Annotated in this window: 49 protein-coding genes, 1 tRNA gene and 2 pseudogenes (1 of these 52 running past the window's edge); 25 read left to right on the forward strand and 27 right to left on the reverse strand. The window is 39.9% G+C overall.

What is annotated here, in order from left to right; translation table 11 throughout:
• The 3 genes and pseudogenes from QZ488_RS03025 to QZ488_RS03035 form a co-directional block, all read left to right on the forward strand.
• Positions 1-203: pseudogene (locus tag QZ488_RS03025) on the forward strand (exopolysaccharide biosynthesis protein); the annotation flags it as partial.
• Complete coding sequence (locus tag QZ488_RS03030) at positions 203-1,858, forward strand: TIGR03016 family PEP-CTERM system-associated outer membrane protein (RefSeq protein ID WP_293746162.1); 1,656 nt, start codon at positions 203-205, stop codon at positions 1,856-1,858. The pseudogene QZ488_RS03025 and the gene QZ488_RS03030, both read left to right, overlap by 1 nt.
• A 186-nt stretch (positions 1,859-2,044) precedes the next feature.
• On the forward strand, positions 2,045-2,602 hold the full coding sequence (locus tag QZ488_RS03035; RefSeq protein ID WP_293746163.1) for an NAD/FAD-utilizing enzyme: 558 nt from the start codon (positions 2,045-2,047) through the stop codon (positions 2,600-2,602).
• Positions 2,603-2,707: 105 nt separating this feature from the next.
• Here the strand turns inward: QZ488_RS03035 and QZ488_RS03040 are convergent, their stop codons facing one another.
• From QZ488_RS03040 to QZ488_RS03050, 3 genes are read right to left on the reverse strand one after another with little or no spacing between them, the layout of a single operon-like run.
• A complete protein-coding gene (locus QZ488_RS03040; protein WP_293746164.1) occupies positions 2,708-3,979 on the reverse strand; it encodes a hypothetical protein in 1,272 nt (423 codons plus the stop codon).
• A complete protein-coding gene (locus tag QZ488_RS03045) occupies positions 3,976-4,599 on the reverse strand; it encodes a hypothetical protein (RefSeq protein WP_293746165.1) in 624 nt (207 codons plus the stop codon). Before QZ488_RS03045 ends, QZ488_RS03040 begins: the two co-directional genes overlap by 4 nt.
• Entirely contained in the window at positions 4,596-8,285 is a 3,690-nt protein-coding gene (locus QZ488_RS03050; RefSeq protein WP_293746166.1) for an ATP-binding protein, read from the reverse strand. The genes QZ488_RS03045 and QZ488_RS03050 overlap by 4 nt, the downstream gene beginning before the upstream one ends.
• A gap of 318 nt (positions 8,286-8,603) precedes the next feature.
• Between QZ488_RS03050 and QZ488_RS03055 the strand changes: the two genes are divergently transcribed.
• Together QZ488_RS03055 and QZ488_RS03060 are read left to right on the forward strand one after the other, a co-directional pair.
• Positions 8,604-9,131 carry a hypothetical protein gene (locus QZ488_RS03055; RefSeq protein WP_293746167.1) on the forward strand — a complete coding sequence of 176 codons (528 nt, stop codon included), beginning with the start codon at positions 8,604-8,606 and terminating at the stop codon, positions 9,129-9,131.
• A 195-nt stretch (positions 9,132-9,326) separates the two neighbouring features.
• Entirely contained in the window at positions 9,327-9,503 is a 177-nt protein-coding gene (locus QZ488_RS03060) for a DUF6435 family protein (RefSeq protein ID WP_293746168.1), read from the forward strand.
• Positions 9,504-9,525: 22 nt separating this feature from the next.
• On the opposite strand, the gene ruvX is transcribed toward QZ488_RS03060, so the two are convergent.
• The 12 genes from ruvX to QZ488_RS03120 form a co-directional block, all read right to left on the reverse strand.
• Positions 9,526-9,954, reverse strand: coding sequence for a Holliday junction resolvase RuvX (ruvX, locus tag QZ488_RS03065; protein ID WP_293746169.1), 429 nt, complete (start codon positions 9,952-9,954; stop codon positions 9,526-9,528).
• A 13-nt stretch (positions 9,955-9,967) separates the two neighbouring features.
• Positions 9,968-10,525 (reverse strand): YqgE/AlgH family protein, encoded by a 558-nt coding sequence (locus QZ488_RS03070; protein WP_293746170.1) that lies wholly within the window; start codon positions 10,523-10,525, stop codon positions 9,968-9,970.
• A gap of 7 nt (positions 10,526-10,532) precedes the next feature.
• Positions 10,533-11,510 carry a glutathione synthase gene (gshB, locus tag QZ488_RS03075; protein WP_293746171.1) on the reverse strand — a complete coding sequence of 326 codons (978 nt, stop codon included), beginning with the start codon at positions 11,508-11,510 and terminating at the stop codon, positions 10,533-10,535.
• Positions 11,511-11,686: 176 nt separating this feature from the next.
• Positions 11,687-12,667, reverse strand: coding sequence for a tetratricopeptide repeat protein (locus QZ488_RS03080; protein ID WP_293746172.1), 981 nt, complete (start codon positions 12,665-12,667; stop codon positions 11,687-11,689).
• A gap of 155 nt (positions 12,668-12,822) precedes the next feature.
• Entirely contained in the window at positions 12,823-13,662 is an 840-nt protein-coding gene (locus tag QZ488_RS03085; protein ID WP_293746173.1) for a response regulator transcription factor, read from the reverse strand.
• Positions 13,659-14,804 carry a histidine kinase gene (locus tag QZ488_RS03090; protein WP_293746174.1) on the reverse strand — a complete coding sequence of 382 codons (1,146 nt, stop codon included), beginning with the start codon at positions 14,802-14,804 and terminating at the stop codon, positions 13,659-13,661. Before QZ488_RS03090 ends, QZ488_RS03085 begins: the two co-directional genes overlap by 4 nt.
• A gap of 27 nt (positions 14,805-14,831) precedes the next feature.
• Positions 14,832-15,542: a LytTR family DNA-binding domain-containing protein gene (locus QZ488_RS03095; RefSeq protein WP_293746175.1), complete on the reverse strand. Its 711-nt coding sequence runs from the start codon at positions 15,540-15,542 to the stop codon at positions 14,832-14,834.
• A gap of 503 nt (positions 15,543-16,045) precedes the next feature.
• A complete protein-coding gene (locus QZ488_RS03100) occupies positions 16,046-19,006 on the reverse strand; it encodes a TonB-dependent receptor (RefSeq protein WP_293746176.1) in 2,961 nt (986 codons plus the stop codon).
• A 295-nt stretch (positions 19,007-19,301) separates the two neighbouring features.
• Positions 19,302-19,616 (reverse strand): DUF3718 domain-containing protein, encoded by a 315-nt coding sequence (locus QZ488_RS03105; RefSeq protein WP_293746177.1) that lies wholly within the window; start codon positions 19,614-19,616, stop codon positions 19,302-19,304.
• A gap of 303 nt (positions 19,617-19,919) precedes the next feature.
• Positions 19,920-20,249, reverse strand: coding sequence for a hypothetical protein (locus QZ488_RS03110; protein ID WP_293746178.1), 330 nt, complete (start codon positions 20,247-20,249; stop codon positions 19,920-19,922).
• A gap of 96 nt (positions 20,250-20,345) precedes the next feature.
• Positions 20,346-21,461: a methanobactin export MATE transporter MbnM gene (locus tag QZ488_RS03115; RefSeq protein ID WP_293746232.1), complete on the reverse strand. Its 1,116-nt coding sequence runs from the start codon at positions 21,459-21,461 to the stop codon at positions 20,346-20,348.
• 2 nt (positions 21,462-21,463) lie between these two features.
• The gene (locus QZ488_RS03120; protein WP_293746179.1) at positions 21,464-22,387 is read right to left on the reverse strand and encodes an MbnP family copper-binding protein; all 924 of its coding nucleotides are present in this window, start codon (positions 22,385-22,387) and stop codon (positions 21,464-21,466) included.
• Between QZ488_RS03120 and QZ488_RS03125 the strand changes: the two genes are divergently transcribed.
• The 3 genes from QZ488_RS03125 to QZ488_RS03135 all read left to right on the forward strand — a co-directional run bounded on the left by QZ488_RS03125 (position 22,365) and on the right by QZ488_RS03135 (position 26,955).
• The gene (locus QZ488_RS03125) at positions 22,365-25,100 is read left to right on the forward strand and encodes a choice-of-anchor B family protein (RefSeq protein ID WP_293746180.1); all 2,736 of its coding nucleotides are present in this window, start codon (positions 22,365-22,367) and stop codon (positions 25,098-25,100) included. The genes QZ488_RS03120 and QZ488_RS03125 overlap by 23 nt on opposite strands.
• A gap of 146 nt (positions 25,101-25,246) precedes the next feature.
• The gene (locus tag QZ488_RS03130; RefSeq protein ID WP_293746181.1) at positions 25,247-26,668 is read left to right on the forward strand and encodes a YdgA family protein; all 1,422 of its coding nucleotides are present in this window, start codon (positions 25,247-25,249) and stop codon (positions 26,666-26,668) included.
• Positions 26,669-26,878: 210 nt separating this feature from the next.
• Positions 26,879-26,955, forward strand: a tRNA-Ile gene (locus QZ488_RS03135).
• Positions 26,956-27,383: 428 nt separating this feature from the next.
• Here the strand turns inward: QZ488_RS03135 and QZ488_RS03140 are convergent.
• Positions 27,384-27,821 (reverse strand): hypothetical protein, encoded by a 438-nt coding sequence (locus QZ488_RS03140; RefSeq protein ID WP_293746182.1) that lies wholly within the window; start codon positions 27,819-27,821, stop codon positions 27,384-27,386.
• A 385-nt stretch (positions 27,822-28,206) separates the two neighbouring features.
• On the opposite strand from QZ488_RS03140, the gene QZ488_RS03145 reads away from it, so the two are divergent.
• On the forward strand, positions 28,207-28,428 hold the full coding sequence (locus tag QZ488_RS03145) for a transposase (RefSeq protein ID WP_293746183.1): 222 nt from the start codon (positions 28,207-28,209) through the stop codon (positions 28,426-28,428).
• Positions 28,429-28,543: 115 nt separating this feature from the next.
• Here QZ488_RS03145 and QZ488_RS03150 read toward each other — a convergent pair whose 3' ends face one another.
• Entirely contained in the window at positions 28,544-30,241 is a 1,698-nt protein-coding gene (locus QZ488_RS03150; protein ID WP_293746184.1) for a S8 family serine peptidase, read from the reverse strand.
• Positions 30,242-30,557: 316 nt separating this feature from the next.
• Here QZ488_RS03150 and QZ488_RS03155 point away from each other — a divergent pair.
• A pseudogene (locus QZ488_RS03155) lies at positions 30,558-30,812 on the forward strand (DUF885 family protein); the annotation flags it as partial.
• 88 nt (positions 30,813-30,900) lie between these two features.
• Here QZ488_RS03155 and QZ488_RS03160 read toward each other — a convergent pair.
• Positions 30,901-32,046, reverse strand: a complete 1,146-nt coding sequence (locus QZ488_RS03160; protein WP_293746185.1) for a DUF819 family protein — start codon at positions 32,044-32,046, stop codon at positions 30,901-30,903.
• Positions 32,047-32,290: 244 nt separating this feature from the next.
• Here QZ488_RS03160 and QZ488_RS21465 point away from each other — a divergent pair, with 244 nt between their 5' ends.
• The 13 genes from QZ488_RS21465 (at position 32,291) to srmB (ending at position 46,684) form a co-directional block, all read left to right on the forward strand.
• Entirely contained in the window at positions 32,291-32,932 is a 642-nt protein-coding gene (locus QZ488_RS21465; protein WP_366508970.1) for a DUF885 family protein, read from the forward strand.
• Positions 32,933-32,990: 58 nt separating this feature from the next.
• Positions 32,991-34,094, forward strand: coding sequence for a DUF885 domain-containing protein (locus QZ488_RS21470; protein WP_366508971.1), 1,104 nt, complete (start codon positions 32,991-32,993; stop codon positions 34,092-34,094).
• A gap of 374 nt (positions 34,095-34,468) precedes the next feature.
• Complete coding sequence (locus QZ488_RS03170; RefSeq protein WP_293746186.1) at positions 34,469-35,371, forward strand: hypothetical protein; 903 nt, start codon at positions 34,469-34,471, stop codon at positions 35,369-35,371.
• A 39-nt stretch (positions 35,372-35,410) separates the two neighbouring features.
• Positions 35,411-37,339 (forward strand): tetratricopeptide repeat protein, encoded by a 1,929-nt coding sequence (locus tag QZ488_RS03175; RefSeq protein ID WP_293746187.1) that lies wholly within the window; start codon positions 35,411-35,413, stop codon positions 37,337-37,339.
• Positions 37,340-37,406: 67 nt separating this feature from the next.
• Positions 37,407-37,856, forward strand: coding sequence for a hypothetical protein (locus tag QZ488_RS03180; protein WP_293746188.1), 450 nt, complete (start codon positions 37,407-37,409; stop codon positions 37,854-37,856).
• A complete protein-coding gene (locus tag QZ488_RS03185) occupies positions 37,853-38,650 on the forward strand; it encodes a lytic transglycosylase domain-containing protein (protein ID WP_293746189.1) in 798 nt (265 codons plus the stop codon). The genes QZ488_RS03180 and QZ488_RS03185 overlap by 4 nt, the downstream gene beginning before the upstream one ends.
• A gap of 58 nt (positions 38,651-38,708) precedes the next feature.
• Positions 38,709-40,271, forward strand: a complete 1,563-nt coding sequence (locus tag QZ488_RS03190) for a hypothetical protein (RefSeq protein ID WP_293746190.1) — start codon at positions 38,709-38,711, stop codon at positions 40,269-40,271.
• Positions 40,264-40,809: a hypothetical protein gene (locus QZ488_RS03195; protein ID WP_293746191.1), complete on the forward strand. Its 546-nt coding sequence runs from the start codon at positions 40,264-40,266 to the stop codon at positions 40,807-40,809. The genes QZ488_RS03190 and QZ488_RS03195 overlap by 8 nt, the downstream gene beginning before the upstream one ends.
• A gap of 66 nt (positions 40,810-40,875) precedes the next feature.
• A complete protein-coding gene (locus QZ488_RS03200; protein ID WP_293746192.1) occupies positions 40,876-42,045 on the forward strand; it encodes a hypothetical protein in 1,170 nt (389 codons plus the stop codon).
• Positions 42,042-44,585 (forward strand): YdbH domain-containing protein, encoded by a 2,544-nt coding sequence (locus tag QZ488_RS03205; RefSeq protein ID WP_293746193.1) that lies wholly within the window; start codon positions 42,042-42,044, stop codon positions 44,583-44,585. The genes QZ488_RS03200 and QZ488_RS03205 overlap by 4 nt, the downstream gene beginning before the upstream one ends.
• Positions 44,582-44,764, forward strand: a complete 183-nt coding sequence (locus QZ488_RS03210) for a YnbE family lipoprotein (protein WP_293746194.1) — start codon at positions 44,582-44,584, stop codon at positions 44,762-44,764. The genes QZ488_RS03205 and QZ488_RS03210 overlap by 4 nt, the downstream gene beginning before the upstream one ends.
• A 20-nt stretch (positions 44,765-44,784) precedes the next feature.
• Positions 44,785-45,111, forward strand: coding sequence for a YdbL family protein (locus QZ488_RS03215; RefSeq protein WP_293746195.1), 327 nt, complete (start codon positions 44,785-44,787; stop codon positions 45,109-45,111).
• Positions 45,112-45,418: 307 nt separating this feature from the next.
• Positions 45,419-46,684, forward strand: coding sequence for an ATP-dependent RNA helicase SrmB (gene srmB, locus QZ488_RS03220; protein ID WP_293746196.1), 1,266 nt, complete (start codon positions 45,419-45,421; stop codon positions 46,682-46,684).
• A 17-nt stretch (positions 46,685-46,701) separates the two neighbouring features.
• Here srmB and QZ488_RS03225 read toward each other — a convergent pair whose 3' ends face one another.
• Positions 46,702-47,748 carry an energy transducer TonB gene (locus tag QZ488_RS03225; protein WP_293746197.1) on the reverse strand — a complete coding sequence of 349 codons (1,047 nt, stop codon included), beginning with the start codon at positions 47,746-47,748 and terminating at the stop codon, positions 46,702-46,704.
• A gap of 126 nt (positions 47,749-47,874) precedes the next feature.
• Here QZ488_RS03225 and QZ488_RS03230 point away from each other — a divergent pair, with 126 nt between their 5' ends.
• Positions 47,875-48,477, forward strand: a complete 603-nt coding sequence (locus QZ488_RS03230; protein WP_293746198.1) for an XTP/dITP diphosphatase — start codon at positions 47,875-47,877, stop codon at positions 48,475-48,477.
• Positions 48,478-48,481: 4 nt separating this feature from the next.
• On the forward strand, positions 48,482-49,642 hold the full coding sequence (gene hemW, locus QZ488_RS03235) for a radical SAM family heme chaperone HemW (RefSeq protein ID WP_293746199.1): 1,161 nt from the start codon (positions 48,482-48,484) through the stop codon (positions 49,640-49,642).
• 32 nt (positions 49,643-49,674) lie between these two features.
• Here hemW and QZ488_RS03240 read toward each other — a convergent pair whose 3' ends face one another.
• The 8 genes from QZ488_RS03240 to QZ488_RS03275 form a co-directional block, all read right to left on the reverse strand.
• On the reverse strand, positions 49,675-50,469 hold the full coding sequence (locus QZ488_RS03240) for a YggN family protein (RefSeq protein WP_293746200.1): 795 nt from the start codon (positions 50,467-50,469) through the stop codon (positions 49,675-49,677).
• A gap of 89 nt (positions 50,470-50,558) precedes the next feature.
• Positions 50,559-51,059 (reverse strand): DUF1566 domain-containing protein, encoded by a 501-nt coding sequence (locus tag QZ488_RS03245; protein ID WP_293746201.1) that lies wholly within the window; start codon positions 51,057-51,059, stop codon positions 50,559-50,561.
• Between the two features lies 1 nt (position 51,060).
• Entirely contained in the window at positions 51,061-52,776 is a 1,716-nt protein-coding gene (locus tag QZ488_RS03250) for a DUF1566 domain-containing protein (RefSeq protein ID WP_293746202.1), read from the reverse strand.
• Between the two features lie 87 nt (positions 52,777-52,863).
• On the reverse strand, positions 52,864-53,577 hold the full coding sequence (locus QZ488_RS03255; RefSeq protein WP_293746204.1) for an LrgB family protein: 714 nt from the start codon (positions 53,575-53,577) through the stop codon (positions 52,864-52,866).
• Positions 53,578-53,581: 4 nt separating this feature from the next.
• The gene (locus QZ488_RS03260; RefSeq protein ID WP_293746206.1) at positions 53,582-53,968 is read right to left on the reverse strand and encodes a CidA/LrgA family protein; all 387 of its coding nucleotides are present in this window, start codon (positions 53,966-53,968) and stop codon (positions 53,582-53,584) included.
• A 30-nt stretch (positions 53,969-53,998) separates the two neighbouring features.
• Positions 53,999-55,357, reverse strand: coding sequence for a PEP-CTERM-box response regulator transcription factor (gene prsR / locus QZ488_RS03265; RefSeq protein WP_293746208.1), 1,359 nt, complete (start codon positions 55,355-55,357; stop codon positions 53,999-54,001).
• A 12-nt stretch (positions 55,358-55,369) separates the two neighbouring features.
• On the reverse strand, positions 55,370-57,388 hold the full coding sequence (gene prsK, locus QZ488_RS03270; RefSeq protein WP_293746209.1) for an XrtA/PEP-CTERM system histidine kinase PrsK: 2,019 nt from the start codon (positions 57,386-57,388) through the stop codon (positions 55,370-55,372).
• Between the two features lie 10 nt (positions 57,389-57,398).
• Positions 57,399-57,671, reverse strand: the 3' portion of a protein-coding gene (locus QZ488_RS03275; RefSeq protein ID WP_293746210.1) for a beta-ketoacyl-ACP synthase III. 852 nt of this gene lie beyond the right edge of the window; 273 of the gene's 1,125 nt are visible here — the last part of the coding sequence; the start codon falls outside the window, past its right edge; it ends in the stop codon at positions 57,399-57,401.

Consider the following 57,671-nt stretch of genomic DNA (forward strand, 5'->3'; position numbering starts at 1 on the left):
GTATTAACGAGACGGCCATTTTAGCCAATTTGGCCGGCCAGGCATTAGTTGTTACCGAAGAATTTAAAACCAAGTTGATTGACGTTGAGAAAGCTGTAAAACATTTAAACCCAGAGATGGCCATAGGTTTTGTTGTTAATAAAACTGAACAGGTTAGTTTAGAAGGTGGTGGTTATGGTTACTATTATGGAGCAAAAAATTAGTGTTGTTGCGGCCATTACTTAATCCAAATCAATCGGCCTCAAAAAAACAACTCGCTAAGTATGTCGCTGTTTTATTAGTGATGCTGCCATTCAGTGTTTTTTGCCAAGAGCTTGATATTAAAGCAACAGTAAATACATCAGGCTATATATACGAAACTCAAATTGGGGATGAGGAGGCAACACAAGGTGAATCAATCCTTGTAAAGCCATCTATTGTTGGCAGTTATTCTAGTCGACGCTTGTCCGCATCTTTAAGCGCCAATCATTCCATAGTGAAAAAAAATAGTGACAGTAGCATTGATACTGTCAACGGCACTACCACTGACAGTCAAAGTCAAAATTACACTGATTTCAAATATACCAGTACTTTAACACTAATTGAAAACGCAATGACGCTGTCTTTAAATGGTACCCAAGGTTATCGAAATATCAGTCAGCAACAAAATTATTTTAGCGATAAAATTTTAGATTCAAAGGATTTAACTAAAACCACTAGAAATAGTGCACAGCTGAGTTTTTCAATTCCAAACCCACTATATTTAGGGTTCAACTTGCAAGGAACCTATTCACAAACAAAATCTGACCGTTCTCAGGAAAGTACATTAGGTTTAGACAACGATAATTTAGGTGTTGTCGCCAAACTCTACCAAGGTAAAAATGTACGAGGTGTGAATTTTGATGTTTCCGCACAGTATAACGATACTAGCCGCTCTAATTTGCAAAATTTTAAGTCAACTAGAGTGCAAGCTAATTTTGGTTTTCCTATTGTTAATAAAATTGAATTTTTCGTCACTGGAGGCTTAGAAGAATACGACTCTGGTAATATAGAGTTCTCATCTCGCTCTAATATTGACACCAGCAGCTACGGTGCAGGTTTAAAGTGGAATCCGAGCAATGAACGTACTATATCTTTAACCTATAATCAGCTTGACGAAGGCGATAAACAAACCAACTATGTAGGCTTAGATCTAGCTTGGGCATTTACCTCCAGAACTGCACTCAATTTTGATTATAGTAAGCGTTTTTTTGGCGATTCATACCGTTTGGGATTTAAGCACTCACTTAAATCACTAAGAACATCTGTTACATATTCAGAGGATGTCACCTCGTTTTCTCGTCTTGGTGCTTCAACCACTACTATAACTGGCATTTTTGTATGTGAATTTGGATCGACAGATCTAGCCGATTGTTTTCAACCAGACAGCCTAGATTATCAGTTGCAGGCAGGTGAAGAGTTTAGAGCGACCACCGAAATAGATACGGACATCACTGAAGAGGTTTTGTTTCGAAAGACAGGCACCGCCAGTATTGGTTATGACAAACGCAAGATCAAAGTATCTATCAATGCCAATTACAGCCAAACCGAGTACCTGGAGTCTGACCGAATAAACACTAATCGTAGACTTAGCTTTAATTTTAACTACGCCTTAAGCCGCAAAACCAATATTAGCTTTGCATCTACTGTTGCTAAAAATCAACGTAGTGAATTGGAAGACGCAGATACCATAGTCACTAACAGCCTAGACTTCAAAAGAAACCTAACCCGACAGTTAAAGTTGAGTGTAGGCCTTAGATTGTTAGATAGAAAGTCAGATACCCTAGAGCGTGACGGTAGTGATAAACGTTTAACTGTTGGACTCAATTACACCTTTTAAACAGTATTTATATTGATGAACTAGTACAGTTGCTAACCCAATTTCACCCGATCATCAGATATCTATTTATCCCTTTTTTTACCTTCCCCGTATAATAACTAACATTCCTGTAACACTGCTATACTTTCAAAGCTGGTTGATTTTTGATCAGCACTTCATTAGTTAACGCGTCAGGAGAATATACACATGCAACGATATTATTATCTAAGTGATGATCTAAACGACCTCGAAGCTGTTGAACGAGAACTTGAAAAAAGCGGGCTCAGTTCGCCGCAACTCCATGTACTGAGTGAGAATGATGCGGAAGTAGAAAAACATCACCTACACGCCATTGAATCAGTTCTCAAACAAGATGTGGTTCACTCTACCCAACTAGGTGCCGTAGTGGGTATTATTACTGCAGCGCTTATTTTAGGCCTTACTTATGCCATGCAATGGCATACCACAGCAGCGGGTTGGCTTCCTTCAGGTTTTTTGGCGGTGATTGTATTAGGTTTTTGTGCTTGGGAAGGTGGCTTAGTTGGTATTCAAATACCTAATTACCAGTTTAAGCGTTTTCAAGCTTTGTTGAAGCAAGGTAAACACGTATTTTTTGTTGATGTATATGCGAATCAATATGAGGTGTTGTGTGACGTGGTTGAACGTCATTCTTCTTTAACTTTTGCAGGGCAAGGAGATGCGACACCATCATGGGTAGTCAAAGGTCAAGACAAGTTCAAGCATGCAATGAAAGCACTGCCTTAACCTCCTCTGTACCACTAAGTTTGTTTAGAAAGCCAATGTAATCAGCATTGGCTTTTTTGTGCAGATTTTTAGTCTTTTAAATCAAACTACACATCATCACTTAGCCTAACCTGCCGCCTGAAAATCACCAAAAAATCGCATGCCTACAGTCACATCTTGAATAATGTGTAATTGGTTAAAACGACTTTGCTGGGCACTGTCTTTTTCTAGCATAAAGCTTCGTTTGTTTTGTTGAGGCAAGCCTTCGTATTCAGCCACAATTTGGAATAACCACATTTCTGGCTCCCAAAGTAATTCTCGTTCAGCTAAATAATCCACACCACTTAAGGCTTGTGGACTTTCTATTACTTGAATAAAAAAGTCTTCTACGTCTTTTGCTAGTTGCTTTTGCTCGGTGGCGACTAAATTCTGTGCAGCTACAGCAAAACCTTGGGTTTGTTGTTCTGACTGTGAACCTTGCTCTTGCTCTCTGGGCACTGCTCGGGCAAGTTCTGCTAGCGCATAGCTATCTTGTGCCCTGTCTAAAGCGATAAAGGCCTTAGCGTTGATACTATGAGCCTGATTAATCACCGCAGGCACTTGACTACGATTCGGATAATCACCTATTTGAAAATTAGGATGTTGACGTAAAAAGGCACTCATTCTGTTTATTAACAAGGCTCTATCTTGTTGTTGCCTAAAACGGGCCATCAACAAAACCAAACGTTTTTGCACTTGAAACAATGAGCCAGAGTGCTCAGAAATACGGGCCTGCAGTTGACTGACTAATAACTTGCGTAGAGTGCCATCACTGCCTGCTAGTTGAATAAGATCGTCAAAGTTAATAATGCCAAAGCCGTCTAGTATTCGCCTAAGTTGACGCTGGGCCAGTTCAATTTCTAAAATTTTGTCATCTAAACTACTAACAAAACCAAATTCAGTATTCAATCTATGCCACAGGCTTTCAATTGCATCACCAAATTGCCCTGTCATGTCGTTAACACGCTCAGTTAGCAGTTGTATGTGATGTTCACTGGCTGCGTAATCACCTTTTTGCCTAGCTGCTTGTAATGACTGCACCCGGGTCTGAATTTGGTCGAGGTGTTCGCCCACATCAGAGTTAATTTGCCGTTTGCGTTCATCTTGAGTCAAACTTGCAATCAATTCGTTAACGATTGGTCGTAAACTTAACGATTGCTCGTCAGGATAGAACAACACGCGGCTGTCTAGCAGCTTTTGCAGCGCTTGCTGAGAAAAAACCGACTCGCTCACCTGCCCTTCCAAGTACCCCTGCATTAACGCATCAGCATGTTTACCAATAAGTTCTAAGCGTTCTTTACCCAACTCAAATAAAGGGTTGCTTTGGGCAGTGCTTTTTTTCTGCTTTACCTGACTCAAAACATGGACTCTTGTTCAGGCGTTTCGTCATCAATCGGCAGGTTTTCTTCGTCTTTGATAAAACGTACCAACTCAATGAGTTGTTCAACTTTACCTGTGACAATAAAAAACAGTCTATCTTTGTGCGGCTGATGTAAATAACCTAGCTCTTTGATCCTGCGAAAAACCTGCTTAATTTGCATATCAGCTTTATCGCTGGTTGATTTGAATACTTTGTCATTAGCAAGATGCGCCAAACGCTGGATAAGAGACTGGTTATCTACAACCTTAGACTCAAAGTCTTGTAACTTAATAGTGTCACCCGCGCTGAGCGCGCCATCGCGACCTAACGCTTCTTGTACCAACTGCATCCATTCCAGCATAGGCAACAAAGATTGCACTGTGTGGGTAAATTGATGGCTTAAATGCTGACGGGCGTTGGGAGTCAAATCACAATAAGCCAGAAAATACACCGAGCCATCATCGTTCTTCGCCACTCGTCTATTTAGCGGCCTTAAGAAATGATTTAAGTCATCCACCAATTCGTCATTTTGTAGTTTATGAAAACTATGTTCGTCGGTAACCGCACAAATAAACTCACCTTCCAACAAGCGTTCTAATAATGGGCCATGTTCTATCATGCGTTCACCTGCGAAGATTCAGTGGCCGAGGAGTTATTTTGCTGCAAACGTTCGGCAATACGACTGAGTTTAGGTTCGATTTTTTCCAATTGTTGTTTTTGTTTATCAATCAAATATCGATGTTTAAACAACATCAACACATCAGACTCCGGATTCGGAAACGCGCCCAAAATGTGAATGTTATTGGTATCACAAGCCTTAAATAGTTTTTCAACATTGTGATATGCCAAAGTACCAATTTCATCAATAGGCCAGTGAACATGAATGTTGGCTTGATTGCGTAGTAGTCGAGTAAAGGCCAATAGGAATTTACACAAGATCAAATAAGCCATGCCGTGACTAGAAGATTCAAGTAATTGCCTATCATTCTTAATCACCAAATCTGAGCCACCTTCATTCAGATGTAACTCCAAACGTAACAAGGATTCAATGCTGTAATTGGCATCATTCGGCAATACCTCAACCACATCGGCCAAGTTATCTAAATAGGCCTCGCTGGGCAAAAAGTCGTCTGAGGTGTTCCACTTATTATATTGCTGAGCGAAACGTTTCAGTGGCGCCCAAAAGTTAAGCTCATCAACCGTAGATATTATCTTCACTTCAGAACGGGCAATACCGTCCAAGGATAAATCATCAGACACTTCGTCGGTCAGGCGTTTACTTTGCTGGGCAATTTTGCGGTTAATATCACTGAAAACAGTGAAGAACTTATTTAAGTCACCGCCTATGGTTTCCCCTTGCTCAACTATTTGCCGCTGACGAGATTCTAAAATACTCAATAAACGCTGCAAAATCGGTAAACGTTCTCGCACATTGGCATCTTCATCCAACACGGCAAACGCTTGCAACATAGTATCCAGAAAATCTTTACCGGCATCTTTACCTAAATTGGCTTCAAACTCGGATAATGACTCTTTTAATTTTTTCTCACCGCGACTTCTGCTTTCTAGTGCTTCTGTACAACGATTGATTCGTTCTGCCTGATCTCCTAGGTTAATCGTTGACTCTTCTGCAGGTTTAAACGAAAAAATAATATGACCAAGTTGGCGTACCATAGGCTCAATTTCTGTCATCAAAGCAGCAAAACCAGACAAACTTTTCTCTACTGTTGATAAAGTTTGCGATAAATCCACTCGTTTAGTTTGGTATTGACTACCTAAAGTGGCTTGTTGTTGTTCTAGCTGCTGAGTAAGCGCTTTTAATTCAGCTTCTTGTTCTAGTAATTCTGGGCGTTGCTTCAACCAATCAGTCTGAACAAATGTTTTATATTCGTTTAGTTCATCACGTCTAGCGGTAACCGCTTGAAGATGATTTTTTAACACCTCAATTTGCTGCTTAAGTTCGCGCAGAGTGATGGGGTCAATATCCTTGTTAGCCAATTCTTGGTTAAAGGCATCTTCAAGCTGTTTAATTTGATCGCGATTTTGCTGTCTTTTGTTATCAACTTGGCGCTCAAGCTCTTCTATTTGGTCATCTAAAACAGCTAATTCATCTTGCCAGCCAGTCTTAAATTCTAAAAGTTGCTCTTCAAAATCAGATTTTAATACATCGATAGCACTTTGTTTTTGCGATAATACTTGCTGCTTTTCATCTAGATGCTGCTGCAAAGTTTGTTTGGCTTGTTGCTTACGTTTCTCTAGTACAGATTTAAGTTCATCGGCAAAACGTTGTTTAGCACTTCGCGCATAATCTGACTCTTGTTCTGCTTGTTCAAACGCTCGATTTTGTTCGGCTACGGTTTCTCGTTGTAGCTCAGCCTCTCGATGACATTCGTCCAATTCAGACTCAGCTTGTTTTTGTTGTTTTTCGGCGGCCACTAAGTGTTTTTTGGCATGCTCTAACGACATGCTTAAGGTCGTTTCATCTTGAGCATAATCCGGCGCTTCAATGATGGTTATATCTAGCTGTACACCCAATAAATTGTTACTTAGCGCGTTATCATTGTCTGCAAGGAGTTGCGGTGATAAATCTTTACGATCAAGTAAAGGTTCATCAATCAACTTACCGATACTCTGCTCCCAGCCGGGTTTATGGTCCCTGAGGAATTGCCTTAAGCTATCTTGTTCCGGTGAAAGTTGTTTATGTAACTGCTGCAGGCGTTCTTTGGCTTGCCGAGAAGCTTGTCTTGCTTGATCCAATACTTTATCGGCTTCTTCGCGTTTATTTCTCAGCTGTTGATAGGTATTTTCAGCCAGTTTTTTAGCACTTGAACTCTGTTGCCATGCTCGCTGAGCCAGCTCTAAACGTTTGTCAGCTAAGGTTTGATTTTCCAGTTCTTGCTCGGTAGGTGTCGCTTGTTTAGCTTGATGTTCAAAGCGCACTATACTGCGCTCTGCATCTAATAATTGTTGATCAAACTCTTTGGCTTGCGACTCTTTACGTTGTTCAAATTGTCCCCGTAAATCCACTTCTTTTTCATTTTGATTTTTGCGCGCAGTCTCTTTTTGTTGGCTAAAGACTTTTACTTGCGCCTGATTTTTACGGGACAATCGTTCTAAGGATTCAGACAACTTAAACTTTTGCTGATCAAGCTGGCCTTGTAAGTCTTTATGTTGCTCAATCAACAAATTGTATTGTTCTAACTTTTGCTCGTATTCTTCACGTTTGAGGGGCAAGGCATCCATATCTTTCTGTAATTGGTCGAGATCAGAATCTTGATAGTTTTCATACTGTTGTTGAATATGGTCTAACCGTGACGATTTGGCTTTAAGGTTTTCAGCGGTTTCACTGACGCGGCTGTTCAACACCCCTTCAGCTTGTTCAAAAGACTCTTTTTCAGTGTTTTGTTGGTTTTTAATTTTACTACGCTGCTCTTGGGCATCGGCCTTTTGAGTCGCTAAGGTCTGTAAGTCTTTTTCTAATATCGGCTTAAGCTGTAACAGCTGATTTTCAATGGTATTCAGTTTCTCCGACTGCACCTGAATTTTTTGATATTCATTCTGCATTTTTTGCAAACGCATGGTTTGTCGCATCTGCGTGATCCACTCACGAGCCTTGGTATTCTTGACTGTGGTAGTAGGCTGAACTAAACCATCTTCTTCAAAAATGGCAGCCAACATAGTTCGCAAGGTATCCATCTTGCCTTCTTTAGCATGTACCGCACTGACCAACTTCTCTATATGCCTAATACGATGTTGGCTAGACACCAAACTGTAACGACTGGCTAGCTGCCTTAGTTTAGTACTTTCACGCCCTGCCCCTCGGCCTAAACTGACATCATTTTGAATAATATTACGGAATTCACTAGTCGCTTGAATTTTATGAGAAAAATCGATACCAAGCTGGCGCAGTTGTTTTATCCACTGCTCGGGTAACATAGCTTGTACATTACCCTTTTCCACGTCCACTAAAATCTGTTCTTGATGATAAGGCGCTTCAACAAAGCGATACTGTACGCCATCACTGCCTTTACGAGTCAATACAACTTGGCAATTCTGACCGTCTTCCCTTTGGTATTCATAAATCAGATAACTATTGGCGTGGGGCAAATAAAAGTCATCAAACTTCTTACGGGTTTTGGGCACGACTTTACTGGGTAATTCACCATAAAAGACCGGGATCAAACGTTGTAAAGTGGTTTTACCCGACGCATTGGTGCCACAAATATTACTGTGTCCCGATACATCAAGTTCAACAAAACCAGGGAGGTGACAATTAATCAGAATAATACGGTGTAACCCAGGCATAGACTTCCTTTAATCAAGGGTTTAATAACCGTATAATTTTACCAAGAAGTAGCCATGTTTAACACCAGTAACGGTCGTTATAGCCACCTTTTTACCAGAGTAAAAATTGAAAGATTTTAAAAGACAGCTTTCACAATCAAACTTGACTTAAAGTTTAACAATTGCGAGAATTTAACTAGGATTTCGGAGATGCCTGTCCGTAAAAGATGAATTCACTCTGCATATATTGCATGCTTTTTCATGCGACTTATCGCTTTTAAAACAATTTACACCATTAAGTAAACCTAACGGAAGGTAATACTACTTAGGAGTAATATTGTGAATAAAGCCTTAGATGAACTTAAAATCCAAGCAAAAATTTTACTTAAATCAGTAAAAGAAAACCACCCCACTGCAACCCAACGCTTGAAAAGACACTATAAATATTATCAAGAGGGATCTGTATACCAACCAAAACTCAAACATTGCCAACAAGTTGTAGCTTGTGAGTCAGGATTTCTCGACTGGCAACATGCACATCAAATATTAAGTGCCAACGACCTGAATCAGGATAAACAGACCAGCATGGGATCGTTTTGGCATGATCATAGGTGCAACGCTTTACTCAATTATTGGTTTAGTAATTATCCTGAGGCCGCGATTTTTCACCAAGGAAAACCAGAGACTTATCTATTTCCCTATAATCATCAGTTTATTGTGGCCACACAGGAATATGTGCAGGCTATTGGATTACATGAACTAGACCCAACACTTTGGCATATCGTGCAAAATAACTTGGTTGCGAGTTACACCAGTGATGCATGGGATAAAATTGCACTGGCGAGGTTACAAAACCGAATAATCTAATCAATAACATATTACTGATAACAATTGGTCGATAGGCAAAGGATTGCTCCCTATCTATTAATTGTTATCTCATAGTTATGCTGTGATTTAGTCATTTATCTCATACTATATTGAGTAGCAGTTAAGAGAAAACTGATCGACTTAAGCTATATTGCAGTAATAGATTGCAGAAACAAATTACTTATAGAGAATGACATGTTCGGTTTTTTAAAAGCAGACCCAATCAAAAAATTACGTAAAATCTATGACCAAAAATCTACAGATGCCATGTTGGCGCAGCGCAAAGGTGATATAAAAACTTACTCGATGCTTACTGCTGAAGCAGAAAAATTATGGGCAGAAATAGAACAACTAGAAGCTGGAAAAAAATAGAAACCTCACTCGACTCCAATTTTTAATATTGTGTTTCGATCCAACTTTCAAAAATAAGGCAGGCCGAGACACTATCAACTTTTTGTTTATCAAGCTTTTTGAAGCCACCGAGTTCAAACAAACGAGCTTTAGCATCAACTGTGGTTAATCGTTCGTCGCAAGTTTCAACTACGACTTTGTATTTAGCGTTAAGACGGTTAGCGAATTTTTTTGCAGAAAATGTCACTTGTTGACTGGTTCCATCCATATTCAGAGGTAAACCTACCACTGCTAATTGCGGGGACCATTCAGCAAACAACTTTGCCACAACATCCCAATTTGGAATACCATCCACAGCCTTGAGGGCATCAAGTGGAGAAGCAGTGCCGGTTATCTCCTGCCCTACAGCAACACCAATGCTTTTGGTACCGAAATCAAAAGCTAAAATGGTTCGTTCGCCTGGTTTACTCATTTAGTAAACTTCATTAAGCGTGACCTACATCAGGGCCTAATTGCCAAACATCTATGCCTAAGCGCTGTACAGCAGTTTCCCATTTTTTATGGATAGGCGTGTCGAATAAAATTTCAGTATCGGCTTCAACCATTAACCATGAATTGGTTTGAATTTCTTCTTCTAGTTGCCCTGCTGTCCAACCAGCATAACCAAGCATAATCAGTGATTTTTCTGGCGCATCGCTGTTGCCTAAAGACGATATGATGTCTTTAGAAGTAGTTACCATCACTTGTGGAGTCATGTTTAAACTTGAACTCCAACCAGGTTGTGAGGTGTGTAAAATAAAACCACGGTCTTGACTGACCGGGCCACCAGCCAAAATGATATCTTCAGCTTTTTCGTCAATCACCTTCGCCTTATCATCTACCTGCTCAACTAGTTCCTTTAACTTCATGCCTACTGGCTGATTGATTACCAAGCCCATGGCACCGTGTTCGTTGTGCTCACAAATATAGGTAACCGTTCGGGCGAAGTATGGGTCCTCCATACTTGGCGAGGCGATGAGTAAATAATTCTGCAAACTTTGCATTTAGAAATTAAGCTCCTTTGCCAGCAGCAAGACGTTTCTCACCTAAACGCCTCTCAATAGCATCAAATAACATACCGGTAATATTCACATCATATGCAGCTTCAATTTCTCGCACACAAGTTGGGCTGGTGACATTGATTTCGGTAACTCTATCTCCAATTACATCTAATCCCACAAATATCAGTCCTCTTTCAACTAACAGTGGCGCAATAGTTTCGGCAATCCTAAAATCAGACTCAGACAAAGGTTGTGGTCTTCCAGTGCCACCCGCAGCCAAGTTACCACGATTTTCACCTTTGGTAGGTAACCTTGCTAACGCATAAGGCACCACTTGCCCATCAACGATCAGGATACGTTTGTCGCCGTCTTTTATTTCCGGCAAAAACTTCTGGAACATGGCGTAGCGCGTACCTAACTCAGTCAATGTTTCTATCACTACACCTAAGTTATTACCGTCTTCCTTGATCCTAAAAATAGAGGTGCCGCCCATTCCATCTAGGGGTTTACAAATTATATCTTTGTGCTTTTGATGAAATTCTTTAACTAGTTTGCTATCACTTGTAACAAGCGTATCGGCAACTAAATCAGGGAACCACGAGGTAAACAACTTCTCATTAAAGTCCCTTAGGCTTTGTGCCTTATTCACAATCAAGGTGCCTGCTTGTTCAGCTAATTCAAACATATGAGTGGCATAGATAAATTCATTATCCACAGGGGGATCTTTACGCATTAAAATCACATCTAATTCAGCCAAACTTTGATGTAATTCATCACCTAAAGTAAACCATTTGTTTGCATTCGACTCGACAGCCAAACTAGCCATACGCGCCATGGGTTTACCATTTTGCAAATACAAATCGCCCATTTCCATATAGAACAACTCATAACCACGGTTTTGTGCATCGAGCAACATAGCAAAACTGGTATCTTTTTTGATGTTGATGGACTGGATGGGATCCATCACTATGCCAAGTTTAATGGTCAATATTGTTCCTTAGGGAGGGTTAAGCGTACGCAATAAATAGCTAGCTGTTACATATAATATAGATCTTGAGGTAATGACAGCAGAATTCAAGCTTGGATTAAGATCTATGTTTGAATCGTTGGGTAAAACTCGCACAAGGGCTTTGCGCGAGTCAATTTTGCGACTGAAAGCATCGACTAAATTTTCTTTGAGGCTTTTTTAGCTTGTTTAACAAGTTCTTTATCATCATTTTTTGCCAAACGCAGATAGATCGATTTAGCTTCTGGCTGTTGAGAATTGAGCACTAACAGGTTTGCCAAGCGAAACTCTGCCCATGGTCTAGATGGCATACCATCAAAATTGGGTGCCTGAGCAATATATTCGTTCAGAGATTGAATACCACTTTCGATGCTGTTTCCACTGAGTACGGCTGTTTTGCCTAGTTGATATAAAGCATTATATTTAGCTTTAATACTGTCTTCGGTCAAAGCAGTTTTAGTTGCCGCTTGAGCCAGCTCTGCGATAGCTCGCTCATAGTTTTCTTGCCTTTGATAAATCATGCCTGCTTTAAAGAAAAAATCTGGTATGTCCGTGTAAGTCTGTTTTGCCTCAGCCAATAATTGTTCGACACTTTTATTATCATCCTGAGACGAAGCAAAATCGATCTCCGCCTTCAATCCAGCAATTGCATCTAACTGTTGTATCTCTACTACTTGCTGTTTAGCGATTTCAATATCACCACCAGCAATACTAGGTGCCTGAATATGAAATTGCATTAGTGCATTTCTATAGCGCACTGAGTCTGGCATCAACTCTACAGCCCGGGTAAAGGCATCTACCGATTTTCCAGCATAACTCAAAGCTGAAAAAATAGAATTTTGCGCCTGGCCACCCATTATCCTACCAAGAAAATAGTGTGCTTCAGCATTTTCAGGCTGTTTCTTTAGCGTTTTTTCTATCCACTCTTCTGCCTCATCTAAATCGCTCTGCATATAAATTTTAGCTAAATAAAACATCGCTTCTGGGTTACTTTTTTGTTGTTTAAACAAATCGGCGGCTTGTTCTGTTTGACCTGCTTTAAGCGCAGAAACAGCTTGTTCTAACGTGTCTGCGATTGCCAAAGTAGACAAACCTAAACAACTGACAAAAAGAATTTTTGATGCAAAACTAATTGACATTATTTTCCTTAATTTTAAGTGTACTGAGTAGTTATTCAATGTCTCTGACGACAGGTTAGCTGTTCAGTTCAATTATTATCCCTCTCAATCGTCACTGCATTTTTATATTTACAGAAGAAGTAGTAGTAAACACCTCAGGATTTAGAGCATTTAAATTAGACTTGAAAATCGTTATTTTTTCTTAGTTCTTCTAATTTAAATTTATATTTTCGGCTGACTTTAACACTGTCACCCGAAATCAACTGAGCAACATATTCACCGTTAGAATTTGGTGTTAATTTTTTCAATTTACTCATATTGATCATCGCTGAACGATTCACTCTAGGAAAAAGATTAGAGTCTAATTCTTGTTCAAACTGTTTGAGGGTTTTACGTATAATGTGCGTGCCTTCCAATGTATGTACACACATGTAATCCCCGGCAGCCTCAATCCATGAAATATCATCAAGCCTGACCCTAATCCACTCAGAGCCACTTTTGATCGAAACCGAACGCTGCAGTTCGCTCATTGAGCCGCCACTTGAAACCTCCAGATTACGGATAAAACCATCAATTGAGTTACCTGTTTTACGGCTTAGTAACTCGTCCAACTTTAGATGCTGAAGCACTACATCACTATCAAAAAAAGAATCAACGAGTTTACTTAAACAACTGGCTAACCTGTCATCTGAAAACGGTTTAAGTAAATAATCAAAAGCCTGAAACTCAAAGGCATTCAGAGCAAACTCTCTAAAGGCTGTGACGAACACCACTTTAGGCACAGGAGTGCTGTTTTTTGATAGTAGTTCTGCCAATTCAAGCCCGCTTAATCCTGGCATTTCGATATCCACAAAAGCAATATCTGGCTGAAATAGATCAATAGCGTCCAACGCATCATTAGCGGACGGACATTGGGCAACTACATCGAATCTAGGGTCGTCATTCAACCTCAGCATTAACCCCTCTCTGGCCAAACGCTCATCATCAACAATAATGGCAGTCAATTGACGACTCATGAATTCTCCATTGGTATTGAAATTTTCACAAAATACCCTGCGGTTAAACCACGCTTAACCTTAAAGTTATGATTGTCAGGGTACAAAACGTTTAGTCTGTCGACAATATTTTGTACTCCGACTCCGGTATGGCTAGATGCCGTTTGGCCCTTAACATCAGACTTTATATCTAGATATAAGTTATCTTGAACAGGTCCATTGTCAACCACTTCCATATGTAAATAACCATGTTGGCAGTTAGCCGACACTTTGATAATCCCACCTTTAGACATCTGTGCAATAGCATATTTGATCGAATTTTCGACTAAAGGCTGCAACAACAAACTGGGGACAAGCAATGCTTCTGCTTGTGGATCAATTTCAAATTCTACTGTTAGCCTGTCTTCAAAACGTGTTTTTTCAATTTCCAAATATAACATCAGCGCTTTTAGCTCTTCATATAAACGGATCTTTTTTTCAGGATCATTATCTAGTGAGAAACGCAAAAAAGTAGACAACCTAATCAACATACCATTGGCTTTATCTTTACTGCCTCTTAATACCAAGGTTGAGACCGCATTTAGCGTGTTAAATAGAAAGTGAGGATTAATCTGATATCGCAACATCTTAATTTGCGATATATGGGATAGACGAACAGCCTCTAAATGTAACTTCTTCTCATTTATCAAGCGAAAATGATAATTGATCCCAAAGTACAAGGTGCTCCAAACAAAAATCATAAAAAACGCATAACTAACTGACATAAAAAGCATATACCATTTGAAGGGTTGAGATGGGTTACCAGCAATAAGTGAAAAAACATCAAAACCTTCGTAAAAATACCACATGGCGAGATTTTTTGCGGGTGTCCAAATACCTGATACTAAAAGACTACAAAGCATAATTGCTGCAATTAACCAACCAGAAGGTAATCCCCAGCATTGACGATAAATATACCTTAACGGCCAGGTCAGAAGCGCTGCGAAAATTCCAGCTAAAACTAAGGGGAAAAATACCTCAAAGCCTATTTTATTAATGTCGCGATAGAAAAACACATTGTCTATGGTGAAGATAAACACATAGGTCATCCAGCCCAAACTGTGCAAAAGCCAAAACGAAGGTTTGTCTTTGTTGGCTATAAATGTTTCTGCTGTATCTTTCACCTACACAATCAACTCAATATGCATACACTAAGCATCCAATCCTAAAAACTCGAAAAGCGAAGCTTTGTGGCCCTGACCGATTTTAACTTCATCTCCATTGTCTAAATGTAACAACGAAAACCTTCCCAACTCACTGCTCAAAGAATTAATTTTTCCCACATTCACCATCGCAGAACGATGCACACGAATAAACTTCTCTGGATTGAGCTGCATTTCTAATTTAGACAAGGTTTCTCTATGCAATAACATACGGTTCGCACAGTGCAGCTCTACATAATTGGCCGAACCTTTTATCCAGATAATGTCCTCCACGTTCACAAACTCAACGGCCCCTACTGATTTCACCGCTAATACGTTTTTACACGGTTTAATAGTCTGCCGTTTGAGTCTTGCCACTTTTTGTAAAACATTGGCCAGCCACATGTTTTCAAATGGCTTGAGCAAGTAATCCGTAGCAGCGAGATCAAAGGCTTGAAGCGCGTATTCACTAGAGGCGGTGGTAAACACCCAATGACAATCGAGGCTTGTAGCAAGCTTGCTTGCCAATTCAATCCCGCTGCCTCCAATAATGTTGATATCCATGAAACACACATCTGGTCGATGTTTTAGTAGTAAATTTTCTGCTTCTTTATACTCGCCAGATTGCCCAGAAACGTGCCAGTTATCTTGTTCATTTACAAAGCTCGATATTCTTTCCCTGGCTAAGGATTCATCATCTATTACTATGCAGTGGTGCATACATTTCAATTCTGAATTGGTGTGGTATAAAATATACAAGCTGGGGGATAAACAACGGACTTTTCTGCGACCAAGTGCGGGGATCTAGGATAAATGGCGCCAAGCTGTAACAAACTATTTTAGTTAGTTTAATTTCCCAACAATTAACCAATATTCAGACAAAAAGAAAGGGCTGCGCTTTGTAGCGGCAGCCCTTGCTTAATCCAGGAAACAATACATGTTTTAAAAATCTAGTAAAAACATATATTCATCGGGTCACTACTCCGACACTCATAGTGTAAATCCATCTGTTTGATTTAATACCCAAATGTGATGAATCATTCAGATCATGGGATGAACTTCACCATTTATTATTCCTGAAACATCTTGTAATAATTAGTCGATTTATTTCTATTTTACTATGGCTTCTTTAAGTCTATTGGGTTTACCAGCTTCGCTGCGCAAAAACAAAAAACCCCGCTATGCGGGGTTTATATTTATTTGACTGAACCTGACAATTGTTTCTAGAACCTAACTTCTAGGCCTAAAGTTACATGTCTTGGAGTCTGCCAAGTTTTAGCGGCACCATAAAATTGATTGCGTTCACCTGCAGCCCAACCAATTCCTTCGTAATTATCAACGATAGTAGTAGCTTGGCTATTATCTAGTATATTGAAAATGTCTAACGAAGCTTTCATTTCAACGCCATTTATTTCAAAGTCATAGTTAGCAGATAAATCAACATTGAATGTCCAAGATGTTGTACCGTTACTACCACGTGGGAAGTAGTCAATTGTTCCATCATCTTGAGTAATATAGTAAGTATCACCGTAGCTACCGTATAAATCTGAATCTGATGTCCAGTAACTACCACCTTGTAGGCCACGAGGACGACCACTTGCTAATGTTGAGTTCCAACCAATGACTAAATCTTCAGTCACATTATAGTTACCGAAAAACTTAAATACATGGCGACGATCATTAGGTAAGTTACCGTAGGCACCATCCATCAAAGCAGGGAAATCGAAATCAGTTGTTAAACCAGCATCTTGCTGACCGTTATCCGACTTAACTGCACCTTCAAAGTTTCCGTAACTATGAGACCATGTATAACTAGAGGACCAGGTCAAGTTTTCACCTTGGTATCTAACTGTAGATTCTAAACCATAGTATTTGTTGATACCTTTAGGTAATTGGATCTGGGTAGCATTGTCAAACGTTGTAATTGTACTAGAATCAGCAAAACCATCACTATGAGCATCAATAAATACTGACGAATCACTACCTGGATTAAGCATCATACAATAAGCATTTGCATAAGCACCACAGTAGTCATCGAGTGCCGAATCAACATAACGATAAGTACCTTTAACCAAAATAGAATACTCATCATTTATCATGCCTTCATAACCGACTATATATTCAATTTTAGAAAACGGATCCGCTTCTGCTGCTTGGAACGTTTCTTTTGTTGGAGGTTGTGGCGTTGAATTAACTACTTGCGAGTTGGCTTCTGTACCATTCACTGGCACTGCGCCTGTAGGCGATCCATCGGCAGCGTTAACTCCGGTAAATTCATAGTGCGTTGTTCTATCATCAACACCTGAAGCGGCACGGAAAATAGTATTATTAGCAATAGGTAAATAATACTGACCAGCAGTGGCAAATATTTTACTATCACCGTTGCCAGTAGGATCCCAAGTTACGCCTAAACGCGGCGCAACATCGGTAGTGAACGATGTGAGTACATTACCCGTCACCCCAACATTCTCAAAATCATCAACCCGGAAACCAATACTCAAGGTTAAGTCATCCGTTGCTTCCCATTTATCTTCAACGAAATAGGCTTGAATATCACTTGAGAAACCACCACCACCAGCAAATATACGATCACGTACATAATCTTGAGTAACACCAGAGTCGTTTGAGAATAACACTCCATTATCCCCCTGAATTTCACCACCGGCAGCTAAGGTATAATATGTATAGTTATGACCACCTGAGGGTAAGGATACTCGCGTAGTATCACGCTTTTGGAACTCGTAACCTGCAGTTATAGTGTGGTCACCAAATGCATATTCTATATCTAATGAATATTGTGTGTTTTTATCTTGGTTTTCACCGAAAGTGCCACCTTGGCCGCAACTTACAGCTGGATTAGCAGGAGCAGGTGTGCGTGCATCACTAACAGTAGGACAAATAGTTTCTGTAGGGCTGGTCTCATAGTCAGCTTCAATTTGGCCGGCCAAAGCAGTAACAATTAAATCATCGGTAATATAACCCGTATAGCTAATACTATGGGTTTCACCACCACGTAATCGTTTGTTAGCACCTATTCTATCGCCTCTTTCACCTGTCAAAACATCGCCATAAGCGTATATAGTTTCTATAGATTCTGTTTTATTTGAATACCCAAAGTAACTTAAACGATGATCTTCACTGATATCCCAATCTAAAGTCGCGCCCCAAAAGACATCATTCTGACTTTCACGATCGCGAATTTGGTTGTTTGCTAGGTAGTGATCCCAAAATGACGGCTGCCATCCATATGTACGTGAGCTGTCCTTGGGGTTTACAATCGCATAGAAAAATAATGTGTCTTTAATGATTGGACCGCCAACCGATAAAGTAATTTCTTTGTCATCTTGTTCATTAATGCCATCATTACGGTAACCGACACCAGTACCATCATTTGCACGTGATAACTGCTCGTTATCACTTCTCCAAGCGTCAGGGGTAATAGTACCAGTAGCTGCAAATTCCCATTCATTAGTACCACTTTTTGCAGTCGCATTCACAGTACCACCGGTAGCTCTACCGTAACGCGCCGAATAACCACCTGTTTTTACTTGAAATTCTTTGTAGAATTCAAATGGTAGTTCACCACAACCCAAACCGTTTCGTGTGTTGGTCACTTCCATGCCATTAATATAACAAACATTTTCTGCAACAGATGAACCGCCAAATGAAGCAGTATTCCCAAAAGTAGTATCCCCTCGAACAACACCTGGACCTAATAAAGCTACAGACGTTAAATTACGAGCGATTGGCATAACGTCAATTTCCATTTCACCAATAGTTAGCCCTGAATCTGAAGATCCTAAATCAATAGTTTGCATTGATGAACCAACAACTTGAATGACTTCTAAATTGGAAGACATAGCCGAAACTTCAAAGTTAGTGATTGTATTTTTACCAAGTGAAACTCTTACCACTTCTTGTGCAAGTACAGTGTTACCTTTTGCAACAGTGACGTCATATTGACCTGATGGAAGTTTTGCTAAACGGTAACTTCCGTCCACATTAAGCTCCACAGTACGCGTTGTACCTGTTGCTTGATTAACAGCCTTTACCGTTAAATCAGTAGGGTTACCGCTGACAACTGCTATTGTTCCTTTAATATCTTCAGCCGATGCTGAAGTCATCCCTAATATGGTCGACACTGCAATTGCCGCAAAACTTTTCTTAAATGTGATTTTTCCCATGGAAAACTCCCTGATATGTATTTTTAGTTATAAATGATCGATTTACTGCGGGTGCAGCTTGGCGATAATTCAAACTATCAAAAAGTTCAATTGGGAGGCTGGCTTAGGGACGAATATGACGCACAGTGTGTCTAAAAGCGCATTAATTAGGGATGAGATTTTCAGTGTTTTAAAATGGAGTTAACATAAAAAAATAGGCTGCCTAAGTGACAAAAGATTAATAGTAAGTGAGCGATCCAAACAAAAATATAATAAAGGTTTAAATGCACTCACTTTGGGAGATCATATTACCCTTCTATAATTTAGCTAATAGAGCTTCGTAATCTACTCCACTTTTACGAGCCATATATTTAGCTGTATTTTGTGCGTTGTTTACCATTGCAAAAGTCACTGGATCATAGCCATTACAGACTAAACCTTCACTCACTGTTTTAGCTTTTATGCCACTGTTTTTAATCGCACGGTTCACTTTATATTTGCTGTCACTTTTAATAGCCTCACATATTTTAACCAAATGAGCCTCGACATTTTTATCAATGGAATTAGCTTGTGCGCTGCCAGCTAAAAGAATGCCTGCTGTTAATAAACTACCGATAATAATTTTTTTCATGATATTTCACCTTGAGTTTGTAAAGTTCTGCATGATTGCAAGTTCAAGCTTAATGTAGAGTTCAAGATGATTTAATGAGGCATAAAAAAGGCTAAGCACGGCTAAATGCGATTAAGCGACCAACCCACTATTCTCAGCGATAAACTATCGCAGAGAATGGTGGGTTAATCGTATTTGTAGGTATTTGCTTACATTTGGATTGGTGTATCTAAGTACTGAAATTCAATTTTAAAATGGCTTAGATATAAAAAAGCCCTGGAATCAGGGCTATTTACAAAAAAATTTACGACTCGTTAGTCGAACCTAAAAGGCATTTTCCTGATGGATTTTAATAAACAATGGCGTTCCACGTTTGCTGTAGTCCACTTTATATTCCTTGCCATTAATAGTTTGCACAAATAACAGCGTTTTTTCCTCACCAAATACGTCAATACTGGTGAGATCTACCAATTCTAAATCTTGCGCTTTCGCTTCGCGCTTATTTTCTGGCACATTACCAGTATATTCCTTAATGCCTTTATGTGTGACAACAATGGGTGGATGATCCTCACCGTTGACAACCAATAAATCCAATTTTCGTATCTTATGAATTAAAGTATTACGACCACTTACTAAAAAGGGCTTCTCCGTCATTTTGCTCTCCCATAAAAATGCGCTAAATTAATTAGTCTAAGTTTTTAAGAAGATACCAAAGTTCTTTTGCCCTTGCACCCCTTAGTTTTTATAGCATCAGTGAGATACAGGTGGATAATTCAAATTCGAATTTAAAAACTGATGATCAGTTAAGCTTTGTAAAAATTCGATGAGATCTTGTTTTTGTGCTAGTTGCAGCTCGAAACCAGTTAAAAAAGGGCTTTTTAAAGGATTATTTATACCTTGCCCTCTGCCCCCCGCTGCATAAAATTCTATCACGTCGTCTAATGTGGCCAAACTACCATCATGCATATAGGGAGCGCTCACCTCTACATTACGTAAAGTAGGCGCTCTGAACTTACCCATATCAGTATTTTGTAGCGTGACTTCAATCAATCCTTGGTCTGAAAGAGGATAAGCCCCCATATTATCAACGTTGTATAAACCCGTGTTATGGAATGGACGTAAATCTAACCTTTGATTTTCATGTTGACTGGACTGAGTAAAATTGAATCCTCCATGACAATGAAAACACTCAAATTTTTCGGAGAAGAACAACTCCATACCTCTTTTTGCCGCATCGGTCATAGCACCATCTTTATTTTGATAGGCATACTCATCAAATGGTGATGCAAAACTGGTTAAACTTCTGACATAACTAGCCAGTGCTTTGACTATTTTGTCGTAACTAGCTTGACTGTCCTCAAAAGCATCTTTAAATAGCTGTGCATAATGTTGTTTTTCAAATCGTAGTAACACTTCATTTTCATGTCCGGTAATACCCAACTCAATTGGGTCTTCAGAAAACATTGGAATAAGAATTTGCTGTTCAATTGTATTTAGCCCTGAATGAGCCCAGGTCAAATTACTGTTGTAGGCCACATTCACTAAGGACTGACTATTACGTCTATGTTTTTGACCAGTTGAACCTACCGCTGTTTTTTTAGGTTCAGAAAAAGAAAACTTGGGTTGATGGCAGCTAGCACAAGAAGTCGATTGGTTAAAAGACAGGTCAGTATCAAAAAATAACGTTTTTCCCAAAACAACTTTAGCGGTGGTCATAGGGTTATCTTCAGGCACTAAAGGACTTGGAAACCCTTTCGGTAATTTCCAGTCATATTCAGTATGTGGCGGTGTCACCGGTGTACAAGCCACCAACAAACTGCTCAGTATGAAACAAACACTCACTTTTACCCAGCCAATTGCGATCATGTTCACAGCCACTCAAATACATCTTGTGTTTTTAAGTTAGACATTAAAACTGAGCAACTTTCTTGACCTGAATGAAACAAACAAGAATCACTTTTTTGCATCGATGTATTAGCTATAAGTCTGTCTAGATGCATAACCAGTTTTGTTCCATCACGCTTTTTATCCAACTGAAAATTGATCCTATTTGGCTGAACACATTCCTCATTAGGAGCACGCATAGTCGAAACAGCACTACAGCCTACGCTGCCTAAATGAAATACCCAGTGTTTGTTAGGGCCTTGCATATCTAATCGAAAAAATTTGTGACCAGAACGCCACGACCAAAACATACTTGGCAGGTTTAATGGCGAAGGCTGTAATAAAGGATTTTGATGATTTAACGCAAATGGCACGGCAAGGGTAAACGAAAGTTGTTCAGATGTTTCTATATCAACTGGCACTAAAAATTGCAGGTAATTATTGGTTTTGAGAGATCCTAAAATAGCTAATTCGTCTTGTGATATTTCATCCCCGCCCTCTGACTTTGTGCCACAGTCAGCGAAATGAGGCTGAATCAACACCACATCATCTGTTTGCCAAGGTGTTGAACTTAACTGTACTTGATGCTCGGTATTTTCACTCGATAATCTAACATCACTAATAAAAAAAGCGAGTCGCTGGATAGACCACACCTGCTGATTACGCTCAAAGGCGTTGCAATTAATGGGGCTTCCATTTTGCCATATCTCAACCTTTAAACCTTCTACTTCATTTAATCTAGAGCAACTACTATTGAGCAGCACGAAACAACTAAATACAAAAAACGTAAAAACTTTTTTTAACCTTTTATTGGGTAAAAAATTTGATATATCAGGTCTAAAAGGTAAGATATTAACAGACTTCATAGTGTAATAGGTAATTTCCATGCGGTGTTTAATTGGCATCATAATGATACTGGCCATAGGGTACAGTCAAGGCGTTAAGGCGCATGCAGAACATGACAAAGCACGTTTTGTTGCCTACAACGGAGAAGATCTAGGTAACTGCGACAACAGATTTCGCCCTTGTAAAACAGTAACTTACGCAGCACAAAAGGCAAATAAGGGTGATACTATTTTGGTGGCGCAAGGACAATATACTATTAAGTCTGAACAAGACTTACTGTATATCACTGGTCTAATTGTTCCTGTTCTGGGTGGGTTTAACCAAGTAGAACAATACCAGCAACAAAACCCCGATACCTATTTAACCTCAGTTTCCGGTGTACCTGCCGAATATGCCGAACAACTAAGTCAACAAGGCTTTCATGTTATACGTGACACAAAAGGCCTATCGAAGTTAAATATACAAGGTAAAGGCCTAAACACTTCACAACTGCAGTTGATGCAACAAAAACAAGCTAATAGCACATGTGTTGATGGCAGTGCCGCTGGCTTTGCCTGCAACAACATGTCGTTACTGGCGCATATCCCATTAGCTGACTTCCCCAACAACCCTGCTTCCGCCAGTGATATTTGGGGCCATGTTGATCTCAATACAAATAAAGAATACGCCATTATAGGGCTCAATAATGGCGTAACAGTAGTAGATGTAACCACTCCAGCCTCCCCTCAAATAATAGGCAGCATCGCTGGTTTACCTACCGCATGGAGAGATATAAAAGTGTATCAGTACTTTGATACATCTAGCTTGAGATGGCAGGCCTATGCTTATTCTACCAGTGAGGCTGATGAGTCTTTGACTCACATTGACTTAAACTATTTAGAAAATGGTATTTCATTAGTAAAGCGCCAATCTACATACAGCTCCGCACACAATATATACATCAGCAATGTGGATTACGGGTTAAACATTGCTTTGGCAGGACAAGAACCTATGGTGCACATTTTAGGCTCCAACAGTTTTGGCGGTTCTTTTCGTTCCTACGCATTATCTGATCCTGAAACATTAGGTCATGCCTACACCAATTCTTCAGGTGTTCGGAGTGACTATACTCACGATGCAACATCACTTACGATTAACGATACTCGTGCTCAAACCGATTGTGTTCAAGCTGAAAATAGCGACTGTTTAGTTGTACTAGATTTTAACGAAGACTCTCTTAGAATCTGGGACCACACTGATAAAAACCAGGCAATAGAATTAGGTTCGAGCTCTTACCCTAATGTCGAATATACTCATTCGGGTTGGTATAGCGAAGACAAACAATATGTCATCGTACACGACGAACTTGACGAAAAAAGACATGCTCTTAATACCACCTTAAATATTTTTGATATCAGCAGTTTAAGTAATCCAACGCTAGTGAGTACATGGACAGGTAATACTCGGGCCATAGATCACAACGGATTTGTGCGGGGCAATCGTTATTATATGTCCAACTACGAACGTGGGGTAACTGTGCTCGATATCACAGATCCTGCGACCCCAGTTGAAGTAGGTTTCTTTGATACTTACCCAGTGTCTAACAATTCTGGTTTTAATGGCGCTTGGGGAGTCTATCCGTTTTTGCCAAGTGGCAATATTTTAGTCAGCGACATCAACAGCGGTTTATACATTATTGAAGATCAAACTTTAGCTAACGATATTGGTAATATCGCCTTCGAAACCACACAAGTTAATGTAAACGAAGGCCAAAGCGTCAACCTAGTCGTGACTAAAACGGGTAATGGTACCAGTACTGTCAGCTACGAAATAATACCGGGCTCAGCAAACGTTGAGGACTTTGTTTTAACAAGTGGCGAATTACAATGGACAACCAACGACACGCAACCCCAGAGCATTGAAATCCAAACCAACAACGATGCCTTAGATGAAGTCAATGAAAGCCTTTTCATACGGCTATTTGATCCTAAAAATGGTGCGACTTTAGTCAATCCAAACATTGCCACTATCAATATCATCGATGCGCTGCAACAAGGGCAAATAGTGTTTGCCACAAATGAAGTAAAAATCAAAGAAACCGATGGCATAGTGCACATAGCAGTAACCCGTCAAGGCGGCAGTGATGGCGCTTTAACTGTTACGTATTTAGTTAGCTCGGGTACAGCGATACTTGGCGAAGATGTCAATACGGCTAGTGGCACACTTGAATGGTTAGACGGCGATAATGCAGACAAATTCATCGAGCTCTCAATAATCAACGATAACGAAACGGAAACCGAGGAATCACTTGTATTAACACTCACAGCAAATGATTCAAACGTACTTGGCAATCAATCAACTCTAAATATAATCATCAACGACGATGAGTCTAATCAGGCACCGCTAGCATTAGCCGGTGACAATTCGCAAGTGAACACGAGACAAATCGTCACACTTTCTGGAAGTGGAACCGACCCAGAAGATCAACCACTTAGCTACCTATGGCAGCAAATTGCGGGTACTAACGTCACAATCAATAACGCCGATAGCCCAATGGCTAGTTTTACCGCGCCAAGTGCAGCAGGCACATTGGAGTTTTCACTTACCATCACAGATGATTTTGGCTTGTCTAGCTCTGATAACGTTAATGTGACGGTAGTCGCATCTGTACAAACAACTCCCCCTTCATCTGGAGGAGGCAGCCTACATTATTGGTTATTTATGGGTTTAATCACCATGCTAATCATTCGTCAAATCGAAACTCATATCCAAAATAGTATTAACAGCAAAGGGTAATACACTGAAAAATATAGTGTTTAAGGTGTAAGTCGGATAGAATGCCGTATATTTTTTAGGCTAATATCAAGCTTGATTGTTCCGGCTTTTACACAATAGCTCATGATGAAAATTGGGTTAGTAACACTTCCTACAGGGATGTAAACATGAAAAAAACACTACTTATTGGTGCTGGCATTATTGTGCTTGCGGCCGTTGTCACACCTAAATTTGTTGCCAATTCATTCAATCAAAAACTCGACTCGGTTGTGGCGTTAATTGACCAAAACCCCGCTTACAGCGTATCAATCAAAGAGCGCACAAGTGGTTGGTTTTCTAGCATGGCAACTATTAATATTGGCCTAGATACCAGTGCTTTTGCCCAAGAAAATACACCAGAGTTACAAGATGTATTCAAAGACATGAATGTCGATGTGGTGATTGATGCACAACATGGTCCAATTTTAACGCAAAACGGTATATCCTTAGGCTGGCTAACTTGGAACGCCAAAGTGGATGGCAATAGTTTTCGTGACACCCTGGAATTCCCTGCGAATACACCTTTCTATCAAATGACTGCCTACACAAATTTGTCAGGCTCATCCACATTATCTGACAGTATTCCAAGTTTCACCCTGAAAGATAAGGAAGCATTTAGCCAATTTTCATTTTCAGGCTGGAACGGTTCAGGCTCTTATTCAAATTCAGAAGTGAGTTACCAAGGAGTCTTAGAAACAATCACCGCCGATAGTGCGTTTGGCAAATTTGGATTAAATCAATGGCGTGTTGACTCAACTATCCAAGGCGACCTGATGCATGCAATGGGCGGCAATTTTTATGACTCAACCATGACTATGCAAATACAGGACATCACCTTTGAACAAGTATCTGACCAAGCAAAAACAACTTTGACTGAATTTAAAATAGACGGTATTTCAGATTTCGACAAAACAACGTCTTTAATGGACACACAATTCAACTTTTATTTAAAAGAATTGGCATCAGATGGATTCAATTTATCCTCTGTTGTGGTCAATACCGAAGTCAACAATTTGCACGAGCAATTCTTTAAGGCTTATCAAACATTGATGAGCGAAATAGGTAAAGAGCCAGAAAAAACCCAAGAAAATATCAACACCTTTATGCAAGCGGAATTACTAGGGCAATTACAGGCAGAACCTGAATTGAATATCAGCTCATTCGAAGCAAAGATAAACCAAGGTAATATCACCGGCTCACTCACTAGCAAAATTCAAAACGTGACTACATTACCTGATGCCATAGAATCACCGGCTTTTTGGTTGCAACACATTATGGCTAACGGTCAAATTAGCGCTGACCAAAGCGCCGCTTTATGGCTAGCAACCGACACAATCAAGTCTCAAATTAAAGCCGACCCTAGTGCTGCTCAAATGACCGAAGACGAAATCAACGCCATTGCACAGCAGCAAGCGATACCGATGTTGCAAGGCATGCAGCAACAAGGTTTATTTACTGAAACGACTACTGGGTATGAGATAGTGTTTTCACTAAAAGATGGCCAAGCACTGCTTAATGGTAATCCTATGCCATTACCAATTAGCCAGTAGCATTAACCGCACATTTGATGGTGAGCACAAATATGCCAATATTTAAGGCAAAACTCACCATCAGTGCACAATAAATAGGCATTTGAATTATAAATTGCTAATTCTTGCAATATCAGGTGCGCCAAAGTGATGACAAGTCCATAAAAACTGCTTATACTGCGCGTCGTTTTCGCCATCTACGGTTAGAAAGCAAAGTTAAATAAAGTAAGTGGCCCTTTAGCTCAGTTGGTTAGAGCATACGACTCATAATCGTCAGGTCCCCTGTTCGAGTCAGGGAAGGGCCACCATTTTAAAGACGTTAAGCAGAAGTGCTCACTAAAATAAAATCAAAGACCTCTCTTTTATAGCATTTAAATCTGATTTACTTTCCAAATACATTTTTATGTCTAACTACCTTCTACGAGTGAAAGAGCGCAGCATCAATATTTTCGAGTGCAATATTTAAATGTTATTCAAGCCGAATCGCATTCCCAAGATGCATCACAAAACATCCTGTGTAGCACGACATGCAGCAAGTAATCGATAAGGAGGGTTCTATATTTATCCTGTAAATATGGTCAACAGCCAAAAGAAGTAAGTAAGAAAGGCTGCTCACTACTATAGTTTTTACTGAAACCTTGAAGGCGGAAAAACAGTGGCAAAGCCACGAAAGCGGTATCGGCGAAGCTGATGTTTTTGCTCTATCTCTCGTACGTATGTTCGCCATTCATTTATCTTAGTAATCGCTGTCGCCTGAGAGCTCAGCTTCACACTTCTTATACTTAGCAATGGGGATTCCCGTTTTTTTAGTCATAACGTCTTCAGTACAAGCACTGAACTCAGCAAGAGCGGGTTCTTGAGTAAAATCCATTGACGTCATATTAAAAGCCTCTGGAATTTTTGATGAGCACTGCTTCATCACATCCAGCATGGCTTTTGGCTGAAATGTTTCTTTTGCTTTAGCCAATCTCACTGGCGCGATGCCTATGCATTTTGCTAACTCACTAGTAAGCTGTTTTTCGATCTCTTCTTCTTCGTCTTTGTAATTATCATAGTCTTCAGGAGACATGTTTTTTTTCATTATTTCGTCGGATATAGAACTGCCTTTTTGAGAAAATTTTTCAGCCTGATTTAACATCTTTTCGTAAGTCTCTAAAAACTGATGCTTTGTCATTGGGATGCTTTCTTGCTGGGCTATTACTGAAAATTATATTGAGCCTGCGACGAGTAGCGTAATAATATTTTTCATTGAATTGTCTCCGATTAATTTGATTGAGGGATTGAGGTACAGCTAAGGATTAGCTATTAGTTTATGCGTCCGGCGCCAAAATCAATGCTTTTTTGTCATCGTTATTTTGGATGCTCCTGAGTGCTCATTGCCCAACACCCCGACTATGTGTATAGGAAGAATAAACGCTAACCCTGCTCGAATCAATGAGTTACAGGCTGTTCTTAGGCTGCAATCATGAAGTAAAACGGGCTATTCAAATACAGATGCAAAATTTGCCAAGAATTTACCAAGCTGTAAGAATTTACCAAACCACCCATCGCAATTAATAATGAATATCCTTATAGAGTCAAAGGTGCGTTCTGCCCATGGCCCACTCCATGACTTACTGCCGAAGTTATCAGTCAATGCGGTTGATGTGATGGATAATGCTTCGTTCCACAATCGATATGGTGTGTTAGATGTTATTCATGAATATAGATTTACATTAGAGTTTTTACCGTCCTATAGTCCCGAACTAAGTCCAATTGACAAAAAAATGGGCACAAGTTGAGGCTATTAGAAGAGCTAAAGTGGGAGCTTTGATGCGTGATCGAGCCTTTCCGATCACGCATTAATAAACATAAAACCTAAATAATGGCTGGCAAACTTAGTCTACCATCCGTTTTTTATTGGTAACTAAAGCTAAATGTCACACCACTGTATGCGCTGTAAGCATTAAGACCAATATGCCAGGTGCCAGCAGCCGGATTAGAGAAAGTACATGTCTCTGTATTTCCAGCCTCATATGGACGACAATCGAAAGCCGTTGTACTAGGACTAGATCCATAACGAATATACAAATCGGCGTCTCCAGACCCACCTGATATGGCGAAAGTCACGCTAGTCACTCCTTCTGGAATTTCTCGGGTGCCTCGCAACCAGCCGCTGTTATCAGATAGATTGCTTACGGTTTCATTCACGGGATCAACTGTACCACCACCATTGCCGCCACCAGTATCACCAGCACAACCATATATATTGAGGTAATCATAAGCATCTTTAGATTGTACTATTCCGTTACCATACAAGTTATCCCGTCCAGCGGACCCCTTATCCTTAGCCGTATCATTTAATGTTGTACGAATTTCTGCATTTGAACATTCAGGAAAAAAGCTCCAGACCAAAGCAGCCGCACCTACTACATGCGGGGTCGCCATAGAGGTGCCACTGATAGAGTTATAACTATCTACTGGCCATGTGGACGAAACACTGCTGCCAGGCCCCGCTATTTCAACTTCACTATTGTACTGCGAATAAGATGCTCGGTTTTCACTAGAATCGACTGCCGCGACCGACATTACCGCATCATATGATGCAGGATAGGACAACGTAGTGTTACCACTATTACCCGCAGCTGCAACTAATAACATGCCCTGACGATCAAAGGTTTGCATGGCATTTAGTTCCGTTGTAGAGGCTGCACCGCCCCCCAGGCTCATATTCACAACATCTGCACCTGCATCTTGACACTGTGAAATGGCGTCAATCAGATCAGAGGCAAAAGTCCAAGAACCACTATCGTCAAATATTTTAACAATATGCAAATCAACCCCAGGATACACCCCAACTACACCCTCATTGTTGGATAACGCAGCGATAGTGCCTGCGACATGGGTACCATGACCGTTACCATCGTTGTACCAATTGCCTACCGCAGAATTATTTGCTATTCCAGATACCCCATCATTTAGGTCTGGTAAATCCGGATGATTAAGATTGTAACCAGTGTCAATAATACAAACGGTTTTAATACCAGGGTCACTTTGAGCCAGTTGATTAGCTTGAACCATAGTGATCCCATAAGGTGTACTTTGAGCCAGCAACGAACGCACGGGATCGCGCTCAATACTCTCAACCTGATTATTTTCTAACAACATTTTCAACGCGGCACGTTTCATTTTGACTGCAGCACTGCGCTTGCCCCTAATAAATTTTTGGGGTGCAACGCCTATCTTCTTCAACATTTTTGTAGCGGCATCCTTATCCACTTCACCATTTTTGACCATGGCTACATCTGCAACACCCTTTGTTTTTTTGGATAGCTTTGAGGTGCTATCAACTGAGCCAAAAGAGTTTGATAATTTAGACTTTGGCTGCTTAAAGGTCACAATGTATCGCAGCGCTTCTTCCTTAGTCTCATCACCAACAAACAGCTTTTCACTCACATTATCTACTGGGCCTTTAACTAGAGGTTCTCCTTCAGTAACCGACTTTTTGAGATCATCAAAACCTGTCACTCCCGTCGCTTGCGCAATACTAGTAGCCATTAACGATAAGGCAAAAATGCCAAAAGTTGCTTTTACATGTCGTTTTTGAAATTTCATTATTTCTCCACTGAATTTTATAATATTACTTTTGATTTATGAGCTTTACACTCAGTCATCCGGGTCTTTTTTTAACCCAGACTAAATAAGAAAAGCAGAAAACTTAAAGGGCGGCAAATTTTATTACCCATAAAAGAGTGAAAAAAACTTTTCGTTAAGTGCGTAATGGCAACTTTTAGTGACAGGCTGCATTTTTATTACTGCCAAAAAGATATGGTGAGCGATTCAATCGAACGGCAAGACATGAATGGTTAGACTTACATATGTTTGAAAGCGTTGGGCAAACACAATAACTAGCGACTAGCTGGATATGGACAAAGAACAAGGTCTGGATCTTTTAATGAATGGTGCTTTTCAAGAACAAACTGAAGCTGATGGTAAATGGCGCCGTGCAACCTTAAGTCAAGTGCAGTTAACCAGCTACTTTAGTGGATACCGAGAAATATATGATTTGCGCGAACGCCAAAAACAAAGACTAGGCCAAGATTTTGACTTAAAAGCCTTCCATGAAAAGTTTTTAAGTTTTGGTAGCTCACCAGTCAAATATATCAGCCAACTTATGGAAAAATAAGCGACCTAAGCTGAACTAGAAAACAAGTAGGCCACACATGCTTGTTTTCTTTACCATTCTACATTGCTAACTATCACTAAGCTTTTATCTACAAAAAACCAGCTACAGAAAAGCCAATATAAGTACCAATGGCACCGCCTAGGCTACCGATTAAAATGGCAGGAACAATAAGCTCTTTGCGCCCCATACTTTCAGCTAAAGCCATAGCAGTTGTGCCGCCACCCACATTTGCTTGACTAGCAATCGCTATCATCTGCCAATCGCTAAATAAAAGTCGTCCTATGGTTAACATTATCGCACCATGGATCACCACAGTAAGGCCAAAAAACAGCATAAGAGTTAACCCTATGTCTCCTAACTGACCAATCGCCGCAAACTCACAAAATGCTCCTATGACCACTAAAAATAAGTACACCAAATACAATCCCAAATTACGGGCCATTGTTAACTTTTTGAACCATGAGAATTGAGCCAAAATGATACCTATTGTGGTAATCGTTAATATGGGAGGTACTTGCGGAATAAACAGCCCTATCCATTCAGTCGCAATGAAAACGACAAAACCTAACGGAATTAAGTAATACAGCTCTTGAAAGTTGTCCTTCAGTTGATTCGCGTTTTCAGACTGGCTATCTGTTATTTGTGGGTTATTTGAGTGTATTTTTTTTCCTGGCCACAGTTTGTGCATAATTTTGGGGATCATCAAAGTTGCGATAACCCAAATAGTTGACAGAACATTATCCACCGCAATTGCGCCAGCGTACAAAATGCCGGTTTCATTGACTTTGTAGTGCACCGCAACAGCATTAAAATTAATGCTACCGCCAGAATAGGTTCCTGCAATCATGCCCGCCATTGGTGATGAAAACTCTCCCAAAACGGAGCCAGGATCAACCAGGTAATAAGCAACAATAACGCCAATAACAGTCGCAACACTGCCTAAAATGAATAGAGAAATCATGGGTAAGCCCGCGCTTCTTATTTCTTGTAAGTTCACGCCTAAAACAAGGTAAAAAATCGATATCGGTGCTACATAAGTAAAAATTTCTGAATAAAGTGGGATGGTATTTGAAGCGCTAGGGATCAGATTAAAGTTGGCAAACAATGCACCTAAAATAATGACTATCAATGCTGCGCCAACGGGCTTTCCCAAACGGGTTTCAGAAATATATTGTGCCAACATGACTAATAAGCAGAGTATCCCAAGCACTACAAAATTTGATGTTAATAACATTATTGTTTTTCTTCTGTCGTTAAAGATAACCTGTTGAACATAAACATAAATAAATCACTAAGTCGAATCTCAACAAAATCAGGGTTTGTTGCGTGGCTCAGGGATGTGATTTATTCTTCTGCAGTCAGAGTGACCTTTATTTTATGCTACACAGCGCCAGACACAGATCTTGGAAATAACAATAACAATAACAAACAAGGGATACATCAATCATGAAACCTTTTTCAAATGGCTAGGCATCATCTTGCTCGCAATAACAGTGTTAGCGGGCATTTTTGCGACTTACGAATGGAAAGCTGACAAACCGTTTTCATTCAATAATTTTCTAAACAGAACCTTAATAAAAGAGGCCTTAGATAGCCCTGAAACCCTTACATCAATTGGTATTCTTGAAAACATAGGCATAACAGGTCATAACGCTCATTTGAATGATGCAAGTGAAGCTAACTCCTTGGCTCTTTTTAAACGCTTAAAAAAAGTCCGTGAAACCCTGTTGCAGTACAAAGATGATGAGTTAAACGAAGATCAGCTTTTGTCCAAAGAAATCGCCATGTATTTACTCAACATGTTGGACGATATGGAAAAATATCAACACCATGATTACCCGTTTAATCAAATGTCAGGAGCCCAGAGTAATTTTCCTAGTTTTATGGATGCACAACATGCTATTTCCAATGTTGAAAGTGTTGAGCACTACATATCTCGACTCAGCGAGTCTAAACGTTATTACACACAAACCCTTGAAGGTATGCGCATTCGGCAAGAAAAAAACATATTCCCCCCCACTTTTGTAGTGGAGCGTGTGATTGATGAAATGACAGGGTTCATTGGCACACCTGCTACTAAAAACGTGTTGTACACTTCATTAGAGAAAAAAAATAGATGAGAGTGAATCCATCACCAGCGAACAAAAACCAGAATTATTAGCAGCAGTAGCCGCCGAAATTGAAAAAACGGTTTATCCCACTTACCAAATGCTCATTGAATATTTTACAGAGCTAAAAAGTAAAACTAATTCAGATGATGGCGTGTGGAGCATGCCTCAAGGTGAGGAAGTGTATAACCTAAGTTTACGTTTTATGACCACCACTGATTACAGTGCTGACAAAATCCATAACATTGGTTTATCTGAAGTAGCACGCATACAGGCGGAAATATTATCGATATTAGCCAGTGAAGGTTTTGATACTACCCAAGGGTTTACTGATTCGATTAATCAATTAGCCTCACAAGAACGCTTCTATTTCCCAGATACTGACGAAGGGCGTGAACAAATACTCGTCGAGTATCAAACTATTTTAGATGAAATTGACAGTGGCTTAGGAGACAGTTTCTCAATGCGCCCAGAAGCGGGAATGGAAGTAAAACGTATTCCATTATTTAAAGAAAAAACCGCACCGGGAGCATACTATTATCCACCTTCACTAGATGGCTCTCGTCCCGGTGTATTTTACGCAAACCTATATGACATCAAGGCCACTCCAAAATACAGTATGCGCACTTTGGCCTACCATGAAGGTATTCCAGGACACCATTTCCAAATTGCCATTGGCATGGAATTAGAAGACTTGCCTATTTTTAGAACACTGCCATTATTTACTGCTTATGTGGAGGGTTGGGCTTTGTATACCGAATATTTAGCGTGGGAATTAGGCTTTCAAGACGACCCTTTCGATAACATAGGAAGATTACAAGCAGAGCTATTTAGAGCAGTACGCTTGGTTGTAGACACAGGGCTACATGCGAAACGCTGGACACGAGAAGAAGCCATCACTTACATGCTGAACAATACAGGTATGGCCGAGTCAGATGTTGTTTCAGAGATTGAGCGCTACATAGTGTTACCGGGCCAAGCCAAAGCGTATAAAGTAGGCATGATGAAAATTCTCGAAGTCCGCGAAAAAGCCAAACAAGCTTTAGGTGATAAGTTTGTACTGGGTGAATTTCATGATGTGGTACTAAAGAATGGCGCCGTGCCGTTAGACATCTTAGACCGCTTGGTTGCAAAGTGGGTTGCTAAAAAGCTAGCTAGTAACCAATCAGATTAGCAATAAAAATGAAGGGTAGACAGTATCCTTTTGATACTGTCTACCTAAAGAATATCGAGCTAAAGCAGATTCGCTAAAGTAAATGGGTAGCAAACACAAAGACTGCAAATACGTCATCGATGTCACAACCTTACAAGAAACATCATTGAAGGTTGAATTAGCGTAGTTTTTTGATTTTCGCCAAACAAAACATGGAAATTAAACCTGCATTAATCTAGCTAAATTTGAGCGAGCATATTTTGTACATAGCGTTACATCAGCTTTTAAAATTGTGTTTTAATAAAACTTATACCAATCGTCATCAGTAAAACTATCCCTAAGTTTTGCATACCCATTAGCAGTATTTGTTTATGGGTAAAACCAAGGAACTCACCATGAGTTGGTTGTCAAAAATTGTTGTGCTGTTTTTAACGCTGGCTTTATTGCAGCATTCCTACGCAGCGGATAGCGTAAATCTGTTGGTAATGGTGGAAGACGCTGATCAAAACTCTATTCCTCGGGATAGTCGTATCAATAAACGAGTACATGCCAGTATTAGCCAGCAACTTAATCACATCGTTGATGTGTATGACGAAACAAGTCTCACCCTAACATCATTTAAACAAGGCCGAGTGCGACGGTCTGACGCAGAGTTATTTGATATTGCTCAATCTATTACACGCCCTCCCATCGATATAATTGCAGTATTTAGTACCTATGCGTCGATTAGTACCAGCGAGTATGCAAAAAAAGCCCGGGCGCGAGTAGAGGGCCGTTTATTGAATGCCAAGTCTGGTAAGTTTTTGGATAACTTCGAAGTGCAAAGCCCGCGTAGCTGGACGATTCCCTACGCCTGTGACAGTCAAACTTGTATGTTAGAAGAGATGGGCGATGAAGCTAAAGTGTTAGGTGATGAGTTAGGGTTAATTCTAGCTGAAAAATTAAATTGGCTTATAAATGGCGAGTCATCTGCCCTCCCTGCCCCTGCAACAGAATTATTCAATGATTATTACTTAGAGTTTGATGGGTTTAGTGCCCAAGATGTGGCTAGTATTGAGGAGTATTTATTGCTTTTTTCAGGTTATATTTCCCATCGCCCCACACAACAAAGGCATACTCGCACGACCTTGTTATATCGCTCTACTATTGGCAGCGCAAAACTGAGTAGAAATATTCTAAAATTATTAGAAGAACTCAACATGCGAGCGACGGTCAATTTTGAAGGTAACGCTTTTAATGTCAAAAGAATTACTCTGCGGGGTGAATCCCCCATTCGAGATGTTGCCGAAGGTTGGTAACATTCTTGCATTCAAAAGTTGTTCTATTGACTTTTAATAGTGGACAATGAAAACCAACACAAACATTTTAAACTGACTATGCCGCGTACTTTTCAGCAAAAAACCAAAAGGCAACAACTAGGCAACGTAATTGTAAGTTACGTAATTGGCCTATTGTGCCTGTGTGTGCAAACAAGTTTTGCCGCTGAGCGCTGGAAAATTGTGGTGTTGCCCGATAAAAACAACAATACGCCAAACGAGCTAACAGCAGTTGCAGACTTTCACCGTACAATTTCTCAAGGCTTGACTAATGCTTTAACTAACGCAGACTTTGATGTGCTTAATTTAGATTATTTAGGTTTACCCAATTGTATCCTCGAAGACTGTTCCAATTTAACCGACCAAACTATTCAGCTGGCAGCAAATCGTTCTGGTAGAGAAGTTAACCTTGCCCTGCTTTATCGACTGAATACATTTAAACAACGTCAGTCGGCAGTACAAAAATGGTATTTCAGTTTATCAGGGCGGTTATTAGATTTACAAAGTGGCGCCCAACAAGATGCCTTTTCTGTGGAGAGTCGGCTCAACCCTCCAGCCAAAAATTGCATTGCTGATTGTTTAAACCTTTGGTTAAACCAAAACCTCGCGTTATTAGCTCAGGATTTAGGAGCGGTTTTAAGCGAAAAACTCCAAGCTTTACCAAGACGTTTTCACTACCAACTTAATCTGAGCAACTTCAATAGTGCCGATTTGCTACAAATCGATAAAAATTTAAAAACTTTCGATGGTTACGTTGCAGACACATTATTGAGTGATCCCAAACCAACCAACCAAGACCTAGCCACTGTCCCAAATCGCACATATCAATATGTCTCTGAGTTGAGCGCTTCTGAGTTAAGCTCAGAGTTAGAAAACCTAAACAACTTAGGCGTCCTGTCACTTAAGTTAGAGTACGATAATAAACAACGACTTTTCCATCTCAGGGCTGCACAGGAAAGCGCCTCATGGGCAACAATTAGCCAATTTATTACCGACTTATTAGACGATCCAGAACCAGAAATATCACAACCAACCACTGAAGTTACTGCCCCCACAACGACCGAAACACCAGAAATACAAACAGATGCAGAGAAGGAAATCCAAAAAGATCGACAAATGTGGCAACAAGCTCTCGGTATTAATAGCAAAGACAGTTACCAACAATATCTGACTATTTGGCCACAAGGGCAACATTTCATCCAAGCAAAGGCAGCAATAAAACGTTTTGATGATGATGAAAACGCATGGCAACAAGCATTAAGTCAAACAACAAGCCGAGCATTTCAACACTATCTAAGGTTGCAACCAACAGGTAAATATACAAACCAAGCTAAACAGCAATTAGCTTTAATTCGAGAGCAACAAAAGCTAGTACAAAAACAACGAGAAAACAAAGCGTTAGCTGACGATTATTATCATCAACAACAAAATTATCCAGAAGCCCTGTATTACTACGAACAAGCTGCAAAACTGGGCGATATTTCGTCCCAATATCTGTTAGCCAAAATGTATGACGATGGCAAAGGTATAGAACAAAACAAGCACCAAGCAGCTATTTGGTATACCCAAGCAGCCAAACATGGTCACAGCCAAGCTCAAGTGGCACTGGGTTATATGTATTCAAAAGGTAATGGCGTTAATCAAGATTATTCACAGGCCGCACACTGGTATCTAAAAGCAGCAACTCAGGGGCATATCGATGCCCAGCACAATCTAGCCTACTTGTATTCACTCGGCCAAGGCGTAGCAAAAGACTACCAACAAGCTGCTTTTTGGTATGAAAAGTCGGCCATTCAAGGTGATGCAGATGCGCAAAATAGTTTAGGAAAACTATATGAGAGAGGCTTGGGCGTTAGTAAAAATTTAATCAAAGCAAAAAGCTTATATAAACAAGCGGCTGCCCAAGGCAACCAAATTGCCCAACTCAATCTGCAAATGCTGAATAATTAAGGCTCATTCAGCCAGAACCTAACAAAAATATCTCTGAGGTTTGCATAACCGCCAATGGAGGTACGTTATGCATCAACATACAAATCACGACACCAGCACACAAGCTATGACCGAAGTGGCATTGGGATTATCAATGGCGTTTTTTTCTTTGTTAATCTTGGCCCTATTTTCTATTGGTTTACCTGACTCAACACAAAAAGAAGAACCATCATTAACAATTGATGAACAGCTAACACTAGCTGACAACAACGAAAAACCGTCTAAAAACCAAACCGCTGAAAGTAGAAAACAACAATACGTCTTTTACTTTAATCAGCAGTTTTATGATAAACAGCTCACTCGCTTAAATATCGACAACTTTAGCCGTTTTGAGACTCAACAACCTTTGATCCTTGCGGTACAAGACAACCTACCCTTGATAAAAATAATGGCTCTTCGTAAACAAATTAATCATCCACAGCTTTCCATAACCATGCTGGATAATAAGTGGCAATCGCAATTGGAGAAGATGCAATGAACCCCAAATCAATAATTAAAGTGTTAAGTGTATTTGTGATGTTTTTAGCTCCAACAGCTTCGGCAACTTATTACTACGATACTGAAGATATTCAACAACAAGTCATTTCTGAAGCCAAACGGCAAAATCTAGCGCCATCATTAGCTTTAGCGATTGCCAAGGTTGAGTCCAACTTTAACCCCAATGCATTAAGCCACGCTGGAGCGAAAGGTGTGATGCAAATCATGCCGCGCACTGCAGAACAAGTATTTGGCGTGAATCAAAGCCGGTTATTTGAGCCTGATGTGAATATAAAGTTGGGAGTAAAATTTATTAAACAGTTACTTGAACGTTATGAAAACCGCTTGGATATTGCTTTATCACATTACAATGGTGGCTCTGGCGTGAAAAACAGGCAAGGCGAGCTCAAAGTGATACCCGCCACACGTAACTACGTGAATAAAGTACTCAACAGCCAACAAGCATTTTTGCAGCACGACAATCAATGGCTATCTACATCAGGGGGTAAACCACTGTATTTCACCTCTTTGTATAACGATACTGGAATAGCTCAAACGGATTCTACAATTATTGAACCCCACTCTGAAAATCCACAAATTGAAACCTTACGGGCGTTGCGATTACATAACATTACCCGTAATTATCAAAGCACTAGCGCTCTCACCGGCAAAAACCAAACGACTCATTTCGCAAAGCCACACATCGCTGAAACCTCTCTCAAGACAAAAATGTCGAAAGTTAGACTGTGGGAATCTATCTATACCAATCCACATAAACTGGTATTGCTAGATTAGGATCTGTTTATCCGTTAAATTAAAGACATAACAGTAGTAGCAATCTTAATCAGGCCGAATGAGCAAAATTATTAACTTTGGAATTAGCGAAACCTTAAAAGCGCTTTTTGCCCAGCTAAAAGAAACACCCAGCCAGCATGGGTATAAATATCATGCCAAGGACGTGGAGCAATTATCCCAATACATTGTTTGTCGCAACTATGGATCGGTGTGTTATGAACTCAGTTTTCTTTGCTGGGCCGTAGTCAACCATCCAGGTTATTCGTCATCACCTTTACTCAGTTTTTTTTGGCTAGAAGACAACCTGCAACCTAAACGTTTTCGTCAGGCATTTAATCAGCCAATACAAACAGCTTCAGATAACATTATTATGGGCAAGGAACATTTACAGCTGCAAATCGGCGACATCGACTTTGCTATTTCCCCTACCCGCGTCAGTTTATTAGCCCTATTGTTGGAGTTGATTACCAATATTGAGCCAGCTCAGTTGGCTAATATTGAAAAACGGCTGTTAGGTGCCAACAACCAAGCAATAAAACAAATGTCTTCTGAACTACAAAAGCTGATTTATGCCTACTTAAAAGAACATATTCCAGAAGCCAGTACCCAAGAACGTTTTCGAGCCATTAGCGGCTGGCTAAAACAACATAACCTAACGGCTGCTAGACTCACCGATCAAGATGTACTGAATTTTTGGCTCAGCCCACCAGCACAACCTAGTTATATTAAATATTCCACAGTATTGGACGATTTACTCGATGCGATAACCGCCATAGAAGTGGTCGAAAATACGCTTAATGCGGATTATGCCCTAAGTCTTGGTAACGATAGTGAGCAAGGGGAAATTAGTACTGAGTGGGTGCAACAGACTTTATTTGAACAAGCTGAAAACAACATTGATTTAGGCTGGTTGTGTCGCTCACCCAAATTTTTAACTCTGGCGCAGTTTCAGCCAATGAAATCCTTATTAAGCCACGGGAAATTAGCGCGCCAATTACCTTTGTCCTTTTTGCGTTTAAGCATATTTGGTGGTTGGCAATCAGTATTAATCCAGGCCAAAAGAAAGTCGTCTCAGGAATTGGCTGATAAACTTCAACAAAACCCCAACCGCCAATACTTAGATTATATAGCCGAACTCAATGACTCTGAGTCACAATGTAAACAAGTACAACAAATCATTGCCCACATATTTTACAGTCTTAATATTCCTTTATTTATTGGCATCATGCTCAAACAAATACCAACAGATTTGCAACAAACACTCAAAATATGGATGAGAGAGCAAATAGCCAATACAGCAGAGTCTGAAAGAAACCCTTTTGTGCACATCCAGCAATGGTTATCCCAGCACCCAAAGGCACAATTTTGGTTAACTGAAGCGGAATTCCTGTTTAAAAACAATAATAAGGATGGATTTAAAAATATACCATCAGTTCCAGAGCTGGATATTTATCAGGATGGCAGCGAAGCACTCAACCATTGCCAAGAGTTAGTTGCCCGCTATTTGTTGGTCATAACAAAATTAAATCATGAAAACACTCAGTTAGCGGAAATTTATCGCTCTGACCTGTGCATATTCAGTAATAGATTTAAGCAAATATATGGAGCACCCGATGCCTGATCATCAATATCACATGCAGGAGCAACTATTTACCGCCAAAACCTTGTACCGCGAGTTACATCAATTTGCGCCAGAAAAAAATAGTACTGGCAAACCTGTGCTGTTAAATGACTTAGTACAGTTGGCTGAAGGTAATCCACAAATTGATGGCCAGCAGGTTATGCAGCAAATTAATCAATCACTGCCACTGCGCCGTCAATATATGCAGTTGTTACAAAAATTGGCCTTTGCCAATAGCCCAGTGCAAGCAGCTGCCAGTTCAGTCGCTGAAATCAGCAGTCGTAAATCTGCAGAATTTGAATTGTTATTTAAGCGCGACAAACAATTTTCAGGACAGGTGTACGTGATACTTAAAATTCCACATTCAATTGAAAAGCATCACAACCAAGGCGTGCATGTGAATTGTTGTTCCGACAAAATAATATCTTCGATCCACTTCCCGCCTATTGTGGATGGTAAAACGCAGCTATTAATGGAAGAATCAGATCAGAAGTTTATAAACATGTTTGATGCTGAGTTTGCAATATACCTATCCTAACAATGACATTAGAGTTAAGTCGCCTTTGTTTGCTGTTTTGATATTAATGGCAGGGAACCAAGTTAGATGAAAACTCATATATTTATCGCCACCACTCAAGGCTTAGTAGCGATACAAAATATCACGCCTATTGATGACGAAGACATTAGCTCTGTTGTATCCGTTAATGGCACTTCAACTACCGCCAATATCAGCAGCAGTTACCACAACTTTGTCAAAAAAGGCGTGGGCATTATCCATAAGATGTTTGGCGCCTGCAGTTATCGAGTGGATATCAGTGCGCGAATAGACCAAGGTAATAGTTGGCAAGTCGCCATGTATTTAGCTCACCTAGCCCAAGCAAAAGGTATATTAGGCAATGGCGAAGTTAGACAAGGTGACAGGGTTATTTGTGCCACTGGCGAGGTCAATACCACTAACCTTCAAGTACTTGCTGTTAATGAAGTCCCGGTTAAATTTGAGCTGGCTCAATCACAACTGACGCAATGGACAGCGCTTGGCGCTGAAGTACAGTTTTTATTACCACAAGCCAATCAATCTGAAATACAACCAAACACTTATATCAAGCTAATTAGTAACCTCGAACAAGCAGCTACTGCATTGCCAAACAGCATACAAGAGCAATCAACATCTAATATAAAAACAAAAAAGTTAGTAAGTAATAACTCTCGGTACATTATCACTGGTGTAGTAGTATTATTGGTATTGGCGATGTTTTTTGGACTCAGTAAATTTATACCTTCCGATAATAGTACTCAGCAAAGTGTGGCTGAAAAAAACAATATATCTACAGGCGACACCAACCTAAAAATACAATTAGTCGCCCAACTAAAACAAAGTAAAACCTGCGCCCAAACATCTAGTCAAAGTTTATCTCTAAGCAATAAATCCTTTGCTGAATTGGCACTCAGTCAACTCTGTGAATTACATCTGCAAACACCTCAAGCTATCGGTCAACTATTGCTCATCGCACAAGATGCCTACACAGTCCTACCGCTGAAACGTAACCAACCAGGTTGGCAAATTCCCCTGCCTAAAAATCGCTTAGCAGACCGCAGTTATTTTTTAGTTACTATCGTTAATCCCCTTAGTGAAGAAAAAATCGAAAAGTTACGGCTTTATCGTGAGGCCATGGCTAAACCAACGATGCTGACTGAAGCAGCGCTAGTGATTTGGTTGCAAACACAAGATGTAGAATTTACTGTTTATAGTCATAAGTTGGTGCTGAAGGAATGACAGTATTTTTTCGGGGAAAACGCCTGAGTAAAAAATGGTTTGGACTTTTGCTGTGCTGCACTTTGCTGGCTACAGTGATCATTTATCGCCAACCTATTGCTATCAAAAGCATTGAACATTTGACTCAATCACAAAATATATCCGTTACCTGCTTAAGCTTTATCTTAGATTGGCAACTAAACATTAATATTCAACAAATGTGTTTAGCTTCACCAAAAGGAAAAGTTTTTATACAAAAAGCATTTTGGCAGCCATGGTCCAATGTTTTAAGTATTGAACAAATAACAATCACACACATTGAACAACTAGCGACTGATAATAAGGTGATTGAAACTCCACTAAATGGCCAGCAAGCAATTGCACTTAACCTACCTGACTCGTTACCAAAACTAAACATTTCAAGTCTCAAAATTGACTCTTTTGTTTTACTTCAGCCCTTACAGTTAAGTGTAAACTCGGTTTCAGATAACAAACTGAATATCACAGGCGATGTAAATGCCTCGCTTGAGGTTTACCCAAATACTGTAGTTGGAAATATAGAATGGAATTTATCCGACCTCGCAAAATGGATACCCCAAGCACAGAAATTCTATCAAGATAACGCCGAACAATTGCAGGATGCGGCCTTAGATACAGCCCAAATAAAAACTAATATCACTTTTGATGGCATGGCTTTACATGCAGAAAACAGCGTAGATATAGCAAGTGTTATTCATGTTTCAAACTGCCCAATTGACGCGATTTTACAAGGAGATGTGTTAGTTGATATAAGCCTCAGGAGTCTTAAAATCAGCTTGAATTTAAGCCAACTTAACAACGATATTTCTATAGTTAATTGCCCATTAATAACAGATTATTTTGCCAAAGATGACGTGCCTCAGTTGTCTTTTCTGTTTCCTCAAGAAATGACTATTAGTCAAACGCATGTAGAGCTTGGCGAATTACGTATTATCGACAAGCAAAATACACATCGAAGTATCATTCTTAAAGCTTTGAATTATAAAGCAACAGGTCTACTTGAAGTTGACTACACCACCTCAATTAGACAGGCTTTAAAGACAAAAAAAATACATGGAGGAATGCTGGATTTACAGGGGGTGGGCAATCTTTCTGTCGATCTCTCAACTGTGCATACTCAAGATACAAAACTGCCAATCGATTTTAAAATTACTAATAGTAACAACCAATTAGTAATAAACGATTTTCAGATGGACTCTTTGTTGATCGGCAAGTTAACAATGGAATTTTCCTTACACGAAAACGCACCTAATCAACTTAAACTGCAGGGAAATATTAATAGCCAAGATATACAGATGGGCGCCGTTAAGCTTGCAAAAACAAGTAGCCTATTTTCTATTACAGGCGATAATTTTAATGATTTGCAATTGAGTATAGACAATCAACTATCTCAGATTTCTCACCCTGAATTCAGATTACATAACCTTGCCAATCACCTAGATTTGAATATACAGAAATTTGACACCCTGAGCTTTTCAGGGAACTCAACTATCACAAAACTAACGACGCAAAACATCAACTTGTTGCCAATTGATTTAGTGCACAAAGGGCAAGCAAGTTTGGCGAATATGACTGTATCTAGTCAGCATGACATTGGTTTTAAGCAAGGTTTTTCGATTCAGCTTGAACAGCAGCAAACTCAGGCAAAAGTACATGTAAACCAACAAGATATCGCTAGTTTGCAACACATCATTTCACAGTTGGAAAACGCACTGTTGATTAAAGAAGGTAAACTTTCAGCCAGTATTGCTTTTGCTTTACCCAAAGAAGGTGAACCATTCTTTGCCCAAGGAAAGTCAGACTTTAAAGGGGTAACCATAAAGTATCAAGACTATGTGCTAAATAACATCACTTACCAAACACCACTCACATTTGATTCAGCAGGTCTTCAGCTAGCCGAATCTACTCTACACATAGATTCAATTGAAGCTGGAGTGTCTATTGAAAAACTTCAAGCGCTGGTTATTGCAAAAGACAGCGTATTTCGTTTAAGCCAAATTCACGGAGAAATATTTAATGGTAAGTTTTCATCCAGTCAATTGTGGTTAGATGGACGCGAGCAAGAATTCGATATCAATTTTCAGGGTATTGATTTGTCTCAGGTAGTGGCATTACAACAACAACCCGGAATCAAAATCACTGGGAATATTGATGGCGATTTACCCATGTTGATGAATACACATGGACTCAGTATAGATAAAGGCTGGGCGTCGAGTCTTTCAGGTGGGAAGTTGACTATAATAGATAATCCGTCCTTTGATTCTATTAAAGTCCAACAGCCTGAATTAGCCTTGCTGGAAAATATTGACTTCAGCCAATTAGAAAGCAAAATAAAGCTTAATCCAGATGGTTGGGTGTTTTTTGATTTTGCTTTACAGGGTAATAACCCTGACAAAAAGCAAAGTGTTAATTTAAATTATAGTCATCAAGAAAATGTATTGGCTTTATTAGAGTCAATACGATTAGTTAAGTCAGTAGAAAATAGAATTGAACAGAAAATAACCCAAGGTAAGAAAAAGTGAAAATATTATATTTAGGACTTGTGGCGACAGGGTTTCTAAGTGCTTGTACCCATACAGTACAAGTTGAAACAAAAGAGCCAATTACTATCAATATTAATGTAAAAATTGATCACGAAATTCGAGTGAAAGTTGATAAAGAACTTGATGACGTATTTAGTGAAGACAGTAATTTGTTTTAAGCCAATTTAGGAATAACTTTATGAAAACCAAAATAATTTTTAAATCCCTTGTTATTGTCAGTTTACTATTTAGCAGTTTTGTTTTCGCTATAGGTTTAGGTGAAGCGAAAGACCAAGGTCTAGTGGGCGAAAAAGATAATGGCTATTTAGGTTTAGTGATAGCAAAAGCTGAGACACAAAGTTTAGTAGATGATATCAACGCTAAGCGCAAAGAAGTGTATTTAAAACTCGCGGCGAAAAATGGTATTACCTTGCAACAAATAGAAAAATTAGCCGCTCAGAAAGCTTATGAAAAGACTAGCTCTGGTCATTACCTTTGGGTAAGTGGTAAATGGACTACAAAATAAGATAGGGTTTGTAGCGTTCTAGTTTGTTCTTTTTTATTGGATTACCCAAGTTACATACAGAGAATACTCTGCAAAACCAACTTGCAAATACACTAAGCCCAGTAGCCTACAGCAGTACATTTTTTGCTGCTGTAAGGCAAAAACACTTTTGACGAATCGTTTTTTTGTTTAGATAAATACAAAGCGCCGCCGCTCAAGATGAAGGTATGCTCGGCCCATACTTAAAAATGCATAAGCATTTCCCCCTTCACTGCTTTATAATCCCCCACAATTCCCAAGCCAACGATAAAACAAGGCTTAAACATACATGTTTGATCAATTAGAACTAGACGATGACCTAATTCACGCAGTAGCGGACTTAGGTTATAAAGAGCCAACCAGTATCCAATCACTGGTCATACCCGAAGCTATGAATGGCAAAGATATATTAGCCTCTGCCCCAACAGGTACAGGAAAAACAGCAGCATTTCTATTACCTGCTTGCCAATTTTTATTGGATTACCCAAGACGTCAACCGGGCTCGACGCGGATTTTGATCCTCACCCCAACCCGAGAATTGGCATTACAAATTTTTGAACAAGCCAAAGCTATCAGTAAATATGTACCTCATATCGCATGTGGTGTGATCACAGGTGGCATCAACTACGGTACTGACCGTGATTTGTTAGAAAAAAATCTGGATATTTTGGTCGCCACACCGGGTCGTTTATTCGAACATATTGAAAAAGAAAGTTTTGATTGCCGTGATATCGAATGTCTTATTTTAGATGAAGCTGACCGTATGTTGGATATGGGCTTTTCACCTGTAGTAAACCAAATTGCTGCAGAAGCACGCTGGCGCAAACAAACCATGTTGTTTTCAGCCACACTTGAAGGCTCGGGTATTGCTCGTTTTTCTGATGAATTGCTAAACGAACCAGTTGAATTAGAAGCAGATTCAAGCCGTAAAGAGAAAGGTATTATCCACCAGTGGATCCATCTGGCAGATGACGCTATACATAAACTGGATTTGTTAACTCATATCCTAAGTAGCCAAGTAGAAACAGCTATTGTGTTTGTGAAAACGCGAGAACGCTTAGCCACCTTAGTCGGCCAATTACAATCAGTCGATATTGACTGTTGTTGGTTGCAGGGAGAAATGCCACAAGACAAACGTAACGAAGCTATGGAGCGATTTCGCACCGGTGATGTAAAGATATTGATCGCCACAGATGTTGCCGCTAGAGGCATAGACGTAGACAATATTAGTCATGTAATTAACTATGATATGCCACGTACAGCCGACGTGTATGTGCACCGTATTGGTCGTACAGGACGTGCCGGTAACAAAGGCACGGCAATTTCTATCGTAGAAGCTCACGACATTGGCATAGTGCCAAAAATTGAACGTTACACAGAACAAGTGTTAAAACGCAGGATTATTGCCGAATTACGTCCTGCCAACAAAGAAGCCAAACCACCGACTAAGAAAAAAGTCAGTAATAAGACTAAAAAGGCGGTTATTAAAGCTAAACGTACCGCCAAAATCAAAAAGCGTAAAAATAAAGGTCGAGGTAAAAAGGCCCCGTCCTAATTTTTTCAGGCTATGAGCTAAGCGTCTTGGCGAATTTCAACTAAGTTGAAATTCGTTTGGTTATCACCCACTACCATGATTCTGCAGCGCCCCCAACTTTCAGGGATTTTCCACTCAGTATTTTCTGCTACGGTATACTTTTCTCTCTTATTTGCACAACGCAGTTCTACAGAATCCAATGTGCCTGATATATCACTGAAGCTAAAACGGTTTCGACTAAGAGAGTGCCACCAATCACCATCGCTATCTATTTTTCCTTGGACAACAATATAGTCTTCATCTTTTAAAATCTGCCGAGCTTGGATTGCATATTGTTCTAAGAAACTGACAACTTTATCACTATTAGGTTGCTGTTCAATTTGGGTAAATGTATTTAACGCATCTGAAAATAATGATGCTTGAATTTCTAAAACAAACTTTTGACGAAGAAGGTTGAGGAAAGCGACCTCACCAATGTGTTTACTGCTGTTACCAGAAAAGACAACTCGCTTAATACTATTTAATTGAACGTTTACCTGGCCTTGTGCTTTGGCGACCTTAGACTTCAACATCCAAAACCATGCGTCTTCGTAACTATTCCAAATTTTTTCTTCACCCATTTTAGTAATCAATTGTTCTGCCAGAAGGATATCGTTAGTTTTTAGTGCCTCTGTCGCTTTTCTATATTCTCTTACAAACCGTTTTCTGCCGCCCTTTGTTGATTTATCTAATCTAAAATCAAGCTGCACACTGTTGCGACACTGTTCGATCTTTTCTCCATCGCGAATAGCAGGCGAATATTGCCATTGTTTAATGGCGCGTAAACTAGCCTTTTCAAAACCACGAATACCAGACGAGTCTTCAACAATTGGATCCACCACTGCACCGTTTTCGTCCACAACAAAACTAATCTGAACCCATCCTTCATTGCCGCTTCGAGCTGCAAGAGTAGGATATTTAGGAGGCACACGTTCGATGGCTTTGGCTGGAATAACAGTTTCAACTAATTCAACACTGGATGATAACGCTGTATCTGCGATTAAAACATTCGAAAATAAAGATAATACGAGTAGGGATAATTTCATTTTACGTCCTTGAAAAGTGATATAATTATGGGAAGTTTTCTGTGCTGATAGTAGGGCTTTGTATAAACAATTACAAATATAGAAAACAGCATTAGGCAACACCGAAATCAAACCGAAGGAATATACGTGAGTAAACAAGTAGTACTAGCAACTGGCAATAAAGGTAAAGTTAAAGAGCTTGCTCGTATGTTGTCGGGCTTAGGTATTGAAGTATTACCTCAAAGCGAATTCGCCGTGAGTGAAGTGGCCGAAACGGGTAGTACCTTTGTCGAAAATGCCATCATCAAAGCACGACATGCGGCTAAACAAACAGGCTTACCGGCAATCGCCGATGACTCGGGTTTAGCGGTTGATGCCCTAGGTGGTGCGCCCGGAGTGTATTCTGCACGTTATTCTGGTGAGCAAGCTACAGATCAGAGCAATATCATTAAATTACTTGATGCTATGGCTGATGTGCCTAAAGACAAACGCCAAGCCAAGTTTCTATGTGTATTAGTTTTTATGCGTCACGCTGATGACCCCACGCCTATTATTTGCCAAGGTGAATGGGCTGGCGAAATCACCAGTGAACAACATGGTGAAAATGGTTTTGGATACGATCCTGTTTTCTGGGTCGAACAACAAAACTGTAGCTCTGCTCAATTGTTGCCCGAACAAAAAAATGAGTTAAGCCACCGCGGTAAAGCGTTAAAACTGCTGTTAGCCCAACTACACAATAAAATGGGTTAACGACTTGTCACAAGCTCATAGTTTAAAACTACCGCCTCTTTCGTTGTATATCCATATTCCTTGGTGTGTGCAAAAGTGTCCTTATTGTGATTTTAATTCTCACGGACAAAAACAACAGGTATTGCCAGAAACTGAATATGTCAGCCACTTACTAGATGATTTGGCTGAAGATGCTAAATTGGTGGGCGACAGAGCTATTCACAGTATTTTTATTGGTGGTGGCACACCGAGTTTGTTTTCAGCCCAGTCAATTAAAAGCCTATTAGACGGGGTCAAAGATAGGGTTAACCTATTAGCCGACGCTGAAATCACCATGGAAGCGAATCCCGGCACAGTAGAAAGCCAACGTTTTGCAGATTATGTCAAAGCTGGCATTACCCGTATATCCATTGGTGTACAAAGTTTTCAGCCAGAAAAACTATCCGCCTTAGGGCGTATTCACGATGAAAATCAGGCGCTTAAAGCCGCAACATTGGCTAAGAGTATAGGTCTAAATAGTTTTAACCTAGATCTAATGCATGGCTTACCTAAGCAGTCTTTAGACGATGCTTTGTTTGATTTGAATACAGCTATAACCCAACATCCACCACACTTATCTTGGTATCAATTGACCATTGAACCTAATACCCAGTTTCATTCCAAACCGCCTAAATTACCGGAAGATGAGCTATTATGGGATATTCAAGAACAGGGTGATGCATTACTTCAACAAGCAGGATTCGAACAGTACGAAATATCCGCATACAGTCAGCCAGGCCAACAATGTCAGCATAATTTAAATTATTGGCGTTTTGGTGACTACTTAGGTATTGGTTGTGGCGCCCATGGTAAAATCACCCTAGCTAACGAAGGTCAGATAATTCGTACGGTTAAAGTCAAACATCCCAAAGGTTATATGGATTTAACCCGCAGTTATACAAGCGATAAAAAACAGGTGCCTAGCGAAGATTTACCCTTTGAGTTTTTTATGAATCGCTTTCGTTTACTTGAGCCCTGCCCTAAGTCAGATTATGCAGACTTTACGGGGTTACCCTTAGATAATAAAACCGAAGAAAACTTACAGATTGCAATCAAGCGAGGTTTGTTAGTTGAGTCAGATGATGAATGGCAAGTCACACCTTTAGGCAGACGGTATTTAAATACACTTTTGGAAATGATGGTGTAGTTCAAGAGTCAGATGATTATAGGCATGACACCCTATTCATCAAGATAAGCATTGGTGCCTGTTAATAACACGTTGTATGGCTGTAATTCTTTAATCGAGGCTCTAAGTCTATCTTCAGCCTTATCTAACTCTTTGAATCTATTACAAAACCATTGGGCTTTAAGTTTCAGACTTTCAGCTTTCGGGCCTACGTTTTGACCAATTTCTTCACCCATAGTTTCTAATTTTTTAGCGATGGCAGTGATTTTTTCTTCACCTGCCTCTCCATTTGCCACCAACCCTCCTATAGCGGATAAAATACCACCAACAGAAGTACTGATTGCCTCTTCTAGCTGTTCTTCCAACTCACGATCGACCAAGTCATCGACTTGCTCTAGTCTGCCGGGTCCCATATAGAAGTTATCATTGGCGCGAATAAACTTTTCTTTGACGCTCATTTGAACCCGCTTAAGAGATTTTTGCAGTTTCTTCTGACTTTTATCGTCTTTAACTAAGCCGCCGTAAACTTGCTCAATGGTCTCAATGGCTAGCTCTACACCTTCGTTTGCCAGCAAAATCATTTTAGGCACAACTTGATGTATACCTGTAGACAACTCTGTGAGTTCAAGCTCTTGTTGCTCATTTAGAGCAATCCATTCACCTTTCACTATAAGTTGTGCTGGATGATTAATTTGGTAAACAGATCGCCCTCCCTTATCTAGCACTCTAATATGCTTACCGTTCACTACCACACCATAATTGAGTGACACCTCACAATCGGTCTTGGCTTGAACCTGAGTGTTAACCACCATGCTCAATACAGATAAAGTTAAAACTAGAAAACGCATAAAATTCCGATAATTGTAAGTCCGATGTTAGTGTGCCTTTAAACAGAATAAAAGCAATATAAGATCAGACAAGACAGACAAAACTTAGGTTAATCTGCAGTTTTCACCAAACGAGTAAAAACAAATAAGCGTTTATCTTTAAGAGAATTACTGCTGTTAAAAAAGGCAATCACCCATGCGCGATCGGGATCGATAACAGAAGGGGTAGAAGTCCAATAGTCATCTGAGGAGGTATTTGGAAAAAACAATTCGTTAATGGCAGGGCGCACACAACTGCGCTCGGTTAAACTGGCTAACTCTTTCATATTTGGCACACGCCAACCTAATTGCTCTGCATATTCGTAACCATGGGCTGCTTGTAAAGCTTGTTGCCACGTCAGCTCACTCGCATCACCAGTACAGGTTTCATCAACCCATGTTTGACCAAGACTACAACGCATCCAAATTAAGCCCAATGATTCATCTGTGACAGTACCATCAGCATTATCTACAAATTCATCTGTCTGGGCGCTTGTATCAAAAGTAGGTAAACATGTTTGGCCTGAAGCCACATAAGATACAAAAAAACAAAAAAGGAAGAGTATTCTCATGTTATCGCCCTGCCCTAACTAGCCGCACTCGCGCTGCAGTTGATTTGTTTAAAAAATTATCATTTCCCGACGAAAAATCAATGGCCCACGCATTTTGCGCTTGATCGTTGTTAAAACCGTCAGCACTTGAATCTTGGGTCCAATACCAAACATGAGGGGTTAATGAATCAGTAGTATTAGGGAAATAATCGGTATCAATCATCGGCGCTGAAGTTTGACCAAGATGTAATATAGATAACAATTCGTTATGTGTTGGCAAACGCCAATCTCTAAAATTACATAAACCTTGGGTGTTCACTTCGGTAATGAAGTTTTCGGTGTTGCAACTGGTCAGAGAACAACTAGTCGCCGCACCATTTTCGTCACCATCAACACTTCCTTCTTCGACAGTTTGATACCAAGAGTAGCTGTGACTATTACTGTGCAAAGTTGTAGTAAAAACATCTGTTTTAGACTCCCAAATTAGACCAGTAATGTTATCTCGCACACAATTCCATGACGAAGATTCGTCATCCACTTCATCTCCGATTGCATCTAACCGAGTGAAATCAAAACCTTGGTCTCCCCTTCCGGCTTTCTCAGACAAACCATTAGCATGGATAATATCTTGGCCACGTTGACCATCTTGACCGGGATAATCAGCTTGATAAGCGCTGAGTATTTGTGAATCAGTTGCTTGTAAAATAACCCCAGTATCATTTAGTGGTTGGATTGGCAGCGGTTTGATCGTAACCGTTAGGCTATCGTCAACTGAATTTCCCTGCGCATCTGTAACTCTTAGCGTAAAAGTAACGGTTTCTGTCTGTGTGACTGTTGGCGCAACGGCAACAGTTTGCAACAGATTAAGATTTTCAATTTGCGGGTCATTTTCAGAGTCATTTAACCAAGTCACAACTAAAGGTTCAGAAGCAGCCACTGTGGTGCTAGCAGCACCGTTTAAGTTAATGCTCTCACCGGTAAATACTTGATGACTAATACCGGCATCAATTGCTGGTAAAGTATCTGCAGAACTTTGAATATTTAGGGTCAGTGTTTCAACATTTTCAGCCCCTTCCTGATCAGTCACTGTCAAACTAATAGTGACTGAATTCGCGTCCATCAGTATAGGTGTAATAAAAGCTAGGCTGTCACCTTGTAAACTAATGCCAGTTAATACCGACTCACCGGCAGTTTGTTGCCATAAATATGCCGCAATGGGAGTGTTAATATCAGAAGTATCCGAATCGGAGCTAGTACTGCCATCCAATATAACTTCAAAACCAGCCGGAAACTGATTGATTGCTAGCCCCTTAAATTGGCTAAGGTTGATAACAGCTTTTGGTGGCACATTAACAGGGTTAATTTGATATACCACAGAATCGCTGCCTGAATTGCCATTGGCATCAGTGACTTCAACAGTGAAAGTATAAGTCAGTGCATCGGTAGCAACAGGCGCAGTAAAAGTGGCGGTTCCTAAGGCTGTATCACTTTGCGTAATAGCGATAGTGGGTGACACACTCCATTTATAGGTCAAAACGTCGGTCTGACCGCTAGCAACTGCACTAAGAGTTACAGTAGTTTGTTCATCAACAGATTGATTTGTACCAGCATTAACCAGTACTTTGGGTGTAGGAGTGTCGGTGTCACTGTCCAGTGAACTTCCAGAACAGCCAACTAAAAGCGCGGCAACAAACAGAATGGTAAAAAAGCGATTATGCATGGTCATGGCAGTAGGCAATCATTTATCTTCAAATGCAAAACAGTAGATAACACTATGCAGTTACTGTACCAGCTGAACGCCATTATATTGGCTGGCCATCTAAAGCTATGTAAACAACATAAAAACAACAGGTAGAACAATGGCTGTGAGTATGCCATTTACGCATAATGCCATAGTGGAAAATGCCCCCGCTTTTGTATGTAACTGATATGCTCTAGCAGTACCTATGGCATGGGAGACAGTGCCTAACGCTAAACCTTTAGCCCTAGGATCAGTACAACGAGTCAACTTGAAAATAAATTGGCTGAACATGACCCCCAATATACCAGTGATAACCACTACCGCTGCAGCAAGTTCGGGTAACCCTCCAATAATTTTAGAGGTATCCACTGCCAGCGGTGTGGTAATAGATTTAGTTAACACTGAAAACCTGACAGGGTCTGAAAAATCAAATAAACCTAACCAACCAATTGCTATTAGGGGAGCAATAACTCCACCAATAATAATCACTACTATGCCTTTGCGGCCTGCGGTGTATATCAATCTAATCTGTTGGTACAAGGGAATTGCCAATGCCACAGTGATAGGCCCAAGCATCCAGTTTATTGGCGTAACATAATGTTGGTAGTCGAGCACAGAAGTGTGACTCACTAAACTTATTCCACCAATTAAAATGGCGCCTACTATTATCGGGTGTAACAATATGTTGTTAGAAAAATATTTAAAGATCCAAACCGCCAACACATAAACCAATAAAGTCGCAGTTAACCAAAATAGTTGGTCTAGGGAAACAAGCGCGATCATTGACGGCCAATCCATTAGATTAACCTTCATCGTCTTGCTGGTCTGACTGATTTGGACTACCAAAAAAACGCTGGCCTAGCCAAGAAGTAATACACAAACTTACAAAGGTGCTGAGCATCACAGCAAATAAAAATAGCCATAAATTATCACTCAGTTGTTTAGCGTAAAACCAAGCAGCAACCAAAGGGGGGATAAAAAACAAAGATAAATGTCTAAGGCAAAATTGACTGACAGATGCCAAAGCGCTTGGAACGCGCCCTAAACATATAAGCGCAATAAATAATAATAACAGCCCTAATAATGAGGCAGGTAAAGCTAAGAAGTGACTCAACCCATACCCCAAGAACCAAAAACCGATAAGAGTAATAAAAGCTAGGATTGCCTTTACAACATCATTTTTTGACATGATAAAATCAATCCAGTCAATTCAACCTAATTAACTACCCGTTTTGACATCTTCTAAGTGATATTTTTCAATTAAAGAATACAAAGTCGGTCTAGTGACCCCAAGCAATTCTGCAGTCTTAGACATGTTACGCTCTGCCACCAAAAAGGCATTACGTATTGCCCGACTTTCAGCATACTCTCTCACTTCACGTAAATTTAGCGTGTCGATAACGGGTCCATCATCAAGTAACGTTAAATTCAAATCATCAGCCTGAATATGACTGCCCTCGGCCATTATCACCGCTGATTTTAGTTTGTTTTGCAGCTCTCGAATATTGCCTGGCCATTTATGCTGTTTCATGGCTTTTATCGCTGAGTCACTGAAACCTTTGAGTTTGGTTTTAAATTCTTCGTTGTATTGCGCCAAAAAAGTTTTGGCCAATAACACCACATCGTTATCACGCTCTCTAAGTGGTGGGATGATAATGCTAATTTCCCCCACTCGATAAAATAAATCTTCACGAAAAGTCTGTTCTTCGACCATAGAAGGAATATCCCTGTGAGTAGCGCATATCACTCGAATATTCACAGGTATTTCAGATCGCCCACCCACACGTTCAATCACACGTTCTTGTAAAAAACGTAACATTTTGGCTTGTAAACCAATAGGCATATCGCCAATTTCATCTAAAAACAAGGTACCGTTTTGAGCCGTTTCTATCTTGCCTGGAGTGGTTTTACTGGCCCCAGTGAAGGCGCCTTTTTCATAACCAAATAGTTCACTTTCAAGCAAATTTTCTGGAATAGAAGCACAGTTAATCGCAACAAACGCTTTGTCTTTACGCAGACTGTGTTCATGAATACTGCGAGCAAACACCTCTTTACCTGTACCACTTTCACCGAGTAATAATGTACTGATATCAGTCTGCGCGATCCGTTCGGCTTTTCTACTGGCCGCTAAAAGACCTTCACTCTGACCAATTATCTTGTCCATTGAAGGTGCCACTTCAGCTAAATGGCGATTCTCCAGTTCCAAATTAAACAGGTTAATAGCACGGCTAACTAAAATTTGAATAGTGTCTGAGTCGATGGGCTTTTGGTAGAAGTCGTATGCACCTAAATTTACAGCTTTTAATGCATTTTTTTTGTCATTATTACCGGTTACCACTATGACTTTTGTTTGCGGCGCTAAGGCTAAAATTTCTTCTAGAGTAGCTAAACCTTCAGTAGCATTACTGGGATCTGGGGGTAAACCTAAATCAAGTGTGACAACCTTTGGTTCAAAACGTCTCAATTGTGCAATAGCCGAGGTACGATCTTCGGCAAAAATAACTTCGTAGCCTGAAAAGCTCCACTTTAGTTGTTTTTGGATCCCTAAATCGTCATCGACGACCAAAATTTTATCCATCTGTCAAAACCCTTAGCTTGTTGGTATTCGTAATGTAAAAGTTGTACCTTGCTGTTGCTTACTCTGCACCAGTAACTGACCGCCAATTTTTTCTAAATAGGCTTTTGCATCAAACGCCCCAATGCCCATGCCAGCGTTTCCTTTAGTTGTATCAAACGGTTTGAACAAGCGTGTGCGAATAAAGTCTTCGCTCATACCACAACCGGTATCCACAATATTGATCAGCATATACCTTTCATCTATAGATAATTCTATCCCAATATCAACTTTACCATCATCACTCGTTGCTTGTTGAGCATTACTAACCAAATGGTAAATAACGTTACTTAATTTATCTTTATCTAACACCACTGGGGTCTCACTACTAACTAGCACACTAGGAGCAGGTAAATAGGATGCACATCTTTGTTCAACAACTTGCTTAATACACTCCGAAAGACTAACTAAACTATCGGATCCATCTTGTGAAGCATTTTTTTCAGTCAATTGATGTAGCATTTTATCCATTCTAGCCTTGGTATGTTGCAAGGTTTCGAAAGTATCTGCAATAAACTCAGGGTTATCTTTATGCTGCTCTGCATTCGACAGAATGAGGTCAATTTGCGCCAATACGTTTTTTAAGTCGTGCACGATAAATGCAGACATCCGCGTGAAGGCAGCAAATTGTGCATTCTCAGCCAATTCTTGCGCTGCTTTATGATGAAACAAAAAATTCGAAATTTGTGCGTTCACCGCAGTTAAATAATCTCTTAATTCCCAATTGAGTTTTTTGCTGGTGTTATCTGAACCTTGCATAACCACCATGCCCCAAAACTCTTCATCATCATATATGGGTACCACCAGCTGAAAAGAGACACCGTTTAACAGGCCATGATTAACTTTTAGCTCTTCATATACGTAGGGTTGGGTTCTAAGTTCCTCAATATCAACTATCCAATTTTTTGTTTTAAAAAACTCGGAAAATTCTAATAACACTGATTGTTCATCTTCATTTAAATTGGGTTTCTCAATGTTTGCCACGACCTTCAACTCACCATTTTTAACCTGAATAAAACATCCAGTTTGGTAATCGATTGCCTGTGTTAACCCTCTTAATGCTGTTGCATAAACATTTTCGTCTGACTCTTTGGTATTTAGGCAATGTGTTAACTTTAACCATTCATGTCGATAGTCAAATTGATTGGCGAAGAAGTGTTTAGTAATAAACACCTTAATTTTTGTGCGAAAACTCATAGAAAGGAACAATGTCGCTAATAGCGCTAGTGACAAGGCAATCAATACCACTTGTATGGTCGCTCCCCACTCGCCACCTAAATACTTAACTGCATAACCGAGCATGGCCATTACAAATAAATAACCACCTGCTACCATCAGCAAAGTGCTATGCATCACTATATCTCTGGAAATATAGATCTCCACCCCCCAATTTTCGACTCGCCTAATGGCTAATATCAAAAAGGGGATCATCGCCGAATAGATGTAACCTCTAGCCGCGATGTAATTAATATGAATTTGTTCCACCATCAAGGCATTAGCAAAGGTGACAAATTCAAACACACTGATGACCGCCAAATATAAGATTAATGGCTTTAATGCCCATCTATTTTCACCGGCCTGACGATATATAACCTCAAGTAAAACAAGCACTTCAAGGGCGATAACCGTCTGCAGTAGAAACCGCCATGACTCCTTATCAATACCAAGATAAGGCATTACAATTGCTGTAATCGGCAAAGTCAAAATGAACCAAGTCTCTTTTCGACTTAACACTTCAATGATATTAGTAAAATTATTTTTTAAACATGATGCTAGAAAAAGAAGCCAAAACAAACTTTTAATATTGTCAAAAAGTAATAATTTTTCGACCGATAGCTGGGAAAAAATGAACGGTGCAACAGACCATAGACATGTCGCACCTGTGGCTAAAATTAGCAAATACTTTGCTAATCCAGATTTGCGAACGGTTAATAACAGTAATAAAAGAAAGGCATAACCAATTGCACTGATTGCATATCCAACAGTTGCGATCATAGTGAGCTCTTTATCGTTTTTTTAATACTAGACTGCCGATTGAATAACCTGCTCCAAACGAACATAACAAACCGATGTCACCTGATTGTAAATCTTTGTGATTCAGATAAAACGCGATAATCGAGCCGGCAGAAGCAGTATTCGCAAACGTATCTAATACGATTGGCGCTTCTTGTAAGTCAGGTTGTCTGCCGAGTAACTTGCGACTGATCAACGTATTCATATTGATATTCGCTTGATGCAACCACCATCTTGATACATTTTCAGAACCAAGCTGGTGTCG

Origin of the sequence: uncultured Paraglaciecola sp., assembly GCF_913020055.1 — a bacterium.
Taxonomy (GTDB): domain Bacteria; phylum Pseudomonadota; class Gammaproteobacteria; order Enterobacterales; family Alteromonadaceae; genus Paraglaciecola.

Coding starts and splice junctions, on each gene's coding strand:
- QZ488_RS03035 (WP_293746163.1), top strand. CDS start 2,045: ATGCAACGATATTATTATCTAAGTGATGATCTAAACGACCTCGAAGCT.
- QZ488_RS03045 (WP_293746165.1), bottom strand. CDS start 4,599: ATGATAGAACATGGCCCATTATTAGAACGCTTGTTGGAAGGTGAGTTT.
- QZ488_RS03050 (WP_293746166.1), bottom strand. CDS start 8,285: ATGCCTGGGTTACACCGTATTATTCTGATTAATTGTCACCTCCCTGGT.
- QZ488_RS03060 (WP_293746168.1), top strand. CDS start 9,327: ATGTTCGGTTTTTTAAAAGCAGACCCAATCAAAAAATTACGTAAAATC.
- ruvX (WP_293746169.1), bottom strand. CDS start 9,954: ATGAGTAAACCAGGCGAACGAACCATTTTAGCTTTTGATTTCGGTACC.
- QZ488_RS03070 (WP_293746170.1), bottom strand. CDS start 10,525: ATGCAAAGTTTGCAGAATTATTTACTCATCGCCTCGCCAAGTATGGAG.
- QZ488_RS03080 (WP_293746172.1), bottom strand. CDS start 12,667: ATGTCAATTAGTTTTGCATCAAAAATTCTTTTTGTCAGTTGTTTAGGT.
- QZ488_RS03085 (WP_293746173.1), bottom strand. CDS start 13,662: ATGAGTCGTCAATTGACTGCCATTATTGTTGATGATGAGCGTTTGGCC.
- QZ488_RS03095 (WP_293746175.1), bottom strand. CDS start 15,542: ATGCACCACTGCATAGTAATAGATGATGAATCCTTAGCCAGGGAAAGA.
- QZ488_RS03100 (WP_293746176.1), bottom strand. CDS start 19,006: ATGGGAAAAATCACATTTAAGAAAAGTTTTGCGGCAATTGCAGTGTCG.
- QZ488_RS03105 (WP_293746177.1), bottom strand. CDS start 19,616: ATGAAAAAAATTATTATCGGTAGTTTATTAACAGCAGGCATTCTTTTA.
- QZ488_RS03110 (WP_293746178.1), bottom strand. CDS start 20,249: ATGACGGAGAAGCCCTTTTTAGTAAGTGGTCGTAATACTTTAATTCAT.
- QZ488_RS03115 (WP_293746232.1), bottom strand. CDS start 21,461: ATGATCGCAATTGGCTGGGTAAAAGTGAGTGTTTGTTTCATACTGAGC.
- QZ488_RS03125 (WP_293746180.1), top strand. CDS start 22,365: ATGCGGTGTTTAATTGGCATCATAATGATACTGGCCATAGGGTACAGT.
- QZ488_RS03120 (WP_293746179.1), bottom strand. CDS start 22,387: ATGATGCCAATTAAACACCGCATGGAAATTACCTATTACACTATGAAG.
- QZ488_RS03130 (WP_293746181.1), top strand. CDS start 25,247: ATGAAAAAAACACTACTTATTGGTGCTGGCATTATTGTGCTTGCGGCC.
- QZ488_RS03140 (WP_293746182.1), bottom strand. CDS start 27,821: ATGACAAAGCATCAGTTTTTAGAGACTTACGAAAAGATGTTAAATCAG.
- QZ488_RS03145 (WP_293746183.1), top strand. CDS start 28,207: ATGAATATCCTTATAGAGTCAAAGGTGCGTTCTGCCCATGGCCCACTC.
- QZ488_RS03150 (WP_293746184.1), bottom strand. CDS start 30,241: ATGAAATTTCAAAAACGACATGTAAAAGCAACTTTTGGCATTTTTGCC.
- QZ488_RS03160 (WP_293746185.1), bottom strand. CDS start 32,046: ATGTTATTAACATCAAATTTTGTAGTGCTTGGGATACTCTGCTTATTA.
- QZ488_RS03170 (WP_293746186.1), top strand. CDS start 34,469: ATGAGTTGGTTGTCAAAAATTGTTGTGCTGTTTTTAACGCTGGCTTTA.
- QZ488_RS03180 (WP_293746188.1), top strand. CDS start 37,407: ATGCATCAACATACAAATCACGACACCAGCACACAAGCTATGACCGAA.
- QZ488_RS03185 (WP_293746189.1), top strand. CDS start 37,853: ATGAACCCCAAATCAATAATTAAAGTGTTAAGTGTATTTGTGATGTTT.
- QZ488_RS03190 (WP_293746190.1), top strand. CDS start 38,709: ATGAGCAAAATTATTAACTTTGGAATTAGCGAAACCTTAAAAGCGCTT.
- QZ488_RS03195 (WP_293746191.1), top strand. CDS start 40,264: ATGCCTGATCATCAATATCACATGCAGGAGCAACTATTTACCGCCAAA.
- QZ488_RS03200 (WP_293746192.1), top strand. CDS start 40,876: ATGAAAACTCATATATTTATCGCCACCACTCAAGGCTTAGTAGCGATA.
- QZ488_RS03205 (WP_293746193.1), top strand. CDS start 42,042: ATGACAGTATTTTTTCGGGGAAAACGCCTGAGTAAAAAATGGTTTGGA.
- QZ488_RS03215 (WP_293746195.1), top strand. CDS start 44,785: ATGAAAACCAAAATAATTTTTAAATCCCTTGTTATTGTCAGTTTACTA.
- srmB (WP_293746196.1), top strand. CDS start 45,419: ATGTTTGATCAATTAGAACTAGACGATGACCTAATTCACGCAGTAGCG.
- QZ488_RS03225 (WP_293746197.1), bottom strand. CDS start 47,748: ATGAAATTATCCCTACTCGTATTATCTTTATTTTCGAATGTTTTAATC.
- QZ488_RS03240 (WP_293746200.1), bottom strand. CDS start 50,469: ATGCGTTTTCTAGTTTTAACTTTATCTGTATTGAGCATGGTGGTTAAC.
- QZ488_RS03245 (WP_293746201.1), bottom strand. CDS start 51,059: ATGAGAATACTCTTCCTTTTTTGTTTTTTTGTATCTTATGTGGCTTCA.
- QZ488_RS03255 (WP_293746204.1), bottom strand. CDS start 53,577: ATGGATTGGCCGTCAATGATCGCGCTTGTTTCCCTAGACCAACTATTT.
- QZ488_RS03260 (WP_293746206.1), bottom strand. CDS start 53,968: ATGTCAAAAAATGATGTTGTAAAGGCAATCCTAGCTTTTATTACTCTT.
- prsR (WP_293746208.1), bottom strand. CDS start 55,357: ATGGATAAAATTTTGGTCGTCGATGACGATTTAGGGATCCAAAAACAA.
- prsK (WP_293746209.1), bottom strand. CDS start 57,388: ATGATCGCAACTGTTGGATATGCAATCAGTGCAATTGGTTATGCCTTT.